Source organism: Sinorhizobium numidicum (assembly GCF_029892045.1).
In the GTDB taxonomy this organism is placed as follows: domain Bacteria; phylum Pseudomonadota; class Alphaproteobacteria; order Rhizobiales; family Rhizobiaceae; genus Sinorhizobium; species Sinorhizobium numidicum.
Genome location: NZ_CP120368.1, coordinates 172,184 through 229,136 on the forward strand (window position 1 = coordinate 172,184; position 56,953 = coordinate 229,136).

Here is a 56,953-nt window from a genome sequence, read left to right on the forward strand (position 1 = left end):
TCGCCGGCTCGAAGGGGGGAGCGTCCCAAAGATTCAGCGGATCCACCGGTTGCACGTCGTAATGGCCATAGAAGAGCAGGTGCGGAGCGCTCGCCATCGCCGCGTCATGATGGGCAACGACCATCGGGTGACCGGGCGTGTCACGCACTGAGGCGGTGAAGCCGAGCGCGTTCAGTTCCGCCAACAGCCATTCCGCCGCCTTGCGGCACTCCAGCTTGAAGGCCGGGTCGGTGGAGATGGACTTGATACGGACGAGATCGAAGAGCCGTTCGAGGCTCTTCGGAAGATTTGCGTCGGCGCGCTCAAGAACGGGAGTTATATCTGCCATCGTGCGAATCCTTGCGTGGGTCTCGCCCGGAACCTACTGCATGATTTCTTAAATCGAAATCGAATTAAGGAATAAAATCATGCAGGACTTCGAAGTGCTGCGGCCACCTTTTCAGGTCTGAGAGGACGCGCGGCGCTGTCGTGCCGAAGCCGGCGGCTTTAAACAAGTCCCTTGATGCAGCGATGAATCCTTGGCTGCGGCGGCTCATGAAATATTGTTATCGCGAGCCGTGTTGGCGAGCGCCATGCGCATATATTCCAGCATGAGCTCCTTTTCGAAGCGGCGAAAGCCGGAGAGAAGCGATTGGTCCGCCGCCTGCGCCGCTTCCTTTGCCGCGGCCTCCATTTGTCTGGCGCGCTCCGTCAGGAAAATCTGCTGCGAGCGCTTGTCGCTCGGGTGTCTGCGCCGGGTGATGAGGCCGTCGCGTTCCATGCGGGCGAGCGTATTGGCCATGGTCGCCTGCTCGATGTCCAGCCGCTCTAAAAGCTGCTTTTGCGTCAGCCCTTCCTCGGCCCACAATTCGAGCAGAATGGGAAACTGGCCGGGCGCGAACCCCAGCTTCTGGCCCCGCTCCTGCAGGGCGCGCGAGAAGCTTTTGGCCAGCAGACTGGCCAGATAGGTCGCAGATTCCATCCGGTTGAAGGCCATGCAACATGGGTACCCGCGAACCGGGGCGAAGACAAGTTACAAAGCCGGCGATGGAGTTGAAGTTTTCCCGACTTCACGGGGATTTGAGCCCTTCTCGGAGACCAACGTCAGCCAACAAAAAACCGTCACGGCGCGGAGGCTGCGCCGTGACGGCTCTTTGAAAGCGGGACAAAGGCCCGGAGAGGGGGATAAGGCCTTTGTCCTCATCTGGTGCGGGCGGGGGACAGGCCAATCACCAGACGACGGCATCATTTTCAGTGCCGGTCAGCATAATTTGAGGAGTCAAATGTGGCTTTTCAAGGATTGTCCGACTGAATCGCACATTACAAATGTGTAACGTTTCCGTGAGCCTATAGGCGCTGCTTGCCGTGCCTCCTGTTCCACCTGCTCGAGGTCAGGACCCCATCAAAGAAGACACGCCCCTGCACGCTCGCTCGGCGGGACTTTATGGCATCCGCCGAAAACCGCAATGGACCTTTCCCCTCCCTCGCGCTATCCATTGCCGCATGAAAAACGGTGATCATCTCTTCCTCGTCGACGGCTCCGGCTTCATCTTCCGGGCGTTCCATGCCATCCCGCCGCTGAACCGCAAGTCCGACGGCTTGCCGGTCAATGCGGTTGCGGGCTTCTGCAACATGCTCTGGAAGCTCCTGACCGATGCGCGCGATACGTCTGTCGGCGTGACGCCGACACATTTCGCTGTGATCTTCGACTACTCCTCGAAGACCTTCCGCAACACGCTTTATGACCAGTACAAGGCGAACCGGACCGCGCCGCCGGAGGACCTGATTCCGCAGTTCGGGCTGATCCGGCACGCCACCCGCGCCTTCAACTTGCCTTGCATCGAGAAGGACGGCTACGAGGCGGACGATCTGATCGCCACCTATGCGCGGCTTGCCGAGGAGGCGGGCGCCGATGTCACCATCGTCTCTTCGGACAAGGACCTGATGCAATTGGTCACCTCCCGGGTGTCGATGTATGACAGCATGAAGGACAAGCGGATCGCGATTCCCGACGTGATCGAGAAGTGGGGTGTGCCGCCGGAGAAGATGATCGATCTCCAGGCGATGACCGGCGACTCGACCGACAACGTACCGGGCATCCCCGGCATCGGCCCGAAGACGGCGGCCCAGCTCTTGGAGGAATATGGCGACCTCGAGACGCTGCTCGCGCGAGCCAGCGAGATCAAGCAGCAGAAAAGGCGCGAGAGCATCATCGCCAATGCCGAGCTCGCGCGCCTGTCCCGCGAGCTCGTCACGTTGAAGAACGACACGCCGCTTGATGTTCCGCTCGAAGAGCTGCGGCTGCATTCGCAAGACGGTCCGAAGCTCATCGCCTTTCTGAAGACGATGGAATTCAACGCGCTGACGCGCCGCGTCGCCGCTGCGACCGATACGGATGCGGAGGCGATCGAGCCGGCTTACGTCCCGATCGAATGGGGCATCGAAGCCCATGGGCCGGATCTCGACATCGGGGAGGCCGCCGGCCCGCCGCCGTCGCCTGCATCGTCGAGCGTCGCCCCGCCACGCGGAGAAGCAGCGAAAGCTGCGGTTTCGTTCCTGACCGGCGGGGAAGACGTCGATGCGACGGGCGCGACGCCGCAAGGGCTTGCACAGGCGCGCGCCCAATACTTCGCGACGGCACCCTTCGATCATTCCAGCTATGTCGCCATCCGCGATCTCGATACGCTCGACCGATGGATCGCCGATGCTCGCGATGCCGGTGTGGTCGGTTTCGAAACGGGGACAAACTCGATCGATGCCATGCGCGCGGACCTGGTGGGATTTTCGATGGCGATCGCCGATTACGGCGTTAGCCCATCGGGCGCCAAGATCCGGGCGGCCTATGTGCCGTTGATCCACAAGAATGGCGTCGGCGACCTGCTCGGCGGCGGCCTCGTGGAAAATCAGGTACCGGTGCGCGAGGCCTTGAGCCGGCTCAAGATGCTGCTGGAGGACCCGTCGGTGCTGAAGGTCGCCCAGGACCTGAAATACGATTACCTCGTGATGAAGCGGCATGGGATCACCATGCAAAGCTTCGACGACGTCATGCTGGCGTCCTATGTGATCGATGCCGGCAACGCTGACCACGGCATGGATTCGCTTTCGGAGCGCTGGCTCAGCCACAAGCCGATCGCCTATAAGGACATTACCGGCAGCGGCAGGTCGTCGCTCACGTTCGACTTCGTTAATGTCGACAAGGCGACGGCTTATGCGGCTGAGAACGCGGATGTGACGCTCAGGCTCTGGCACGTGCTGAAGCCGCAGCTCGCTTCGAAAGGGCTGGTGCGCGTCTACGAGCGCCTCGAAAGACCGCTGGTTGCCGTTCTTGCCCGAATGGAGGAGCGCGGCATCACCGTCGATCGCCAGATCCTCTCCCGCCTTTCCGGGGAACTGGCGCAAGGTGCCGCGGCGCTCGAGGACGAGATCTACCGTCTGGCCGGCGAGACCTTTACCATCGGCTCGCCGAAACAGCTCGGCGATATTCTTTTCGGCAAGATGGGGCTGCCGGGCGGATCGAAGACCAAGACCGGGCAATGGTCGACCTCCGCCCAGGTCCTCGAAGATCTCGCGGCCACCGGCTACGACCTGCCGCGCAAGATCGTCGACTGGCGGCAACTGACCAAACTGAAATCCACCTATACCGATGCATTGCCGGGCTTCGTCCATCCGGAAACGAAGCGCGTGCATACGTCCTACGCGCTGGCCGCGACCACGACCGGACGTCTCTCCTCGTCGGAACCGAACCTGCAGAACATCCCGATACGCACGGCCGAAGGCCGCAAGATCCGCACCGCCTTCGTCGCGACCCCGGGTCACAAGCTGGTTTCGGCGGACTACAGCCAGATCGAGCTCCGGGTGCTGGCGCATGTGGCGGAGATTCCCCAGCTTCGTCAGGCCTTCGCCGATAGTGTCGACATCCACGCGATGACGGCGTCAGAAATGTTCGGGGTTCCTGTCGACGGCATGCCGAGCGAGATTCGCCGCCGCGCAAAGGCGATCAATTTCGGCATCATCTATGGTATCTCCGCCTTCGGCCTCGCCAACCAGCTTTCAATCGAACGCTCGGAAGCGGGCGATTACATCAAGAGGTATTTCGAACGCTTCCCCGGCATTCGCGACTATATGGAGAACACCAAAGCCTTCGCCCGCGAGCACGGCTATGTCGAGACAATCTTCGGCCGGCGCGCCCATTATCCGGATATCCGCTCGTCCAACCCGTCGCTGCGTGCCTTCAACGAGCGCGCCTCGATCAACGCGCCGATCCAGGGCTCGGCCGCCGACATCATTCGCCGCGCCATGATCAAAATGGAGCCGGCACTCGAGGAGGCGAAACTCTCCGCCCGAATGCTGCTTCAGGTCCACGACGAATTGATCTTCGAAGTCGAAGAGACTGAAATCGAGCGAACCATCCCCGTGATCGTGTCGGTGATGGAGAATGCGGCGATGCCTGCACTCAACATGAGGGTGCCGCTGAAGGTCGACGCTCGCGCCGCGCACAACTGGGACGAGGCGCATTGACGCATCATGGGCAGCGCGACGACCTAGAGCGGGCGCCGCGGCCGGCGGTCGAGCGGTGCCAGACGCAAGGCCGTCGTCTTCAGTTGCTGCATGTTTCCTTAAGTCGGAACCGTTTTTTAAAAGCATGCAGCCATGCAAGTGCTACAGCGACCCTTGTGCGTCTGAAAAGACGCACGGCGCTGTAGAGGAGGACGCGGCCAAAATTAGTTTCCGGCTACTTACTGGTCCGAGGTTGTGACGGGTGGCCGGCGGAAGCTGCTAAAGAGACGCTTGAGACCCTCGCGTCCTTCCGCCACAAGATCGAAGCGACGGCCGAAGAGCAGCCATTCCGTGCACAGGCCCATCATCATCCAGTGCAGCGCGCGCGCAGCGGAAGGGGGCGTCCAGCTTTCCTGCAATTGGCCTCTTTCCAAGGCGCGGGTAAAGGCGAGTTCGAGTGTGGCGTTGTGACGCTCGTCAATCTCCTTCTGTCGAACCAGAACGGCCGACATGTCGTTGTCGTAGTCGCATCTCAACATGATCGCGAGAATGCGTTGGCGCTGCTCGTCCTTGGCAAGCATTTCGAGCCAGTCGCTCGTCGCCTTTTCGACGATGGCGAGCGTATCGAAGGCTTCGGTTTCGATCTCGCGGGCGATCATGTCTTCCTGCGGCAGCGGCACCGCATCGTAGAGTGCGAGGAAGAGATCGGTCTTGTTGGCAAAGTGCCAGTAGATGGCGCCGCGCGTGACACCGGCCTCGCTTGCCACCTCCTCAAGGCTCGTGTTGGAAACGCCCTTCTCGTAGAACACCCGCTCGGCGGCGCTCAGGATCTTCTTTCGTGTTGCCTCGGCGTCGGCCTTGGTTCGGCGCATGTAATTCTCCTTGCGTGACGGCCCGCCGATGAGGCGGGCCGTCAGTCTCCTTATTCGGCGGCGTCGGCTCTCTCGGAAGCAGCCTGCGGAGCAGCGTTCGCTTCAGGAGCGGCCGTCTCTGTGGCTTTCCTCCTTCCGAAAATCTTCATGACGAACACGAAGAAGACCGGCACGAAGAAGATCGCGAGCACGGTTGCCGAGATCATGCCGCCCATGACGCCGGTGCCGATGGCGCGCTGGCTGCCGGAGCTCGCCCCCGTCGCGATCGCCAGCGGCAGAACGCCGAGGGTGAAGGCGAGCGAGGTCATCAGGATCGGCCGGAAGCGCAAGTGCGCGGCTTCGAGCGTCGCATCAATCAGCGATTTGCCCTGGTCGCGCAGTTCCTTGGCGAACTCGATGATCAGGATGGCGTTCTTCGCCGACAGGCCGATGATGGCGATCAGGCCGACCTTGAAGTAGACGTCGTTCGGCATGTCGCGCAGCGTCACGGCGAGCACCGAGCCGATGACGCCGAGCGGGACCACCATGATCACCGAGACCGGGATCGACCAGCTCTCGTAAAGTGCGGCCAGGCACAGGAAGACGAGCAGGCACGAGAGCGCGATCAACAGCGGCGCCTGTGATCCCGACTGGATTTCCTGCAGCGACTGGCCGGTCCACTCATAGCCGAAGCCTGCCGGAAGCTGCCCTGCCAGCCGTTCCATCTCGGCGATCGCATCGCCGGAGGAATAGCCCTGTGCCGCTTCGCCGCTGATACGAACCGAAGGATAGCCGTTGTAGCCGACCGACTGCGTCGATGCCTTGATCCATTCCACCGTCGCGAAGGCGGAGAGCGGAACCATGCCGCCGCTCGAATTGCGGACGTTGAGGTTCAGGAGATCGGCGGTCTGCATCCGCTGGTTCTCGTCCGCCTGCACCGTCACCCGTTGCATGCGGCCGGCATTCGGGAAGTCGTTGACATAGGACGAGCCGAGATTGGTCGAGATCGTCGAGTTGATGTCGGCAAAGGTTACGCCGAAGGTATTCGCCTTCTCGCGGTCGATGAGGACGTTGACCTGGGCCGCATCGGGCATGCCCTCGAAACGGACACCGGTGACCACCTTGCTTTGGGAAGCAAGCCCGAGAAGCTGGTCGCGTGCCTGTGCGAGCGCTGCCTCCCCAAGTCCGCCGCGGTCCTGCAGGCGGAACGAGAAGCCGCCGGTGGTGCCGAGGCCCTGGATGGCCGGTGGCGATAACGCGAAGCTAATCGCGTCCTTGATCTGGCTCATCGCCATCGTCGCACGGCCGGCAATCGCCTGAGCGGAGTTGTTCGCGTCACGCTCGCTCCAGTCCTTGAGCGTCACGAAGGCAAGCCCCGCATTCTGGCCGGTACCGAAGAAGGAGAAGCCGTTGATCGCGACGATACGGTCGACCGCCGGTTCCTGACCAAAGATCTTCTCCGCCTGCTCGATCACTTCCGTCGTTCGGTTGCCGGTCGCCTCCGAAGGCAGCTGCATCATCACAATGACATAGCCCTGATCCTCGTCCGGCAGGAACGACGATGGCAGTTTCATGAATGCCCAGCCAAGGCCCGCGAGCAGCGCCAAGTAGATGATCATGAAGCGGCCGGCGCGGTGAACGAGGCCTCTGACGACACGGCTATAGCCGTGCGAGGTTCGGTCGAAATTGCGATTGAACCAGCCGAAGAAGCCGCGCTTGGCGTGATGATGGCCCTTCGGAACCTGTTTCAGGAAACTTGCACAGAGCGCAGGCGTCAGCGACAGCGCCAGCAATGCCGAGAACAGGATCGAAACGACCATCGTCAGGCTGAACTGGCGGTAGATCACGCCGACGGCACCGGGGAAGAAAGCCATCGGGATGAAGACCGAGGCGAGCACCAGCGTAATGCCGATAACGGCGCCGGTGATCTGCTTCATCGCCTTACGCGTGGCATCCTTCGGCGACAATCCCTCTTCCGACATGATGCGTTCGACGTTCTCGACGACGATAATGGCGTCGTCGACGAGAATGCCGATCGCCAGCACCATACCGAACATGGTGAGGACGTTGATCGAAAAGCCCATTGCCAGCATGACCGCGCAGGTGCCGAGCAGTGCGACGGGCACGACAAGCGTGGGGATGATCGTGTACCGGATGTTCTGAAGGAACAGGAACATCACGATGAAGACGAGGGCAACGGCCTCGAGGAGCGTCGATACCACCTTCTCGATCGAGACCTCGACGAAGGGCGAGGTGTCGTAGGGAACAGAATATTCGAGCCCTTGCGGGAAGAACTCGGAGAGTTCGTCCATGCGCGCCTTGACTGCCGCAGAGGTCGACATCGCATTGCCGCTCGGCGAGAGCTGCACCGCGATCGCCGCCGAGGGCTTGCCGTTGAGGCGCGTCGAGAAGGCATAGCTCTCGCCACCGATCTCGATACGGGCGACATCGCGCAGGCGCACGGCCGAGCCGTCGGCATTTGCCCTAAGAACGATCGCGCCGAACTCCTCAGGGCTGGAAAGCTGTCCCTTGATCACTACCGGAGCGCTGATCTGCTGAGTGATCGGATTGGGCTGGGCGCCGATACTGCCCGAGGCGATCTGGGCGTTCTGGGCCTGGATCGCCGCGGTCACGTCGGCGGCGGTCAGGTTGAGGCCGAGCATCTTGTCCGGATCGAGCCAGACGCGCATCGAGCGCTCGGTCGCAAAGAGCTGGGCGCGGCCGACGCCGGGCACACGCTGGATTTCGCTAAGCACGTTGCGGCTGAGATAGTCGCCGAGGCCGATCGCATCCATCGACCCGTCGGTTGAAGTCAGCGAAATGATCAGCAGGAAGCCGGAGCCGGCTTCGTCCACCTGAACGCCCTGCTGTTTGACCGCATCGGGAAGGCGCGGCTCGACGCGCTGTACCCGGTTCTGGATGTCGACCGAAGCCTGGCTGGGGTCAGTGCCCGGCTCGAACGTCGCGTTGATCTCCACCGAGCCGGACGAACTCGAGGTCGACTCGAAATACATCAGCCCCTCGACGCCGTTCAGCTCATCTTCGATCAGACGCGTGACGCTCTGATAGGTGTCCTGTGATGAGGCGCCGGGATAGGTCGTGTTGATCGAGATCTGCGGCGGCGCGACGTTCGGATATTGCGAAACGGGCAACAGCGGGATTGCGATGATGCCGGCGACCATGATGAAGATCGCCACCACCCAGGCAAAGATCGGCCTGTCGATAAAGAAACTAGGCATCTGTAAGCTCTCACTTCACTTCGGTGGTGGGCTTTTCGCCCGTGCCGCCTGAAGCATTGGCCTGCTCGCCCTGGGGCTTTGCGTTCGGGTCCCAATCGGACGGCTCCACCGGCGCGCCGGGAGCAATTTTCTGGAAGCCCTCGACGATGACCTTTTCTCCGGGCTTGAGCCCCGAGGTCACCTGCCAACGCGTGCCGACGGTTCGCCCGAGCGTGACGTTGCGGAATTCGACTTTTTTGTCCGCAGTAACGACATAGACCTGCGACTGTCCGGCATTGTTCCGCTGTACGGCCTGCTGCGGGACGGTGATGGCGTTCTTCTCCAAGCCCTGCTGTACCTGCACGCGCACATACATGCCCGGCAGCAGATCTCCATCCGGATTGGGGAACTCGCCGCGCAGGGTGACCTGGCCCGTCGTCGTGTCGACGGCCGCTTCGGAGAAGAGCAGCCTGCCCTTGTGGCTGTAAGGGGTGCCGTCGTCTAGGATCAACTGCACTTCGGCTTCGTTGTTGGCGCCCATCAGCTGACCGTCCTCAAGCGCATTGCGCAGGCGGATCAGGTCGGTCGCCGATTGCGTGAAGTCGGCATAGATCGGGTCGAGCTGCTGGATCGTTGCCAGGTTCTCCGACCCGTTCGCACTCACGAGGGCGCCTTCGGTGATCAGAGCCCGGCCGATGCGCCCGCTGATCGGAGCGGTGACGTTGGCGTATTGCCGATCGAGCTTCGCCTCGGCGAGGCCTGCTTCGGCGATCCCGACATCGGCCTCTGCCTGCGCCAACTGCGCGATTGCGTCGTCGTACTGCTGAACCGCCGTGACCTGCGCCTCCTTCAACCGCGACTGCCGCTCGGCAGTCTGCTTGGCCTGCTGGAGGACGGCCTTGGCACGGCGGAGCGTTGCCTCGGCGCTGTCGACCCGTACCTGGAACGGCGCCGGATCGATCCGGTAGAGCACATCGCCCTCCTTGACCATCGTGCCCTGTTCGAACACCCGGTCCACCACAATGCCGGAAACGCGCGGTCGAACTTCGGCAATACGCGTCGCGGTGATGCGGCCCGGCAGTTCGTTGGTGATCGGCAGGGATTCGGTGGCCGTGGTGAAAACGGCGACTGCGGCCGGCGGAAAGGCCGGGGCTGCCTGTTGTTCTTCGCTCTTCTGGCAGCCGGCAAGAAAAATCACGGTTGCCAAAGCGGCGGCCAGTGTCGGTCGGTTCATGCGCATCGCAATGTCCATATTCGAGGACCGTCCGCAGCCGTTGCGCCTCGCAGCGCTGCGTGGTCCGAAAGTGAGATGAAGCGGAGCCGGTATCGGCGCGGGAAAATACCGGAAAGCTAATATACAAACACAAATGTATGTTAATTTCTCCCGCAGTGCAACACTGGCACACGATCGCAGCCGACAGCCGAAAAAACCAAAAGCCGCAGCGGGTTCGGCGCTGCGGCTCCTTGATCATCACGCAAGCGTGATCAGGCGTGCCTGCGTTCAAAGCGGGACGAGGAAAAGTGTGAAGCGGTTTTCCGCCCGCGTCCCGCGTCTTACCAAGCGGGACGAGGAAAAGTGTGAAGCGGTTTTCCGCCCGCGTCCCGCATCTACGAATAAGAATTGATCACGCGGCCTTCCGCATCGAAGCGGTGCATGCTGCCGATGACCGGAGTGGCATGCACGATGTCGTCCTCGGCGTAACGGTGTTCACCGAACAGCCGCACGGTAATCAAGCCGAACTGCTCGGTTTCGAGATAGACGATGGTGTCCGCACCGAGATGCTCGACATGGATGACCTTGCCTTTCCAGTCGCCGCTCTCGCGGGAAAGACCGATATGTTCGGGCCGGATGCCGATCGTCTTCGCCGTTGTATCGCCGAGCCGCTCGCCCTCGATGAAGTTCATCTGCGGCGAGCCGATGAAGCCTGCGACAAAGGCATTGGCGGGGTGGTTGTAAAGCTCCATAGGCGAGCCGACCTGCTCGATCTGGCCTGCATTCAGGACGACGATCTTGTCGGCGAGCGTCATCGCTTCGACCTGGTCGTGGGTGACGTAGATCATCGTCGCCTTGAGACTGCGGTGCAGGCGCGCGATCTCGAGGCGCGTATTGACGCGAAGGGCGGCATCGAGATTCGACAGCGGCTCGTCGAAGAGGAAGAGTTTCGGCTCGCGAACGATGGCGCGGCCGATCGCCACACGCTGGCGCTGGCCGCCGGACAGTTCGGCCGGGCGGCGCGCGAGATAGGGATCGAGCGACAGCATCCCTGCTGCCTTGCCGACCTTCTCTTCGATCTCTGCCTTCGCTACGCCCGCCTGTTTCAGTCCAAGGCCCATATTGTCCTTCACCGTCAGGTGCGGATAGAGCGCATAGGATTGAAAAACCATGGCGATGCCGCGTTTGGCGGGCGCGACATGGCCGACCTCGACACCGTCGATCTGCACGCTGCCCGACGTCGCGTCCTCAAGGCCGGCGATGGTGCGCAGCAGGGTCGATTTTCCGCAGCCCGAGGGACCGACGAAAATGACGAACTCGCCGTCCTTCACCTCCAGGTCGATGCCCTTCAGCACCTCGTGGCTGCCGAAGGTCTTGCGGATGGATTTGAGTTGCAGTGATCCCACGTATTGCCCTCTCGGATTAGAGCCTGACCGGCGTGCCGGTGCGCACGCTTTCGTCTGCTGCCAGGCAGATCTTGAGCGATTGCACCGCGTCGTCCATGTGACGGTCGAGATTGATGTTTTCGCGAATGGCCTTGAGCACGAACGCCTGCTCGCGGTCGCAGAGTTCCTGATGCCCGGGCTCGCCCACCATCCTCAGGTCCTCGTCCGGCCTGAGGAAGCGACCATCCGGACCGGTGGCAGCGTTGTGCAGGCGAATGACCGCGGTTTTGGTGTGCATGTCGATGTCGTCGGACTTGGCGTTCTGATCCATGACGATCGACACCGACCCGTTCGGTGACATCACATCCTTCACGAAAAAGGCGGTTTCGGAGATCATCGGCCCCCAGCCGGCCTCGTACCAGCCGATCGACCCGTCGTCGAAGAGCACCTGCAGGTGCCCGTAATTGTACATGTCGGCGGCGATCTCGTGCGAGAGACGAAGGCCCATGCCGCGAACTTCGACGGGCTTGGCGTCGGTGATCTGGCACATGACGTCGACATAATGCACGCCGCAGTCGACGATCGGCGACGTGGTCTGCATCAGTGACTTGTGCGTCGCCCAGGTCGCCCCGCTCGACTGCTGGTTCAGATTCATGCGGAAGACATAGGGAGGCCCAAGCTTCCGCGCCTCGGCGATCAGCCGCATCCAGGACGGATGGTGGCGCAGGATGTAGCCGACCACCAGCTTGCGGCCGTTGGCGCGAGCGCAAGCGACGACGCGCTCGGCATCCGCTACCGTGGTTGCCAGCGGCTTCTCGACGAAGACATGCGCGCCGGCTTCCATCGCCATCACGGCATAGTCCGCATGTGTGTCCGAATAGGTGTTGATCGAGCAGAGCTCGGGTTTCAGTTCCCTGAGCGCCTCCGAAAACGACGGCAGGATCTCATAGCCACTGAGCGCTTGCGGAAGGTTGACCTGCGAGCGGTTGACCAGGCCAGCGATCGCGAAGCCGGGGTTCTCATGGTAGGCCAGCGCATGGCTGCGTCCCATATTGCCGAGGCCGGCGCAAAGAACGCGGATCGGTTCCACGGAAGAACTCATTTGACTGCTCCTGCCGTAATGCCGCGGATCAGTTGCCGCGAGAAGATGACGTAGAGGACCAATACCGGGAAGATCGCTAGCGACAGCGCCGAGAGAACCGCGTTCCAGTTGGTGACGAACTGGCCGATAAAGATCTGCGAGCCGAGCGTCACGGTCTTCGTCGTCTCCGCGGGCGCAAGGATCAGCGGGAACCAGAGATCGTTCCAGATCGGAATCATGGTGAAGACCGCGACCGTCGCCATCGCTGGGCGGATGAGCGGCAACACCAGCCGGAAGAAGATCGCATATTCGGAAAGCCCATCGATGCGCCCGGCATTTTTCAGATCGTCGGACACGGTGCGCATGAATTCGGAAAGAATGAAGACCGCGAGCGGCAGGCCCTGCGCCGTATACACAAGGATCAGCGCCGTCAGCGTATTGACGAGGCCGGTCGCCACCATGCCCTGCAGGATTGCCACCGTCCCGAGCCGGATCGGGATCATGATGCCGAGCGCCAGATAAAGCCCCATCAGCGCGTTGCCGCGGAAGCGATATTCGGAGAGCGCGAAGGCGGCCATTGCGCCGAAGAGCAGGACGAGGGCGATCGAGACGACGGTCACGATGACGCTGTTCTGGAAGTAGCCGACGAAATCACCCTGCTTCAGCACCGTCTCATAGCCGATCAGGCTGAAGGTCTCGGGCGTCGGGATCGCCAAGGGTTCGCGGAAGATCGCATTGCGGCTCTTGAAGGAGTTCGCGATCGTCAGGAACACCGGAAAGAGCGCGACGAGCGTATAGGCGATCAGCGCGAAATGGACGGCGCCGGTCCGGGCGACGGAGGTTCGTGCTTGCGACATCCTGGCTCCTCCTAGAATTGGTAGCGGCGCATGCGGCGCTGGATGACGAAGAGGTAGAGCGAGACGCCGGCGAGGATGATCAGGAACATGATCGCGGCGATCGTCGCGCCCATCGACCGGTCGCCGAGCTGAAGCTGGAACCCGAAGAAGGTGCGGTAGAGCAGGGTGCCAAGGATGTCCGTCGACTTGTCCGGGCCGGCAAGCGCGCCTTGCACCGTGTAGATCAGGTCGAAGGCGTTGAAATTGCCGACGAAGGTGAGGATCGAGACGATGCCGATCGCCGGCAGGATCAGCGGCAGCTTGATCTTCCAGAACTGGCTCCAGCCGGTGACGCCGTCGAGCTCCGCCGCCTCGATCACCTCGTCCGGAATGTTGAGGAGCGCCGCATAGATCAGCATCATCGGGATGCCGATATACTGCCAGACGGAGATCAGCGAGACGGCGATGAGTGCGCTGTCGGGCCGGCCGAGCCAGGGCGCGAACAGCCATTTCAGGCCGACGAGATCCATCAGGTAGGGGGCGACCCCCCAGATCGGAGAGAGAATAAGCTTCCAGATGAAGCCGACGATGACAAAGGAAAGCAGCGTCGGCAGGAAGATCGCCGTGCGATAGAAGGCGCTGAAGCGGAGCTTCGGGATCGACAGCATGGCGGCGAGTGCAATGCCGATCGGGTTCTGCACGGCCATGTGGATCAGGAAGAAGACGAAATTGTTCTTGAGCGCGTTCCAGAAATCCGTGGCCCAGCGTGGATCGCCGAACAGCACCTTGAAATTGCCAAAACCGACGAAGGCGTACTCGCCGTTGACCGTATTGAAGAAGGATTGGCGCAGCGTCTCGATCAGCGGCAGGATCATCACCGCCGTGTAGACGATCAGGGCCGGCAGCAGGAAGACGAGGATGTGCCAGCGCCGCGGGCGCTTGATCTCGCTGATGTCCGTTTGGGTATCGCTTGGCTTCATCGGCCTCTGGCCCGCTCTCAAACTGGCTGGCCGTTACGGCGCAGCTCCGATTTCATCCGAAATGCAAGCGCGCTTGAGGCGCGCTGAGAACGTCTCCGTCCCCTTGATGCAAGGGCTTCCTTGACGTTCCGGATTTCGCCTGAACGCCGGATGTCCTGATCGTTGATCGGTTCGCCCATTGCCCCTCGCGGAGCATTCCGGCGGAGTGGCGTCGGTGCAGGCGAAGGCAACCGCGGGATCTCGGAAAATACCGGCTGAACCGGCCTTCCATGTTCCCTCACATCCGGCTCCGCACCGGACATCCAAACACAATTGCGGCATCGTTCACAGCGCACGAGGGAAATTTCGTGCGAAAGAAGGGGCGCGGAGCCAAGCGTGGCTCGCACGCCCCTTTCGATGCCTATTTTACCGGCTTGAACCAGCTGTCGAGCCCATCCTGCAGTTTCTTGGCCGCCTCTTCCGGCGTGTCGGTGCCGTTGATGACATTGGCCGATTCCACCCAGGTCTCGTTTTCGAGGTTTGGCGTGCCGCGCGACAGGATCTGGTAGGTCGAGCGGATCGTCGGCTTGCACTTTTCGCGCCAGGAAACGAATTCCTGGGCGAGCGGATCGGTCATCTTCACCGGGGTCGAGTTCAGGCTGAAGAAGCCCGGCAGGGCGTTGGCGTAGATGTCCGCGAACTCCGGCGACGCTACCCAGCTCAGGAAGGTCTTGGCGGCGTCTGCGTTCGCGCTCTTGGCGTTGAGGCCGATGCCGATATCGTTATGGTCGGAGATGTAGCAGGTATCGCCGGCCTTCTTCACTGGCGGCGGGAAGGCGCCCATCTTGAACTGTGCCTGGGTGTTGAAGCCCGAGATTTCCCAGGAACCCGCCGGGTAAATCGCCGCACGGCCGAGCGTGAAGAGGTTCTGGCTGTCCGGATAGGTCTGTGCTTCGAAGCCGTCGCCGAGATAGTCCTTCCACTTCGCAAGCACACGGAGAGGTTCCACCCACGGCTCGTCGGTCAGCTTCTGCTCGCCCTTGAGCAGCGCCAGACGGCCTTCCTCGCCCTTCCAGTAGTTCGGGCCGATGTTCTGGTAGCCCATGGTCGCGGCTTCCCAGAGGTCTTTGGTGCCCATGGCCATCGGAATATAGTTGCCATCGACCTTGATCTTGTCGAGAACCGCGAAGAATTCTTCCTCGGTCGTCGGGACCGAAAGACCGAGCTGGTCGAAGGCGTCCTTGTTATAGATGAAGCCGTGGATGACCGAGGCCATCGGCACGCAGAAGGTTGTCTTGCCGTCGTCGGTCGTCCAGGCGGCCTTGGCGACATCGGAGAAGTTTTCCATGCCGGGCAGGCCGGTCAGATCGGCGAGATGTTTCTTGTTGTAGAGTTCGAGTGACGCGTCGAACGGGCGGCAGGTGATGAGATCGCCCGCGGATCCGGCGTCCAGCTTGGCATTGAGGGCGGCGTTGTACTCGGTCGGGGCAGACGGCGAGAAGACGACCTTGATGCCGGGATTCTTGGCTTCGAAGGCGGGGATCAGCTTTTCCTGCCAGATCGCCAAGTCATCGTTGCGCCAGCTCTCGATCGTCAGCGTCACGTCCTGGGCGTGCGCAAGCCCGGCCGAGCCGAGAATGCTCGATGCGAGCAACAAGCCTTTCATTGTTGTGCGGGTCATGCAGGTTCTCCCTTTTATAGGCGCCGCCACGGCGCAGTTCTAAATCCCAGTTTATCGTTCAGGCCGAGACGATTGCGATCGCCCGGCGCAAATTCTGATTGGCACTTTCAAGCGCGGCTTCGGCCGCCGCAACATCCTTCGCCCCGGACGCAAGCAGGATTGCCACCTTGACCGAGCCGGAAGCGGTGCTGATGAGCTTGCCCGCTTCGGCAGCGCTGACGCCGGTGACGTCGCAAATGATCCGGATTGCCCGTCCGCGCAGCTTGATGTTGTCGGCGCGCAGATTGACCATGTGGCCATCGAGCACATGCCCAAGATGGATGCCAACCAGGGTCGAGAACATGTTGAAGGCGATCTTCTGTGCCGTGCCCGCGCCCATGCGCGTCGAGCCCGATACCACCTCCGGCGGCGTCTGCAGCAGGATAGACACATCGGCGTCCTCGAAGAGGGGTGCGCCAGGATTGTTGGCAATGGCGATCACCTTCGCGCCGCGTTTTCTGGCCTCGTCGGCGGCCGCGAGCGCGTAAGGAGTTGAACCGCTGGCGGAGACGGAGATCAGACAATCGCCCGCCTCGATGCCGGCATTGTCCACGTCTGCGCGCGCGAGATCCATGTCATCCTCGTAACCGCCCGCAAGGTCGGCAAGGCTCGCGGCGCCACCGGCGAGAAGAATGACGATTTGTTCCTGGGGGATGCCGTAGGTGCCAGGCAGTTCGAGCGCATCCGCCATGGCCATCAGGCCGGAGCTTCCCGCGCCCGCATAGGCAAGGCGCCCGCCTCCGGCAAGAACGCCTGCGGCAAGTGCTGCTGCCGCCGAAATCTGTTCGATTGCCCCATCCACGGATTTCGCCGCCGCCTGCTGGCCGGAAGCGAGCAGCCGAAGCGCCAGCGACGGATGCATTACATCCAGCCCTTTGGCATTGTCGTGGCGCTCTTCGGTCTTGGCTGACGGCATCGCGTTTTCTCCTCTTCGGGAATTAATGCCAAAAAAATACCAATTGTCTAGGAGAAATTTAAATTTCGATGAAAGAAAACAAAGCCTCAGAAATTTATCAAACAAAATCAAATAAATAACTAATTGTTGTGACCGCGGCTCGAAATGCACTTGGTTAATGGTATTTTTTTGGTATTTTAGGGTCCGGAGGTGCCCATGACATCCTATCTGATCGGAATCGACGGCGGCGGAACGAGTTGCCGCGCGGCTGTCGCGGCTACGGACGGTCGCATGCTTGGCCGCGGCAAGGCTGGCGCCGCCAATATTCTAACCGATCCCGAGACGGCGCTGCAAAACATTACCGATGCGGCGCGGGCGGCGTTCGAGGACGCCGGCCTCGACCCCGCCGGCATAACGGTTGCGCGGGCGATTGTCGGCGTCGCGGGACATAATGTCGGCGATGCCGTACATTATGTGAAAAGGCGGCTTCCTTTCGCCGCGGCCGACATCGAATCGGATGGTCTGATCGCGCTTCAGGGCGCTCTCGGCGACAAGGACGGCGCCGTCGCCATCCTTGGAACCGGCACCATCTATATCGCGCGCCGAGGCGATACGGTCAGCTATGTCGGCGGTTGGGGTTTCACGATCGGAGATCACGGCAGCGGCGCCCGCATCGGCCACGCGCTGCTGCAGGAAAGCCTGCTCGCTTTCGACGGCATTCACGAAGCATCGCCGGTGACGGATTCCGTGTTCGCCGAATTCAACAACGATCCGCGCGATGTCGTTGATTTCGCGCGACTGGCCAAGCCCGGTGAATTCGGGCGTTACGCCCCACGGGTCTTCGAATATGCGGATCGAGGCGACGCCGTGGCGCTGCGGTTGCTGAAGGCGGCCGCGACCACAGTGGATGAGGCGCTGGACGTGGTGGTCTCCAGGGGAAGCGAGAGATTGTGCCTGCTCGGCGGCCTGGCGGTGCTTTATCGGCCATGGCTTGCCAAGCGCCACCAACCGCGCTTTGTCGAGGCGGAAGCCGATGCGCTGACCGGCGCCGTAGCGCTGGCCGCCGCCCGCTTCGGATCGCAGCGGGAGGTCAAGGCATGAACCAGCAGCTTTCCGCCATTCTGCCGCTGGAAGCCCTGCAGTCGGGGGGCGCGGGTCCGCTTTATCTGAAGCTCAGGCAATCCCTTGAAGAGGCGATATTGTCGGGCAAGCTCAATCATGGCGATGCGCTGCCGCCCGAAAGAGACCTCGCCGATTATGCCAACATCAGCCGTGTAACCGTCCGTAAGGCCGTCGATGACCTCGTGCGCGACGGGCTGCTGGTGCGCCGCCACGGTTCCGGCACCTTCGTCGTCCGGCCGGTCTCGCGCGTCGAACAGTCGCTCTCCCGCTTGACGTCGTTTACCGAGGACATGGCGCGGCGCGGCCTCAACACGCGGGCGGAATGGCTGGAGCGAGGGCTCTTCCACCCTTCGCCCGATGAAATGATGACGCTCGGTCTTCCGGCTGATGCACTGGTCGCTCGTCTCGGCCGCCTGCGCATCGCCGACGACATGCCGCTTGCAATCGAGCGCGCCTGCGTCTCGGCGGAATTCCTGCCGGACCCGCTCGCGGTGACCACCTCGCTCTATGCCGCGCTCGACAAGACCCGGTCCCGGCCGGTTCGGGCGGTGCAACGCATCTCTGCCTGCAACATCAAGGATCCGGATGCTTCGATGCTGGGCGTCGCCGTTGGTGCGGCTGGCCTCTCGATCGAACGCGTCTCCTATCTCGCATCTGGGCGTGTCGTCGAATTCACCCGTTCGCTCTACCGGGGCGACGCCTATGATTTTGTCGCGGAACTGACGCTTCCGGAAAGCTGAACCGCGCGCCTTCAAGAAAGGACTTCATGATGCAGACGAACATGCGGCGAGAAATCGACGAGATCCCCGAAGCCGCCGCAAGGTTGCTGGAACGTTCGGCCATGCCGCTCGCCGCGGCCGGCGCGGCGCTTCGCGCCAAGAATCCGGCATTTCTCGTGACGATTGCGCGCGGTTCGTCCGATCACGCGGCGCTTTTCCTGAAATACGCGATCGAGTTGCACGCCGGTCGCCCCGTCGCCTCGCTCGGGCCTTCGCTCGCCTCGATCTACGGTGCCGACCTGAAGCTTGGCGGGGCGGCGGCGATCGCGATCTCGCAGTCCGGCAAGAGCCCGGACATCGTGGCGATGGCGCAAGCGGCGACGCGTGCCGGCGCCGTCTCGATTGCGCTGACGAACACGCTGCCCTCGCCAATCGCGGAGGCTTGCACCCACCCGCTCGATATCCTCGCCGGTCCCGAAATTGCCGTCGCGGCGACTAAATCCTATGTTAACTCGATTGTCGCGGGACTTGCCGTGCTTGGCGAATGGACCGGTGACGCGGCGCTGAAGCGTGCCGTCGCCGATCTCCCGAACCAGTTTGCCAAGGCGGTGAAGCTCGACTGGCAGGATTTTGCCGCAGACCTCGGCGAAGCGGAGTCGCTCTACGTGCTCGGTCGCGGCCCGGCGCTGGCGATCGCCAGCGAGGCGGCGCTGAAGTTCAAGGAAACGTCGGGCATGCATGCCGAAGCCTATTCCGCGGCGGAAGTGCTGCATGGACCGGTGGCGCTTGTCGGCCCCAAGTTTCCGGTGCTGGTGCTTGCCGCACGTGACGCCGCCGAGGCTTCGGTTGCCGATATCGCCGATCGCATGAGCGCCAAAGGCGCTGTCGTGCAGGTGACGTCGGCTCGAGCAAAAAAGGCAAAACGGCTGCCTTTCGTCGAGACCGGCCACCCGATCACTGACGCGCTGGCGCTGATCCTGCCGTTTTACGGCTTCGTCGAAGCCTGGTCACGCTCGCGCGGCCTCAATCCCGACGCGCCGGAGAGCCTCAAGAAGGTAACGGAGACACGATGACTGCGAAAAAGAAGATCACCGGAGCGCGGATTTTCGACGGCATCGATTGGCATGACGGCGCCGCCCTCTTGATCGAGGCGGGGCATGTCAAGGCGATCGTTTCCGCACGCGGCGCGGCAGCCGACGCCGAGACAATAGATGCGCGCGGTCTGCTGCTGGTGCCGGGCTTCATCGATCTGCAGGTGAATGGCGGCGGCGGCGCGCTTCTCAATGAACAGCCGACCCTCGACGGCATACGGCAGATCTGCGCGGCACATGCGAAATTCGGCACGACGGCGCTGTTGCCGACGCTGATCACCGACAGGCGGGAAGTAAGAACCGCTGCCATTCAAGCCGGTCTCCAGGCGAAGGCCGCCGCCGTGCCGGGCTTCCTCGGCCTGCATCTCGAGGGCCCGCATCTTTCGGTCGCGCGCAAGGGAGCCCACGACCCGTCGCTGATCCGGCCGATGGGCGATGCGGACCTCGCGGAAATGCTGGCTTGCGCACGGACGCTCGGCTGCCTGATGGTAACAGTCGCTCCGGAAAACGCGACGAGAGAGCAGGTGGGCGCGCTTGCCGAGGCCGGTGTCGTCGTCAGTCTCGGCCATACGGATGTCGGCTTCGAGACGGCCTGCAGCTACGCCAAGGCAGGAGTTCGCACCATCACCCATCTCTTCAATGCGATGAGCGGGCTCGGCCACCGCGAACCGGGCGTCGTCGGCGCGGCGCTTGCGACCGGAACGTTGCATGCTGGCATGATCGCCGACGGTTTCCATGTCGCCCCGGCCTCGATGGGCATAGCGCTTCGAGGCAAACAGGGGCCGGGACAAATCTTCCTGGTGACCGATGCGATGTCGCCGCTCGGCACCGATCAGACGAGTTTCCGCCTCAACGGCCGTGAAATCCTGCGCCATGGCGGGCGGCTGACGCTGGCCGACGGTACTCTCGCAGGCGCTGACATCGACATGCTGTCCTCCGTCCGCTTCGTGCATGAGAAGCTCGGCCTGCCGATCGAGGAAGCGATCCGCATGGCATCCGCCTATCCGGCCGATGTGATGGGTATCTCGTCCCACATGGGCAGACTTTTGCCCGGAACGGACGCCGACTTCGTACTGCTGACGCCGGAGCTCGGCATGGAGTCGACCTGGATCGGAGGCGAGCGGGCATTCTCGGCCTAAGCGGCAAGAGCTCCGTGCGTCATTTCAGGTGCAGAAAAGCGTCCGTTTCAAGCTTATGCAGTAGGAGCCTGCAGCGCGTTCAACCGCGCCTTCATCGCTCTGACAGTTGCCGTATCCGTGCGGCGACGGTCAGCCGAGGCGAAGCCCATTTCGACTAGCCGGCTGTCTTTAGCCGGCTCATGAACGGAACAGGACGAGTGAACCTCGGTAACCGCGAGCCTTGGCAGCAGCACGTCGACGCTGTCGATGGCAATACCGGAGCCGGGCATTATGGAAATCCGGCCCGCCGCCAGCTCCACGAGCTGCGCCAGCGTGTCGATCGCTTCCGGCGCGCTCTTCGCACCGCCCGAGGTGAGGATGCGTTCGAAACCGAGGTCCACCGCGATCGACACCGCTTCGGCGAAATCCGGCACTAGGTCGAAGGCGCGATGTAAGGTGAGGCCCAGCCCGGCTGCGTGACCGGTCAACTTGCGGAGCATTCGCTCGTCCAGCCGGCCGTCGGGCAGCGACGTTCCGAGCACGACGCCCGCAAGCCCGGCCTCCCGAGTTGCATCGATGTCGCGGCGCATGATGTCGAGCTCGGCGCGGCCGAAGACGAAATCCCCGGGGCGAGGGCGAATCATCGCATAGACGGGCACTGGCGGCGGACCGGCGAACGTCATCAGCCCGGCGCTTGGCGTCAGTCCTCCGACGGCAAGCGCGGAACAGAGTTCTATGCGGTCCGCGCCGCCGTCAATCGCCGCGGCCAGTCCGTCCGCGTCGTCGACGCAGACCTCGAGAAGGAGACCCTTCATGCGCCTCTCCGTTCGAAGCCGAGCAGCGCCGCGCCGATCAGGCCCGGTTCCAACCGGCATTCCCCTGGCACCACCAGCGGCCGGTCGAACCGCCTGAGGATACGGCTGCGCACTCTTCGGTCGATTTCGGCTAGTAAAGCCTGGGCATTGGAAAGCCCGCCGCCGACGGGCACGATCGTCGCGCCGGTTATGTTGATCACCAGCGCCAGCGGCGAGCTCAGCAGATCGACGAAGACATCGATCGTCCGCGCCGCTTCCTCGCTGCCTGCCTGCCAGGCTTCGATAATCTCGTGGCTGGAGAGCGTCTTGCCGTGAACCGTTTCGTGGAGCCGTTCCAGTCCGCGCGCGCCGCCGACGGTGTCGACGCAGCCGCGCTGTCCGCAGCCGCAATCGAAGAGGGGTATGGCAATGGCCGGATCCCCTGCCTTGGCGGCGACGACCGGGCCATGCCCCCATTCGCCGGCAAAGCCGCCATCGGCGTTGATCAGCCTGCCGTCGACCACGAGGCCGCCGCCGACGCCGGTGCCGAGGATTGCGCCGAAAACGATGCGATGGGCGCGCCCAGCACCGACGCCCGCTTCCGCGAGCGCAAAACAATCGGCATCGTTGGCGATGATCACCGGCAGGTGCAACGCCGCCTCGAGCTCGGCGGCAAGCTCACGCCTGTCGATGCAGGGGATATTGGCGCATTTGATCCGGCGCGTTTCCGGGTCGATGACCCCAGTGATCGAGATGGCGATCCGATCCGGCAGGCCGCCCGCTTCGTCCACCACCGATTCCAGGGTTTCGACGAAGCCACGAAAATCGTCGAGCGGCGTCGTTCGCCGCGGCAGGGGGAATATTCTTTCCGGCGAATGAGTGACGGCACCCTTGATCGCTGATCCGCCGATATCGAAGCAGATGATCATGCCTCGCCCCGGATAATCGCTTCGGCGGCGAGGGCCGCGCTCAGCAGCCGGTCGTCCTGATGATGCGGCGCGGAGAGCAGCAAGCCGGCCGGCATGCCGGCCGCCCCCGTGCCGCAGGGAATGGACACGCCGCAGAAATCCAGGAAATTGCCGATTAGCGTGTTGCGGAGCGTCTTTGCATTGGTTTTGAAGAAGAGATCGTCGTCGCCAAGAAGCGGCGCGAGCGGCGGGGCCACATGCGGCAATGTCGGGTGCGCGATCAGTTCGCCGGTTTTGAGGCTTTCGACCGTTTCGTGGATCAACCGGCCGCGGGCGTCGAGAAGGGCGATGTAGTCGCTGACGGTGATTTTTTCGCCGAGGCGCGCCCGAGCGACGACGCGCGGATCGATGCGTGCCGCTTCAGGGCCCGCCAGGCGCTCGCGGTGGAGGGCATAGGCCTCCGCAGTCACCAGCGCGCCGTGGCGCGCCATCAGATCGAAAACCGCGGCGAAACTCGGGAAGGACTGGCGCCTGACCTTGGCGCCGGCCGCCTCGAGCCTTCTGATCGCCGCCTCGAAGGCTGCGACAACCTCCGACTCGGCTTCGTCGAAGACGACGCTCTCGGGAACGACGATGGAAAGATCGGCGACCTCTGCGCGGCGGATTACCGGCGCCGTCAGGCCGTGCATGGCCGCGTCCGCCCATACGGCATCCTGCACGGCATTGCAAAGGGACCCAAGCGAATCGAGGCTTGTGGCGAGCGGGAAGACGCCCTTCATCGAATAGCGCCCGCGCGTTGCCTTGTAGCCGACGATGCCGGTCATTGCGGCCGGAATGCGCACCGAACCGCCGGTGTCGGTGCCGATCGCAAGCGGCACCAGACCGGCCGCGACCGCAGCGGCCGAGCCGGCGGAGGAACCGCCGGGAATACGGTGGACATCCGCCGATGCCGGATTGCGAGGTGTGCCATAGTGCGGATTGATGCCGAGCCCGGAGAAGGCGAACTCGTTCATATTGGTGCGGCCGACACTGATCATGCCGGCGGCGGCAAGAGCGCCGACGACGGTGGCGTCGGCTTTCGCCGGTGGATTGCCCCTGAAAACGGCGGAACCCGCGGTCGTGACGGTTCCGGCAAGATCGAACAGGTCCTTCCAGGCGACGGGCAGGCCATCGAGCAGCCCGAGCGAACGCCCGGCCTTGAGGCGCTCGGACGCGGCCTTCGCTTCCTGCGCCGCGCGGTCGCGCGTCAGGCCGACGAAAATCGAGTGGTCGGCGTGGCTCTCTATCCGGGTCAGGGTGTCTTCCGCGAGTGCGATAGGATCGAGTTGGCCCGATTGCACGAGAACGGCGAGGCTCGCGAGCGTTTTTTGATTGGTCATTGCATCTCCCTGGGCAGCACGCCCGCGTTCCCGTGACGGGATGCGGATTCTGTCTTCCGCTCTAGAGCGGGATGAGAAAAGTGTGTGCGGCTTTTCGCCCGCATCCCGCTCTGTCTTGTTAGAATCGATCACGTTTATGATTTTCGGTCGATTCGACCGAAAATCATCGTGATCTAGCATATCGCCATGCGCCGTGTTTGCCAGCGTCCGCAGGTATCGAAACGTGCAAATCTCGCTTTCCGGGTGATTGCAAACTCGTGGTACGCGGCGCCAAACCATCGTTTCCGCGCGGCCGATTTTGATCATTGTCTCCTGCGCGGATCAAAGGCGCATTCGCAATTGTCTTGTCGCCGCGGATGCGCCTGCCTACATGCCTCCCGATCCACCTCGTCTATCAATGGAGACGGCCATGATTACCGAAGCGGCGCGGCTTGCCTTCGCCAATCTTTTTGCGGCGGAGACCCGCGCAGTCTTCTGGAAGGTCATCGGCCTGACCTTGCTTGCACTGGTAGCGGTCTGGTTCGCCTTGCGCGAGGTGTTCGTTTGGCTTGCTCTGCCATGGATCGACGCGCTAATGCCCGGAACGCCGGATTGGGCGGGGTGGATCACCTTCGTCGTCGGCATTTTTGCAAGCCTCGGTCTGGCCCTAGCGCTGGCGCTTCTGCTCGCCCCGGTGACGGCGCTCATCGCCGGCTTCTTTCTCGATGACGTTGCCGAGGTGGTCGAGAAACGCGATTACCCGACCGAAGCGCCGGGTGCGCCGCTGCCTCTCGCAGAAGCAATCGTCGGATCGGCAAAATTTCTCGGCGTCGTTATCCTGGGCAACATCGCGGCCCTGCTGCTGTTGCTCGTACCGGGGGTCAATCTCGTCGCCTTCTTCCTTGTGAACGGCTACCTGCTCGGGCGCGAATTCTTTGAGTTCGCCGCCATGCGCCATCGCCCGCCGTCAGAGGCGCGGCTCTTTCGCGTAAAGCACCGCTCCACTGTTTTCCTGGCGGGTTTGGTGTTGGCGGCGTTCCTTGCCGTGCCGCTGCTCAACCTGCTGACGCCGCTCTTTGCCGCCGGTATGATGGTGCATCTGCACAAGATGCTTTCCGCCCGCGATCCGGGGTTTTCCATGATTCGCAGCTCGGCGGCGGATGCATGAACGTCGCTTGACAACGCCTTTGATCTGGCCGATTGGCCGGCGGGATACTACTGCAAGGTTGCTTAAATCGGAGCCGACTTAACGATAAAACCATGCAGCAACTCAACGCGTTACAGCGGCCTTTGTGCGTCTGAAAGACGCACGGCGCTGTAGGGGAGCAGCTTCATGAGCGATGCAGACGACCGGATTACCCGTCTGGAGGAAATGGTGGCGCACCAGGCCAAGACCATCGAAGAGCTTTCGGATCAACTGGCCGAGCAGTGGGTGGTGTTGGAGCAGACGCGTACGAAACTCGACCGCCTCACCGAGCGCTTCCTGAGCCTGGAGGAACAGGCGCGCGACACGGTCCCGGTGACGCGACCTCCGCATTATTGATCCTCTTGAGCGGATGAGGAAAAAAGTATGCGGGTTTTCCGCCCGCATCCCGTGCCTCAGCTTAGAATCGATCAATAAAAAAGCCGCCGGCTCCTGCGGGCCGGCGGCTTGTGATCGTCAGGTCGTGCAGATCAGTACGGGCAGGTCTCGTCGGTCATATAGTCGTGCACCTGAACCTTGCCGGAGATAATGTCGGCTTTCACCTTCTCGACCGCATCGAGCATTTCCGGCGTGATCAGCGCCTTGTTGTGCTCGTCGAGGGCATAACCGACGCCGTCCTCCTTGAGGCCGAGATTGGAGACGCCGAATTCGAACTTGTCGTCCTTGGCCGCCGTGAAGGCGTCGTAGACGGCGACGTCGACGCGCTTCAGCATCGACGTCAGCACCTTACCCGGCTGCAGCATGTTCTGGTTGGAATCGACACCGATGCCGAGCTTGCCTGCATCCGCTGCCGCCTGCAGCACGCCGACACCGGTGCCGCCGGCGGCGTGATAGACGACGTCGGCGCCCTGGTCGATCTGGGATTTGGCGATTTCACCGCCCTTGACCGGGTCGTTCCACGCATCCGGCGTCGTGCCCGTATAGGCTTCCAATACCTTGACGTTCTCGCCCGTCGACTTGGCACCGCCGACATAACCACAGGCGAACTTGTGGATCAGCGGGATGTCCATGCCGCCGACGAAGCCGACGGTCTTCGTCTTGGAGGCGAGGCCGGCGAGTACGCCGACGAGATAGGAGCCTTCCTGCTCCTTGAAGACGATCGATTTGACGTTCGGCTTTTCGACCACCATGTCGATGATCGCGAATTTCGTGTCCGGATATTCCGCCGCGATCTTCTCGAGCGATGCGGCCCAGTTGAAGCCCGCCATCACGATCGGGGTGTTGCCGTCGCTGGCAAAGCGGCGCAGCGCCTGTTCGCGCTGAGCGTCGTTGGCGATTTCGAATTCGCGGTATTCGATTCCGGATTCGGTCTTGAACTTTTCAGCGCCGTTGAAGGCCGCCTCATTAAAGGATTTGTCGAACTTGCCGCCGAGGTCGTAGATGATCGCCGGCTTGATGTCGGCAGCCAGTGCCGTCGCGGACATCATCGAGAAAGCAAAGAGACCGAGAATGGTTTTTTTCATCGTGCAGCCCTGTTGTCGAAATTGATCTTATCGGGTCTCGCGGCGGTCAGGACGTGCCTTTCCACGGAGCCCGCCCCTCTCTTATTAAGGCTTGGGTGGGCGCATCCTTGCATGGCTTCGGCAAAAAAACACTTCAAAATTTTTCGGATGGTAAAAAAGATGCCGCCCTCGCGCGGAAGGCGGCAAATGCCGCTGCGGCAGCCCACCGGAGCCTGCTGCATGTTTCCGTAAATCGGAGCCGATTTAAGGAAAAAACATGCAGCAGTTCAAAGCGCTACCGCGACTTTGTGCGTCTGAAAAGACGCACGGCGCTGTAGCGGAAAGGGGTGCGCGCCGAGAACGCGTGGGATACGTCAGCCGCCGATCGGGCAGCTGACGCCGGTGCCGCGAAGGCCGCAATAGCCGTCCGGGTTCTTGGCGAGATATTGCTGGTGATAATCCTCGGCAAAGTAGAACGGGCCGGCCATGCCGACCTCGGTGGTGATTTCGCCGCCGTGATCGAAGGCGGTCAGCGCCCTCTGGAATGCGTTGCGGGCAGCCTTGGCCTCGGCGAGCTGCTCTTCATCGTAGACATAGATTGCCGAGCGATAGGTCGTGCCGACGTCGTTGCCTTGGCGCATGCCCTGCGTCGGGTCGTGCTCCTCGAAGAAGGTCTTGAGCAGGCGCGCGAAGGAAGCCTTGGCCGGATCGTAGACGACCAAAACCACTTCAGCATGGCCCGTCAGTCCCGTCGTCGTCTCCTGATAGGTCGGGTTCGGCGTCAGCCCGCCGGAGTAGCCAACCGCCGTCACATAGACTCCGGGAATTTGCCAGAGCAGCCGTTCAGCGCCCCAGAAGCAGCCCATGCCGAAGAGCACCTTCTTCATCCCTTCCGGGTAAGGGCCCTTCAGCGGCCGCCCGGAGACGAAGTGCGTCGTTGCCGTCGGAATTTCCTCGTTGCGGCCCGGGAGCGCGGTCGCAGCATCGGGCAGGATGGTCTTCTTGTTGAACATGTCGATCAGAAACATCTGCGGCTCCTTTCATGGGCGCGAAGAGCGTTTGAGCGTCGGCCAAGCGGTCGGCTCAGGCGGCGAAACGTCCTGCCGCCGGCTTCTTCCTGTATCCCGCCATCCACAGGAGGAGGGCGGTGAGCAGAAACACGGCAAAGGCCGGCTGCATGAAAAGCCAGTGCAAGGCCTTGAGCCAAATGGCGGGCCCGGCACCCGTGCGTTGTAGCGATTGCACCCAGTTGAGCGCATCAGGCCCGAGCGCCGCTATGCCGTCGGCAAGCGGGGTCATCACCGGCGCGTACGCCGCCACCGACTGGATCGCATCGACGGTTCCGGCAAGCACGGCTACGACGAGCGCGAGAAAACTTGCAAACCGCAGCAACAACCGCATCCGTCTACCCCTTGGCCGGGCTCCGCCCGACACGCGCCTGTTCGATCAATTTACCCCTGTGCGCCTGGCCTACTGCATGTTTCCCTGAATCGGAACCGATTTAAGGATGAAAACATGCAGCAATTCAAAAGTTCTACAGCGACCTTTGTGCGTCTGAAAAGACGCACGGCGCTGTAACGCAAGATGCGGGCGTAAAACCATTTCACACTTTTGCTCGGCTCGCTCAAAGAGATAGGCGTGTCGCTTATCAAGCGCAATGGCCACTTCGCGGGGGACATCTCACGACATGTCAACAATCTGTCAGAAACCAGTTGATCCCCAGCAAATCATCGGTATATATCGCGCCCGACCGCCGGTTCTCGCCGGCGCGTTTTCGGAAGGGTTCGCCCTTCCCCATCCAGCCGGACTGACCATCGGCTGCAAAAGGATGGACAGGTGGCCGAGTGGTTGAAGGCGCACGCCTGGAACGCGTGTATACGTGAAAGCGTATCGAGGGTTCGAATCCCTCTCTGTCCGCCATTTCTCATCAACCTTCTACAAACGCCCTGAGCCTGCCCAAAGCCTCGTCCCACTGCGCCGAAACCCTGTCGAGATAGGACTTTGCCTCGGCGATCGGCTCCGGTTTATAGCCAAACCGGCTTTCCCGGCCGATACGAATGTTTTCGACGAGGCCCGCCCTTTCCAGCACGTGCAGATGCTTGGTTACGGCCTGCCGCGTCAGCTTCGTATCCGCCGAAAGCTTTGCGATCGAGCGTGTTTCGCCGTCGCTGAGTTTTGCCAACAACGAAAGGCGGGTCGGGTCGCCGAGGGCGGCAAACACCTCGGCCGGGCCGGGAGCGACGAGGTCAGGCTTCGACATAGGCCTTGATGTTTCCCGTCTGGATCTCCCATCCGCCTTCGTTGCCGCGCAGCGCTTCCATTCGCTGATCTTCAGGCAGGTTCTCGAAGCCGGACTCGATGATCGTCAGATGCGTACCCGTAGGTGTCGGCTTCAGGTGAAATTCGACGAGGGTGGAAGGCTCGGTGGACGAATCGGCATTGGGGTCCGCCGGATGCGGCCACCGGAATGAGAACAGCCGCGGCGCGTCCATCCGCTCCGTGACCGACACCCACTTGAGCCCCTCGTGGCCGGGATAGGTAATCCGGCCCGTGGTGACTTCTCCCACAACGAATGGTCCCTCGAGCTTCACCCGGAACCACTCGCCGAAGGCGTCGTAATCGGTCAGTGCCCGCCATACCTTTTCGATCGGGGCGTTAAGTTCGATGCTTTTCTCGATACGATCCGTCATAGCGCAACCTCCTGGTTGCCTATAGCTTGACATCTGGGGACGAAAATAGCAACCGAAAGGTTGCCTAATGGGAGCGTCGGTCGATTTAGGATGCCGCGACCAGCCGCGCGTCAGTCCTTCGCCTCATCCGGTCGCACCGTCAGCCGGTTCTCGACGCTCGACACGCCGATGACCGAGGCCGCAGCCTCGCCGGCGCAGGCGATGTCCGCCTCCTGGGCGACGTTGCCGGAAAGCACGACCATTCCGCCGACGGCCATCACCGAGATGTCGCTTGTATCGATGAAAGTCGCGTAGCGAATGTATCGCAGCACCTTTTCCGCCAGATCGTCATCGGTCAGATGTGGGTCGTCGTCCTTGTGCGAATAGAACGGGTGCTCTGTCGACATCGTCGTTTTCCCAGGTCATCTTTGGCAACGCTTTGCGCCGACGGAAGTTCCATCCCTCCCGCGAGGCGGCACAGGCAGCCCTTTGCCGCATCATTTGCCGCTTGGCCTTGCCTCTGCCGTTCGAACGGGTCTATGGCTGAGCGACCACCCAAGGCTCGCGCATGTCCGAAATCTTCCTGAACGTCCTTCCGATCTTCGTCCTGATCCTCACCGGCTGGCTGGTCGTGAGGCTCGGCTATCTGAAACCGGCTGTCGGCGATGCGCTCGGCGACTTCGTTTTCAGGGTTGCGGTACCGGTCCTTCTGTTCCGCACCATCGCCGAGGCGGATTTCAAGGAGGGATCGCCGTGGCCTCTCTGGGTCGCCTATTTCTCCGGCGTCGCGATCACCTGGACCTGCGGCCATCTCGCCGCCACGCTCGGCTTCGGCCGCGATGCGCGCATGGGCGTGCTTGCAGGCGTATCGTCGGCCTTCGCCAACACCGTCTTCATCGGCCTGCCGCTGGTTTCGCGTGTGGTCGGGGAAGACGGGATCGTGGCGATCTCGATCCTGCTCTCGGTCCACCTGCCGGTGATGATGATCGCCGGCACGGTGATGATGGAGCGCGCGGAACGAAAGACGAGCGGCAGACCGGGGCAGGGCATCCTGAGGCTGCTGGGCGGTGTTGCGCGCAATCTTGTTCGCAACCCCCTGGTCATCGGTCTCGCCTTCGGCGCGCTGTTCCACCTCCTCGGGCAGCCGCTCGGCGGACCGGTGAAGGTCGTCGTCGACCAACTGGCCGGCGTCGCGGCACCGGCCGCGCTTGTCTCGATCGGCATGGCCCTCGACAAATACGGTCTTGCCGGCAATACCGGGCTTGCGGCCGTCACCAGCACACTGAAGCTGCTCGTATTACCGGGAGCCGTTTTCGCTGCCTGCCATCTGTTGGGTCTGAACGATAGCTGGACCGCCGCGCTGGTTCTGACGTCGTCCGTTCCGACCGGCGTCAATGCCTGGCTTATCGCTAACCATTTCGATGTCGGCCATGCGCTCGCCTCTTCGACCATCACGCTGACGACGGCGCTCGGCGTGCTCAGCGTCTCGGCCTGGGCCTATCTGTTGATGTGATGCGGAAACGAAAAAGCCCGACCAAGCGGCCGGGCTTCGCAGGAGAATCTTGTGCAATCGGCTTAGTTCGCCGGAGCCGGGGCGGTCTGGCCGTCCTGGGCTGCCTCGGCGGGCTTTGCTTCGGTCGCGCCGGTTGCCTCCGGCGTCGGCAGTGGTGCCGGGCTGTCGGCCTGTTCGCGCAGCCAGGCGAGCAGGTTGGCGCGCTCGTCGGCCTTCTTCAGGCCGGCAAAACCCATGGCCGTGCCGGGAACGTGCTTCTTCGGCGCTTCGAGGAAGTAGCTCAGGTGGTCGTAGTCCCATACGACCTTGCCGCCCTCGGAGAAGGTCTTCATTCCGGCGGAGTAGCTGAAGCCCTCATGCGATGCGACGGGACGGTTGACGACGTCCCAGAGGTTCGGGCCGACCTTGTTCGCTCCGCCCTTCTCCACGGTGTGACAGCTTGCGCATTTCTTGAACACGGCCTCACCGGCGGAGGCGTCGGCCTTGGCGAGCATGGGTGCGATCGGCTCGGACTTTGCTTCCTCGCCGCCGGCAGCACCGGCGTCGGCGGTCGGTTCCTCGGCGACAATCGCGAAACCTTCCTTCTCGGGAGCTTCGGAATGGAAAATGCCTTCCGATGCAATGGACACGGTCATCAAAACGAAGACCGTACCCAACAAGGCACCCACACCCATGTTCACATATGGATTCATCTGCAAACGCTCCCTTTGCCACCGGCGCAAACAAAAACCCGGCCCATCTTGAAATCGCGCGGAACCTATGTCTTTTGGCTCTGCGTTGCAACAGAGATTATAGGCCCCGAAGTGAGACCTTTTGACACTTTCGGCGGGTTTTTGAAGGCTTGACAATGAATCGCGAAAAATCGGGAAAAACCCTGGTGCTCATTCCGGCGCGTCTGGCGTCGACCCGCCTTCCGGGCAAGCCGCTTGCCGACATTTGCGGCCTGCCGATGATCGTGCAGGTTGCCAAACGCGCCGCGGAGGCCGATGTCGGACGGATCGTCGTCGCCGTCGACCATCGTGACGTGTTCGAGGCGGTCAGCGACGCTGGTTTCGAGGCGATCATGACGCGGGTCGAGCATCAGTCCGGCTCCGACCGCATTCACGAAGCTTTGCTGAAAGCCGATCCGGAAGGTGAGGTCGAGATTGTCATAAACGTGCAGGGCGATCTGCCGACCATAGAGCCCGGACCTATTCGCGCAGCGCTGAAGCCGCTCGAAAACGCCGCGACCGATATCGCAACCCTGACCGTGGCGATCACCGACGAGCACGAAAAGACCAATCCGAATGTCGTCAAGGTGGTCGGTTCGCCCCTCTCCGAAAGCCGTCTGCGCGCGCTTTATTTCACCCGCGCGACGGCCCCATACGGCGAAGGCCCGCTTTATCACCACATCGGTCTCTACGCCTATCGGCGCAAGGCACTCGAAACTTTCGTGTCGCTGAAGCCATCGGTCTTGGAAAAGCGCGAGTCGCTCGAGCAATTGCGGGCGCTGGAAGCCGGCATGCGCATCGATGTCGAGATCGTCGACTCCGTGCCGCTCGGCGTCGATACGCCGGCCGATCTCGAGAAAGCCCGTCGCATTCTTTCCGCCAAAGCCTGAGAGGAAACCCTGACGTGACCGCAAAGACCAACAGGATTTCCTTCCAGGGCGATTACGGCGCCAATTCCGACATGGCCTGCCGCGACATGTTTCCGTCGATGGAGCCGCTGCCCTGCCAGACCTTCGAGGACGCTTTCGTGGCGGTGGAGAATGGCGAGGCCGATCTCGCCATGATCCCGATCGAAAATACCATTGCCGGCCGCGTCGCCGACATCCATCACCTGCTGCCGGAATCGCGCCTGCACATCGTCGGCGAATATTTCATGCCGATCCGTTTTCAGCTGATGGTGCTTCCGGGCGTCAAGCACGAGGAGATCCGCACGGTGCACAGCCATATCCATGCGCTCGGCCAGTGCCGCAAGATCGTCCGCGCCAACGGCTGGAAACCGGTGGTCGCGGGTGACACGGCCGGTGCCGCCAAGCTCGTGTCGGAAACGGGCGACCGCTCCATGGCGGCGCTCGCCCCGCGCCTGGCTGCGGATCTCTACGGTCTGGAGATCATCGCCGAGAATGTCGAGGATACCGACAGCAACGTCACGCGTTTCGTCGTGCTCTCGCGTGAGGAACAGCGGATCGCCAGGGCCGCGGACGACGAGCTGATCATCACCACCTTCGTCTTCAACGTGCGCAACATTCCGGCCGCTCTCTATAAGGCGATGGGCGGCTTCGCGACCAACGGCATCAATATGACGAAGCTCGAAAGCTACCAGCTCGGGGGCAAGTTCGTCGCCACGCAGTTCTATGCAGATATCGAAGGCCACCCCGACGACGAGCCGGTGCGCCACGCGATGGACGAATTGCGCTTCTTCTCGGAAAAGGTGCGCATCCTCGGCACCTACCGGGCGCATCCGATGCGCGGCGTGCTCTGAGCAGGCGTGCCGGCCACAGCAAAAGATGCAAAATCCGTTAACCGGCCACGCGTTTCGTGCATGCCTAATTTGCAATCATGGCGGTACTTAAATCTTAGGCAAATGCCTACTTAGCTCCCGTAAAGATATGGAGCTAAAAAGATGAAGATCCGTCAGAAGATTATGGAATACGCAAAGATGCGCCGCGCTGTCCGTGAGCTGAAGGCTCTCGACGATCACGCCCTCAGCGACATCGGTGTTTCCCGTTCGCAGATTCACGCCGCCGTTTACGGCCGCTAAGACCGCATTGCCTGCGCGCCTGAAAAAGATCGCGTGGGCGCGGTAAATCTCCGCACCCCGCCGCAACCGGCGGCGTGCGGGCAAAACATTCCCGGCTCATTCGTCTCCGGCTCATTCGTCTAAAGACAAACCCTCAGGCGGTGTCCGGCCGGATCGAGGGTGACGAACATCGGTCCGAAATCCTCCTACTGCATGTTTCCTTAAATCGGAGCCAATTTTAGGGTAAAAACGTGCAGCAATTCAAAGTGCTACAGCGACTTTCGTGCGTCTGAAAGACGCACGGCGCTGTAGACGGCAGCGCTCAGCTTCGCTCCGGCCAGGCAAGCCAATCGCGCATCAGCTGGTGGGCGATAGCGCCCTTCGGCGGCGGAATGTGTTCGTCTCCGGTATCGGCGACGCCGGTGGTGCGCTCCAGCATGGCTTCGGTCTCCGCCCGCGTGAACCAGCGGACATCCTCGAGCTCCTGTTCGTCGCGCTTGATCGCCGTCGTCTTCGCCTCGGCGTAGCAGCCGATCATCAGCGAGTGGGGCAGCGGCCAGGGTTGCGAGGCGTGATAACGCACCCGGCCGATGCGAATGCCTGATTCCTCCAGCGTTTCGCGGCGTACGGCGTTCTCGATCGTCTCACCAGGCTCAAGGAAGCCGGCGAGGCAGGAATACATCCCCGGTGCGAAGTGCGGGCTGCGTCCGAGGAGGCAAAGATCGCGTTCGATATCGATCGTCAGCATGATCACGACCGGGTCGGTGCGGGGAAAGATCATGTGATTGCAGGCGGTGCAGGTCCGCCGGTAACCTCCGGCCCCGCCCTCCATCGGGCCGCCGCAACGGCCGCAGAAACGGTTGTTGGCGTTCCAGACGATCAGGCTCGATCCCTGGGCAAACTGCCCGAGCAGTTCCTCCGACAGCATCTGCTGGCGGTAGAGCATGCGCGCGTCGGCGATCTTGAACGGCTCCGGTACGGTTTCCTCCGTCAGTCCGGACGGGACGGCCAGACGCGGTTCGCCGTTCGGCAGATAGCCGAGCAGGATAGTTTCATCGAGGGTCGGCTCAAGGCCTGCGAGCTCATAGGGCGCGAAGAGCGGATCGATGATCTTCTCGTCATGCTTGACGATCAGCTTGGCGCCGGAAAAGGCGAGAAAATGCGCGCCTGGATCTTTCAGCGCCGTTTCGACGCAATCGTCGGGACGATGCTCGGACCGCCGGTCCAGATGGTTTTCCGCGAAAGCGACGAGGGTGCTCGGCTCCGGGTGTGGGCTGTGAAGATCAAAAATCGTTTTCGTCATGCTCAGAGATTTTCCAGAATACGGGATGCGAATGCCTGATGGTCTTGTTCCGGCCACGGCTCGGCCTTGCCGTAGCCCCAGACCGGGCCCGGCCAATTGGGGTCACCTTCGCGGCGGGCAATGATATGCACATGGAGCTGCCGGACGATGTTGCCGAGCGCGCCGATATTGATCTTTTCGGCGCCGGTCACCTTTTTCAGGGCAGTCGCCACCATGTTGGTCTCGAAGGTCAGCATCGTCTGGTCGAGCGGCGTCAGCTCGTAGACTTCGGAGATGCCCGCACGTTGGGGAACGAGGATCAGCCACGGCCAGCGGCGGTCGTTCATCAGGCGCAGCTGGCAGAGCCCGATCGAGGCGATGGGGATGCCGTCGCGCTGAAGTCGCTCGTCGAGGGTGAAAGCCGTCAAGAAAATCTCCCCAGCAGTGGACCGGATTCGTTTTGTTTTGCACATCGATATCAGTTTTTTGACAGCTTGGCTTGCATTTGCTTGCGATATTGCCGATATGGAAGCCGGGAGGTTGGTGGTGGACGAGCCACTCGCCAACCGGGTCAGGTCCGGAAGGAAGCAGCCCTAACGAGCCCCGGCACGGGTCATCGTGCCAGCCTCCCACCTTCTCCGTCCTGTCGGGACAAGAGTTCGAACAGCGGCAGGGTCGATGAGCGACGAAGCGCCCATTTCATCCGAACAGAAACCAGCCGCCTATCGTGTTCTGGCGCGCAAATACCGCCCCAAGGACTTCTCCGATCTCATGGTCGGCCAGGAGCCGATGGTGCGCACGCTCACCAACGCCTTCGAGACCGGCCGCATCGCGCAGGCCTATATGCTGACAGGCGTACGCGGCGTCGGGAAGACGACGACCGCGCGTATCCTGGCGCGGGCGCTGAACTACAAGACCGCTGAGATCGACAAGCCGACGATAGACCTGCGCGTGCCGGGCGAACATTGCCAGGCGATCATGGACGGCCGCCATGTCGACGTGATCGAGATGGACGCCGCCTCGCATACCGGCATCGACGACATCCGCGAGATCATCGAGCAGGTGCGTTACCGGCCAGTTTCGGCGCGCTACAAAGTCTATATCATCGACGAAGTACACATGCTGTCGACGCAGGCCTTCAATGGCCTGTTGAAGACGCTCGAAGAGCCGCCGGAGCATGTGAAATTCATCTTCGCGACGACTGAGATCCGCAAGGTTCCAATCACCGTTCTCTCGCGCTGCCAACGCTTCGACCTCCGGCGCATCAGCGCCTCCGATCTGGTCGGACTCTTTTCCACCATCCTCACCAAAGAGAGCGTGCCCTTCGATCCGGAAGCCTTGGCGATGGTAGCTCGGGCGGCGGAAGGATCGGCGCGCGACGGCCTGTCACTGCTCGATCAGGCGATCGCCCATGGCGGCGGCTCCGTCGAGGTGGAGACGGTGCGCTCGATGCTGGGGCTCGCCGACCGCGCCCGCATCGTCGATCTCTTCGAACATGTGATCAAGGGCGATGTCACCACGGCGCTCCAGGAATTCGCCGCGCAATATGAAGCGGGCGCCAATCCGACGGTCGTTCTCACCGATCTTGCCGATTTCACCCATCTGGTCACGCGTCTGAAATATGTTCCTGATGCGGTCAACGACCAGTCTCTAAGCGAGATCGAGCGCACCCGCGGTGCCGAATTCGCCGGTAGCGTTGCGGTCACCGCCCTGTCGCGCATCTGGCAGATGCTGCTGAAGGGCATTCCGGAGGCGGAGAGTTCGGCGCGGCCTGCCGGCGCTGCCGAGATGGTGTTGATCAGGCTTGCCCATGCCGCCCATCTTCCATCGCCGGAAGAGGCCGCGCGCCGCATGCTGGAGCTTTCAGCCGGCGATGCAGGCGGCGGGCGTCCGGCACCGAACCGCAGCAGCGGCAGCGTTCCGGTGCAGACAGGTGCGCCCGTAGAGGCCCGTTCCGCGGAATCGCCGCCCATCCAGCGGCCGTCCAGCAACGGCGCCACCATGCTGCGCGCTATGCCGGATGCCGCGCCGCAGCCGATCACGCTCGGTCGCATCGAGGAAAGGCCGGTCGCGGCGCCTGTCGCGAAACCGGAGCCAAAGGTTCCGGTCAATTCCGTCAGCGACATTGCCGATCTCTGTGGGAAGAACCGGGACATCAAGCTCAAGACTCTGGTGCGAGGCTTTCTGCGGCTCGTGCATCTCGAGCCGGGCAGGCTCGACGTCAATCTTCCGGACGACGCGCCGAAGACGCTGCTGGGCGAACTGGCCGTCAAGCTCAAGGAATGGACGGGCATTCATTGGGTCGTCAGCTACAGCCGCGAACCCGGCGAGCCGACGCTCGTCGAGGCAGAGCAGCGCGCTCAGGAGCAGCGGGTCAATGATGCGCGCCAGGATCCGGACGTTGCCGCGATCCTCGCTCGCTTCCCGGGCGCCAAAATCACCGACGTGCGCATTCGCGCAGCGGAGCAGGAAATCGAAATGACCGCGCCGGCGGCAGCCGAGTCCGAAGACGGTGACATCGTGCCGGGCGACGACATCGAATAGGCGCACATTTCCGGGCCGAGCAATTCAAACTGTTGCAGCGAGCTTTATGCCTCTGAAAAGACGCACGGCGCTGTAGAGAATACCGAAATACAAAAGAACAGGAGACAGCGATGCGCGACATCATGGGCATGATGGGCAAGGTCAAGGAAATGCAGGAGAAGATGGAGAGGATGCAGGCGGAGATCGCCGCGCTCGAAATCGACGGCACATCCGGCGGCGGTCTCGTTACCGTGCGCCTTGATGGCAAGGGCCAGATGAAGAGTCTCAAGATCGATCCCTCGCTTTTCAAGGAAGATGATGTCGAGATCCTCGAAGATCTGATCGTTGCCGCGCATAAGGATGCCAAGGACAAGGCGGAAGTCATACAAGCGGAAAAGACCCGCGAATTGACCGCCGGCCTGCCGATCCCGCCGGGCATGAAGCTGCCGTTCTGATCGGGTCAGCATCGCCTCGATCCAACTTGACCGCTGGCACAAAAAGCATGTTAGCTTGCGGCTGGTCGAGGGAGGAATACCATGACTATCGCCACGCTGCTTGTCTTTGCGGGAGCACTTTTGATTGCCGCCGGATCGCCCGGACCAAGCATCGCAGCTCTGGTCGCCCGCGTCCTGTCCAAGGGCGCGCGCGACGTGCTTCCGTTCCTGGCGGCAATGTGGATCGGCGAGGCAATCTGGCTCTCCTTTGCCGTTGCCGGCCTCGCGGCAATCGCCGAGACCTTGCACTGGCTGTTCGTCGCGATCAAATGGGCCGGCGTCGCCTATCTGCTCTTCCTCGCTTGGAAAATGTGGTCGGCGGAGCCGGATCTGCCGGGCCAGAGCCTGCCGGAAACGCGCTCGGCGACAAAGCTCTTCCTTGCCGGCCTGACGATCACGCTCGGAAATCCAAAGATCATGATGTTCTATGTAGCGCTGCTGCCGTCGATCATTGATCTTGGCTCCGTGACGTTCGTCGGCTGGACGGAACTCGTCGCCACCATGTTCGTGGTGCTCGTCGTGATCGATCTCGGCTGGGTGTTGATGTCGGCCAAGGCACGTCAGTTCCTCAAGAGTCGCCGAGCGGTCAGAATCGTCAACCGCGCCAGTGCCGGAACGATGGCCGGTGCGGCCGTCGTGATCGCGACGCGCTGAGCCGTCGAAGGCGATTCCGTTTGCCGCTGATATGGGCTAGAAGCGGGCATGGCAAAGCGAGTCACCGGTCCCGAAATTGAAAAACTTATTCAGCTCCTGGCGAAGGTGCCGGGCCTTGGCCCCCGTTCCGCCCGCCGGGCGGCGCTGCACCTCGTCAAGAAGAAGGAGCAATTGCTCGGGCCACTGGCCGAGGCGATGGGCGAGGCCCATCGCAAGGTTCGGATCTGCTCATGCTGCGGCAATGTCGATACGATCGATCCCTGCAGCGTCTGCACAGACGAGCGGCGCGACCGGTCGGTGATCATCGTCGTCGAGGACGTCGCGGATCTCTGGGCGCTGGAGCGCGCAGGTGCGATGAACGCCGCATATCATGTGCTCGGCGGCACGCTGTCTCCACTCGACGGCGTCGGGCCTGATGACCTCAATATCAAGGGGCTGATCGAGCGTGTGGCAGAAGGCGGAGTGCGCGAGCTGATCATCGCGGTCAACGCGACCGTCGAGGGCCAGACGACGGCGCATTACATCACCGATCAGCTTGAAGGCATGGAAGTGAAGATCACCCGTCTCGCCCATGGCGTCCCCGTCGGCGGCGAGCTCGACTACCTCGATGAAGGCACGTTGGCAGCCGCCTTGCGGGCGCGCACGACAATCTGAGTCCCTTGCAAACGCTCATCTCACCGCGGGAAGCCGGATGTTGAAATTTCTTGCTGTTTTGATCCTTTCATTGGCGTCCTTTGCCGGATGCGTCCTTGCAGCTTCGAAAGCCGACGTGGAAAGCCAGTTTCGTCGATGGCTGCAGAGTGATCTCTGGCCGGAGGCGCAGAAAGCCGGCGTCTCGTCCGCTTCCTTCAAGGCGGCCTTCGCGAATGTGAAGCTCAATTGGGACCTGCCCGATCTCGCTCCCCCCGGCTTTCCGAAACCTAAGGAGCGAAAGCAAAGCCAGGCTGAGTTTTCCTCGCCCGGCTCCTATTTTTCGGAAAAGCGGCTGCAGGGCCTCGCGGCGACGGGACGGAGTCTTGCTTCCGCACATGCGGCGATCTTGAAGCGCGTCGAAAAGGCCTATGGCGTTCCGGGGCCGATCGTTCTCGCCATCTGGGGCAAGGAGTCGGGCTTCGGGCGGGCGAAAATCCCGCATCCGATCATGGACGTATTGGCAACGAAGGCTTTCATGTCGACACGGCCGGAGCTTTTTCGCCGTGAACTGATCGCCGCCTTGCACATTCTCGAAAGCGGCGATGTCAGGGAGGCGGAAATGCGCGGTTCCTGGGCGGGAGCCATGGGCCAGCCGCAGTTCCTGCCGTCGAGCTTTCTGAAATATGCGGTGGATTTCGATGGCGACGGCCGCCGGGATATCTGGAACTCCGTGCCCGACAGCCTCGCCTCGATTGCCAATTATCTGTCGCAGAAGGGCTGGCAAGGCGGCCGCGACTGGGGCTTCGAGGTGTCGATCCCCACAGGGGTTTCCTGCGCCCAGGAAGGGCCGGATCTCGCCCGGCCGATCGCCGATTGGACCGGTATGGGCATAGGCCGCATCTCCGGCAAGGCGTTTCCGCCGTCGGAGCGCTCGGCGTCGGGCATGATGCTGGTGCCGGCAGGGACTCACGGGCCGCAGTTCATCGTCACGCCGAACTTCTACGTGATCAAAGAATACAACAATTCCGATCTCTATGCCCTTTACATCGGCAATCTCGCCGACCGCGTCGCCTCGAGCGGCGGCGCATTCCGCGGCACATGGGGTGACGTCGGAAAGATGTTGCGATCCGATGTTCTCGGCATGCAGAAGGCGTTGGTTGCGATCGGCTATGACGTCGGCAAGGCGGATGGATTGCCTGGCTACAAGACACGCCGCTCGCTCGGCGAATGGCAGGCGAAAAACGGTCTGAAGCCGACGTGCTTCCCGGACCCGTCGCTGAAGACGAAGCTGCGCTGAGGCTTATCAATGATTGGGGCGGGGGCGGGTCCCATGCCCGTCCAGCCCGTTAGCTAGCGCCTCAATGCATCTCGACCGGCCGCTTGTAGCGCTCGTAGTGGCCGGGAACGATGGTCTGCCGCTCAATCATCCGGTGAACGCGCGGCGGCTGTGCGCCGCGGTGTAACGCCGTCAGCTTGTCGCCGACCGCTGCGTCGGCCTGCGTGCGCCGCTGGTTATGGCGGACATATTCCACCCAGGTCGGCACATGATAAGTCTCGGTCCAGGTGGTCGGGTTCTCGAGATCGCGCATCAGTGCCCAGTGCCCGGCGCCGTCGCGAATGCGGATGCGGCGCCGTTCGGCCATGGTCGTCAGGAACTCGGGGATGTCGGGCTCGGCGATCTCGTAGTCGATCATGACGACGATAGGCCCGCTGCGCGGCTTCAGGTCGAGTTCGAGCAGCGGCTCGTTGAAACGGTTGAGGGGATCGAGGTTCAACGATGTGAACTCCGGCAGCGCGAAACGCACGCCGATCGCGATGCCCGCCAGCATCAGAAGGCAGGAGCCGATCAGCGCGTCTGCGGCTCCGTATTGCTCGGCCGCCACGCCCCAGAGCCAGCTGCCGCCGGCGATGCCGCCGAAGGTCGTCGTCTGGTAGAGCGAGAGCGCTCGGCCGACCACCCAGCGCGGCGTGGAGAGCTGGACCGTCGTATTGAACAGCGAGAGCGCGAGCACCCAGCAGGCACCGGAGACGAGCAGGACGAGAGAGGTTAGCCAGGCCTCCGCGCTGATCGCCGTGACCGCGGCGCTCGCCGCGAACCCGGCAAAAGCATAGCGCACGATCGCCTCGCTCGACAGGAGCTCCCTGAGCCGGGCGCTAAGGAGGGCGCCGCCGATCGCACCGAGCCCGAAGGCGCCGAGCATGATGCCGTAAGTGAGCGGGCCGCCGCCGACGAGATCGCGTGCGACAAGCGGCAACAGGGCGAGGATGGCGCTTGCCGACAAGCCGAAGACGAAGCCTCGCAGCAGGACCTTGCCGATATTGGGCGACATGGCCACATAGCGAAGGCCGGCCGAAACTGCCCGGCCGAGCGTCTCGCGCGGCAAGGGGTTCTCGGGAACTGTTGGCCGCCAGCGGGCGAGGGCGAAAAGGATCGCGAAATAACTGAGCGTGTTGGCCGCGAAGGCGGCCGCGGCGCCGGCGGCGGCGACGATCGCGCCGCCGATCGCCGGGCCGACGCTGCGGGTGATATTGAACCCCATGCTGTTCAGGGCGACTGCCGCCGGCAGATCGTCGCGCGGTACCATATCGCCCACCGAAGCCTGCCAGGACGGGTTGTTGAGCGCGGTGCCGCAGCCGATAAGGAAGGTAAAGAGCAGCAGGAGCCACGGAGTGATGAGGCCGAGATAGGCGCAGATCGTCAGAAGCGCCGAGACGGTCAGCATGAAACACTGCGCGATGAGCATGATCCGGCGCCGGTCGAAATTGTCCGCGAGCGCGCCCGACACCAGCGAGAAGAGCATGATCGGCAGTGATATGGAGGCTTGCACCAGTGCCACCATGTTCACCGATTGGGAGATGGATGTCATCAGCCAGGCGGCGCCCACGGCCTGGATGAGCCCGCCGAAATTGGAGGCGAGACTGGCGATCCAAATGGTGCGGAAGGTTTCGTGGCTGAAGGGAGCCAGCGGCGATATGCGGTTCGTCACCTCGTGATCTCTTTCATTTGACCTGATGCCCGTATGCCTCGTTATAGAGCGCGAAATGTGACATGCCAGCCGCTTAAAATTGCCATTGGCGCATGGGGAGCGCCATTTGCGCGTTGTCCGGCCGGACGCGGCCGCAAGCCTTGCAATTTGCGGCGAGGAAGCGTATATGAGCCTCAAATTCTTGATCGGTAGATGAAGAGTGGGCCCCGTCAGGACCCGCTCTTTTTTATTAGCCGGTCCGATGAGGAGACGATCGTTTGTCCGATAAGACAACGGCTGAAAATGCAAATGAACCTCGGCTGATCACCGAAACCGGCCTCGATCAGCGCGTTGCCGATATTGTCGAACCCGTGCTCGTGCAGATGGGTTACCGGCTTGTGCGCGTGCGCATGTCCGGCCAGAACGGCCTGACGCTGCAGATCATGGCCGAACGTTACGATGGCACCATGACCGTTGAAGACTGTGAAGAGGTCTCGAAGGCCATATCGCCGGTCCTCGATGTGGAAGATCCGATCGATAAGGCGTATCATCTCGAAGTGTCGTCGCCGGGAATCGACCGTCCGATGGTGCGTAGGTCCGACTTCGTCCGCTGGCAGGGCCATCTGGTGAAGTGCGAGACTTCGGTGATGGTCGAGGGGCGCAAACGTTTCCGCGGCAAGATCGTGTCGGTGGATGAGGAGGGCTTCCGCCTCGAGCGCGACCAGCCCGCCTATGGCGAGGAAACGGTTGTCGCAATCCCGTTCACCGCCCTTTCGGAAGCACGGCTGATCCTGACCGACGACCTGATCCGCGACGCGCTGACGGCCGACAAGAAGGCGAAGGCTGCGCGCGCCGCCAACGAAAACTTCGAAGACGAAGATTCAGATATCGAATAAGGCAGGTCGCGCTTTTCAGGCCCCTGCAACCAGACGGAGACAAGACATGGCAGTCAGTGCTAACCGGCTCGAACTTCTGCAGATCGCAGATGCTGTGGCACGCGAGAAGGTGATCGACCGCGAGATCGTTCTGGCCGCGATGGCGGATGCGATCCAGAAGGCGGCCCGCTCGCGCTACGGCTCGGAATCGAACATCCGTGCGGATATCAATTCGAAGACCGGCGAGATACGCCTCCAGCGCCTTCTGGAGGTGGTCGAAAAGGCTGACGACTACTCGACCCAGATTCCGCTGGAGCTCGCGCGCGATCGCAATCCGGACGCCAAGATCGGCGACTTCATCGCCGATCCGCTGCCGCCGATGGATTTCGGCCGTATTGCGGCACAGTCTGCCAAGCAGGTGATCGTGCAGAAGGTTCGCGAAGCCGAACGCGACCGCCAGTACGAGGAATTCAAGGACCGTGTCGGCGAGATCGTCAACGGCACCGTCAAGCGCGTCGAATACGGCAACGTCATCGTCGATCTCGGCCGCGGCGAAGGTATCATCCGCCGCGACGAGATGATCCCGCGCGAAAATATGCGTTATGGCGATCGGGTTCGTGCCTTCGTCTACGACGTGCGCCGTGAGCAGCGCGGTCCGCAGATCTTCCTGTCGCGTACCCATCCGCAGTTCATGGTCAAGCTCTTCACCATGGAAGTACCGGAGATTTATGACGGCGTCATCCAGATCAAGTCGGTCGCCCGCGATCCGGGCTCGCGCGCCAAGATCGCCGTGGTCTCGAACGATAGCTCGATCGATCCGGTCGGCGCCTGCGTCGGTATGCGCGGCTCGCGCGTGCAGGCCGTCGTCGGCGAACTCCAGGGCGAGAAGATCGACATCATCCCGTGGTCGCAGGATCCGGCTTCGTTCATCGTCAATGCTCTGCAACCGGCCGAAGTGGCCAAGGTCGTTCTCGACGAGGACGCCGAACGCATCGAGGTCGTGGTTCCGGACGAGCAGCTCTCGCTCGCCATTGGCCGTCGCGGCCAGAACGTGCGCCTCGCATCGCAGCTGACCGGCTGGGACATCGACATCCTCACCGAGCAGGAGGAAAGCGAGCGCCGTCAGAAGGAATTCAACGAGCGCACTCAACTCTTCATGGAGGCGCTGGATGTCGACGAAATGGTCGGCCAGGTGCTTGCCTCCGAAGGCTTTGCCCAGGTCGACGAGCTCGCCTATGTCGATCTCGACGAAATCTCCTCGATCGAGGGCTTCGATGAGGAGACTGCAATCGAGATCCAGACGCGGGCCCGCGAGTATCTGGACAAGCTCGAGGCTGAAATGGACGCCAAGCGCAAGGATCTCGGCGTTTCCGACGAACTGCGCAAGATTGACGGCCTGACCAGCCAGATGCTGGTCGCTCTCGGCGAAGAAGGCATCAAGACGATGGAGGACTTCGCCGGCTGCGCCGCGGATGACCTCGTCGGCTGGACCGAGCGCAAGGACGGCGAGACCAAGCGCTTCGAGGGCATCTTCTCGAAGCTCGAGGTGACCCGCGAGGAGGCTGAAGCGATGATCGTTCAGGCGCGCCTGGCGGCTGGTTGGATCACCGAAGAAGATCTGGCGAGCCAGGAAGAAGAAGAAAAAGAAGAAGAAGCGCCGATCGAAGTCGCCGAAGGCGCGGACCAGGACGCCTGATCGCGATGATGGCAATCACCGAGGCCGACATTCTGCCTTCGGACAAGGGTCCGAAGGATCGGAGCGGCAGCAGCCGGACCTGCATCGTCACGCGTGACAGCGGCCCGCCGGACGAACTGATACGCTTCGTTGCCGCGCCTGACGGCCGTGTGGTCCCGGATTTGAAGCGAGAGCTTCCGGGGCGCGGCTGCTGGGTCAAGGCCGAGCGGCCGCTTGTCGAGAAGGCCGTGGCGAAGAAACTCTTCGCTCGGGCACTTAGGGCGGACGTAAAAGCTGACGCGGGGCTCGCCGACGATGTCGACAGGCTTCTCGTCGAGCAGCTCGCGGGAATGATGAACTTGGCGCGCAAAGCCGGCCAGTTTGTTTCCGGGGCGACGAAGACGGAGCAGGCGGTGCGTGGTCTCGCGGCGCTCGCCGTCTTCCACGCAAGAGACGCCGCCGCGGACGGTGTGCGAAAGATCGACCAGGCTCGCAAGGCGATGAGCTTTGTGGCCGAAGATGAAACGGAAATACCTGCGTTCCGCCCCTTCACGGCGGCGGAAATGGAGGGGCTTTTGGGAAGTAATGCTTTTATCCATGCCGCAACGCTTGCAGGGCAGGCGGGTGAGGGTGTAGTGAAGCGCGCAATCATGCTCGAAAAGTACCGAGGATCCGTCCCGGTCCGGGCCGAAGGCGGCGCTGGCAAGCCACAGCAATGATACGCGTCACCGGCAAGGGCCGGCATCGCGAGCATTGCTTGAGACAATTTGGAAGACAGGGTCAGGTGATACGTATCCGGCCCTGATCGCTAGGAACGGAACGGAATGACCGACAACAAAGACGACAAGACAATCAGCGTAGCGGGCAAGAAGACGCTGACCCTGAAGCCCTCCGGGGTGACGCAGGGGACGGTGCGTCAAGACATGGGCCGGGGCCGCACGAAGGCGGTCGTGGTCGAAACCAAAAAGACGCGCGGACTGACGCGGCACAAGGACGAGCGCCCGATCACGCCGGTTGCCGCGACGCCTGCTGCCGCTCGCCCGGCTGAGCAGCGGCCAAAGCCGCCGCAGCCTTCGGGCCGTCCGGCTCCTCAGCCGCAGCCGCATCAGCCGCGTCAGGAACAGAACCGTCCCCGTGGCGGCGTTGTCCTGAACGATCTCTCGGCAGGCGAGATGGAAGCCCGCCGGCGCGCCCTGGCGGAAGCCCAGATCCGTGACGCCGAGGAAGCCAAGCGCCGCGCCGAAGACGAAGTACGCCGCCGGCGCGAAGAAGAAGAGCGGATTGCACGCGAGAAGGAAGAGGCCGCCCGTCGCGCCGCCGAGGAAGCTGCGCGTCCCGCAGTCGCAGCCGAGGCGGGTGCGATTGGGGACGAGCGGCCGGCAGCAACAGGCGCAGCACCCGCAGCGACCGCGGAGCGCCGCCCCGACGATCGTCCGCAGCCGCCGCGTCCGGCTCCTGCAGCGCCGCAGCCGCCGGCTGGCGCCGCCGCCCTCCGCGGCCGCCGCGCAGGCGCCGAGGATGAGGATGAGCGCGGTTCACGCGCCGGTGCTGGCCCGGTCCGAGGCAAGGTTGTGCGTCCGGAACCGGCGAAGCCGGTCACGCGCCCGAAAGGCGAGGATGGTCGCCGTCAGGGTAAACTCACTCTGACCGCTGCCGTCGACGAAGACGGCGGTCAGCGCGGCCGCTCGCTTTCGGCAATGCGCCGCCGGCAGGAGAAGTTCCGGCGTAGCCAGATGCAGGAAACGCGCGAAAAGATCTCGCGTGAAGTCGTTCTGCCGGAGACCATCACGATTCAGGAACTATCGCAGCGCATGTCCGAACGCGCGGTGGACGTCATCAAGTTCCTGATGAAGGAAGGCCAGATGATGAAGCCCGGTGATTTGATCGATGCGGATCTCGCCGAGCTGATCGCCGGCGAATTCGGCCACACGGTCAAGCGCGTTTCCGAATCCGACGTCGAGGAAGGCATTTTCAACATCGCCGACACCGAAGAGGATATGCAGTCGCGCCCGCCGATCGTGACGATCATGGGCCACGTCGATCACGGCAAGACCTCGCTGCTCGACGCGATCCGCCATGCCAATGTGGTCGCCGGGGAAGCCGGCGGCATCACCCAGCATATCGGCGCCTATCAGGTCGAGCAGAACGGTCAGAAGATCACCTTCATCGACACCCCCGGCCACGCGGCCTTCACGGCCATGCGTGCCCGCGGCGCCCAGGCGACGGACATTGCCGTCCTCGTCGTCGCGGCCGATGACAGCGTGATGCCGCAGACGATCGAGTCGATCAATCATGCCAAGGCGGCCGGTGTTCCGATCATCGTGGCGATCAACAAGATCGACAAGCCGACGGCGAACCCGCAAAAGGTTCGCACCGAACTGCTGCAGCACGAGGTCTTTGTCGAATCGATGGGTGGTGAAGTTCTCGACGTCGAAGTTTCGGCGAAGAACCAAACCAATCTAGACAAGCTGCTCGAAGCGATCCTGCTGCAGGCCGAAATCCTCGACCTCAAGGCCAATTCGAACCGGACGGCCGAGGGTACGGTGGTGGAAGCCGAGCTCGACCGCGGCCGCGGAGCGGTTGCGACCGTTCTCGTCCAGAAGGGTACGCTAACGCCCGGTCAGATCATCGTCGCAGGCGACCAGTGGGGCCGCGTGCGCGCGCTTGTCAACGACAAGGGCGAGCATGTTAAGTCCGCCGGTCCGTCGACCCCAGTCGAACTTCTCGGCCTGTCCGGCACGCCGGCGGCCGGCGACAAGTTCGCCGTTGTCGAGAGCGAAAGCCGTGCGCGCGAGATTTCCGAATATCGCCAGCGGCTTGCCCGTGAAAAGGCGGTTGCCCGTCAGTCTGGCTCGCGCGGTTCGCTCGAGCAGATGATGAGCCAGCTCCATACCTCTGGCTTGAAGGAGTTCCCGCTGGTCATCAAGGGCGACGTGCAGGGCTCGATTGAAGCGATTGCCGGTGCCTTGGATAAGCTCGGCACGGACGAAGTGCGTGCGCGCATCGTGCATTCGGGCGCAGGCGGCATCACCGAGTCGGATATCTCGCTCGCCGAAGCATCGAACGCGGCGATCATTGGCTTCAACGTCCGCGCCAACAAGCAGGCGCGCGATGCGGCCGAACGGTCCGGCATCGAAATCCGTTACTACAACATCATCTACGATCTGGTGGATGACGTGAAGGCGGCGATGTCCGGTCTGCTTTCGCCCGAGCGGCGCGAAACCTTCCTTGGCAATGCCGAGATCCTGGAGGTGTTCAACATCACCAAGGTCGGTAAGGTCGCGGGTTGCCGCGTCACCGAGGGCAAGGTCGAGCGTGGCGTTGGCGTTCGTCTCGTGCGCGACAACGTCGTCATTCACGAAGGCAAGCTCAAGACGCTCAAGCGCTTCAAGGACGAAGTCTCGGAAGTTCAGTCCGGCCAGGAATGCGGCATGGCCTTCGAGAATTACGAAGACATCCGCCCCGGCGACACGATCGAGTGCTTCCGCGTCGAACACATCACGCGGACGCTCTAAGGTCGGTCCGGTACAAAGATTGTGCGAGCGCCGGACGAGTTTCGGCGCTCGCACTTTTTTGGAGCGGGACGAGAAAGAGTGTGAGCGGTTTTCCGCCCACGTTCCGCTCTACTTTAATGGAATCGGTCGCGATTTATGGTTTCGGGGTGACGAAGCCAAATCATCGTGACCTGGGGTAAGCACCATGACCAAATCCACGTCCTCCGCTCCTTCGCAGCGCATGCTGCGCGTTGGTGAACAGGTGCGCGCCGCCATCACGCAGGTTCTCCAACGTGGTGAAGTGCGCGATCCGCTGATCGAAAAGACGGTGATCTCTATATCGGAAGTGCGCATGTCGCCCGATCTGAAGATCGCCACCGCTTATGTGACGCCGCTCGGCGTGACGGATCACGCGGCGGTCATCGAGGCACTGAACAAGCACGCGAAGTTCATTCGCGGCCGTCTGGGGCCGCAACTTCGACAGATGAAATACATGCCGGATGTCCGCTTCAGGGACGATACAAGCTTCGACAATTACCGGAAGATCGATGCGCTGCTGCGCTCGCCGGAAGTCAGCCGCGATCTCGATCCGGATGCCGACGAAGAATAAGAATAGAGCTCATGTCCAAACCGCGTAAACCCAAGGGCCGCCCGATTTCCGGTTGGCTGATCCTCGACAAGCCGCTCGATTTCGGTTCGACGGAGGCGGTGTCCAAGATCAAATGGCTGTTCAAGGCGCAGAAGGCTGGCCACGCCGGCACGCTGGATCCGCTGGCTTCCGGCATGCTGCCGATCGCGCTCGGAGACGCGACGAAGACGGTTCCCTACGTCATGGACGGCCGCAAGATCTACGAGTTTACCGTCGCCTGGGGCGAGGAGCGCTCGACCGACGATCTTGAAGGCGTGGTCATCCGCTCGTCGACCGAACGCCCGACGGAAGAGGCGATCCGCGCGCTGCTGCCGAAATATACCGGTGTGATCAGCCAGGTGCCGCCGCAGTTCTCGGCAATCAAGATCGACGGCGAGCGCGCCTACGATCTCGCGCGCGAGGGGGAGACGCTGGAAATTCCGGCGCGGGAAGTGGAGGTCTTTCGCCTTTCCCTGATCGGGTGCACGCCGCATCTCGCCCATTTCGAGATCGAGTGCGGCAAGGGTACCTATGTCCGTTCGCTTGCCCGCGACATGGGCCGCGATCTCGGTTGCTTCGGACATATCGCCTCGCTGCGCCGCACCTTCGTTGCCCCCTTCGGCGAAGAGGACATGGTGTCGCTCGCCGATCTCGTCGCGCTGGAGAGGGTTGGGGACGAGGGCGAACGGCTCGCGGCCCTTGACGACTATCTGATCGAGACTGGCGAGGCCCTTTCCGGCCTGCCGCACATCGCCATCAGCGATGATCAGGCGCAACGGCTGAAGATGGGCAATCCGATCATCCTGCGCGGTCGCGACGCGCCGCTCGCGACGCCGGAGGCCTATGCGACCGCGCGCGGCAAACTCGTGGCGATCGGCGAGGTCGCCGAGGGCGAATTCCGGCCGAAGCGGGTTTTTGCCAACCATTGATCGGCCGCGCCGTGAGGCGCCCGCGTCCTAGCGCGGGATGAGGAAAAGTGTGCGCGGTTTTCCGCCCGCATCCCGCGCTAACTTATTAGAATCGATCACGTTCATGATTTTAGGTCGATCCGACCTAAAATCATCGTGATCTAAAGCGCCGTGCGTCTTCCCAGACGCACAAAGATCGCTGTAGCACTTTGAATTGCTGCATGTTTTTATACTTAAATCGGCTCCGATTTAAGGAAGCATGCAGTAAGGGCCGTTTGCGTTTGACGGTTCTCTGACGCATGATCGACAGGTTACGATTCGATCCAATCGGCGCATAAAGACCGTTCGTTGCTGCCGAAGACGGCCGATCAGCGATCGTAAGATCGCGATTGCGCCATTCGCTTGACCTGTGAGGGTTGTGTGGTTCGGCTGGTGCACGGGCGAAGAGGCGCAATCGACCCTCGCTGATCCTTGGCCGGCCGGCGGCGCTGCGACAGTTGAAAGGCGGCTCCGAGTGACAGGCGTGTCAGAGAAGGAACGGGAGGTAAGTTCATCCGGCGGTCTGCAGGCCGTTGCGGCCTTCATCGGTCAATACCTCCGGCGACCGTTCAGTTTTTACCTGATCTCGCTGCTGTCGATTGCGATCGTGCCGTCGTTCATCTTTTCCCTCGTGATCCTCAAGCGCAGTCTGGACGCGCAGGAGCAGGTGGTCACTTCACTCCTCAGAGCCTCGACCGGATCCGTGACGCGCATCGTCGAACGCGAGGTCGAGGGCATGCTGACCACGCTTAGGGTCCTTTCCACGTCCAGCGCCGTCGACCTCCGCGACATGCGAGCCTTCTACGATCGAGCCTCGATCGCATTGGCGGACGCGGATTCCTATCTGGTCGTCATAGACCGCAACCATAATCAGAGATTGAACACGCGTCTTCCCTTCGGCAATCCGCTTGCGCGAGCATCGGATCCCGAATCGGTCGAGCTTGCTTTCAAGAGCAAAGGTCCCCTTGTGTCTGGGGTTTTCTTCGGCAACGCGGACGGGCGATGGGTTTTCAATGTCTACCTGCCGGTAAGGCTTGCGAGCGGTGAGGAATATCTGCTGGGCCTGACGCAGGATGCTGCAGGCATGGCCAAGGCCGTCAATCGCAGCACGCTCTCCCCCGGATGGAGCGCCGCGCTCGTCGATGGTCAGGGCAGAGTGATCGTTTCCTCGGATGTTTCAGTCAAGTCGGGCGACCGGTTCTTCCTCGGCAAGCTGCCGGCGATCAGCATCGGGGTCAGCAATATCAGTGAAAACGGCAGGGACTACCGGGTGGCGACCGAATTTTCGGTGGTCACCGGCTGGCGCATCGTCGCCTGGGCGCCGCGCGAAACCGTCGACGCGCCGATGCTCTGGTCGTTTCTGTGGCTGTCGCTTGGCGCCATTATTTTCGCAAGCATCGCGGTCGCAGGTTCCTTGACGATTGCGCGGCTGCTCTCGCAAGGCGTCAAGCTGCTTGCCAGCGATGCGCGCCGCCTCGGCGCGGGCGAACCGATCGAACCGCGCCGATACATGATTACCGAGGTCGAGGCCGTGTCGGCAGCGCTTGCCCGTGCAGCGGCGGTGCGCACCAAAGCGGAAGGTGAAATCCGTTTCCTGATGAGGGAGGTTGCGCACCGTTCGAAAAACCAGCTCACCGTCATTCAATCCATGCTGAACCAGTCCGCCTATTCGACCGAGGATGCACCGGAATTCGCCGAAGCATTTCGCAAGCGGATTGCAGGTCTCGCGCGGTCGACCGACCTGATGCTCGCCAATGCCGCGCTTGGGGTCGATTTCCGCGAACTCGCAGAGAACCAGCTTCAGCCGTTCACGCCGGACGATCCGCACCGTATCGTGCTCGCCGGTCCGCCTTTGCGACTGGACACGCAGATGGCGCAGACGCTCGGCATGGCGCTTCATGAATTGGCGACCAATGCGATAAAGCATGGCGCTCTCGCCAACGGGACCGGCATCATTCGGCTAGAATGGTCGGTGTCGCGCGAGGCGATCGCCATTCGCTGGCGTGAAGAAGGGGCGGACATCGCCCCGACGGAGGCGACGAGCCGCCGGGGCTTCGGGACGGTCGTGCTCGAGCGCATGCTCGGCATGGCGCTTCACGCCGAGCTCGAAAGGAAAATGCATCCCGACGGCATCGAATGGCATATCCGAATTCCACGAGAAAGCGATCGCAAGGCCCCGGGTGAAGCGGCAAGTTGAGTGCCGGCCTTCGTCGGGCCCGAATGCGAAGCCCCGGGAGTTAAGGCGCAGCCGGAAGGCGTCGCCGGCGCCGGTCTCATGACCCTTTCCTTTTGGATCGGTTTCGGTTATAGGCACGCCAGCAAAAGGCACCACCTCTTGCATGAACGGCCGCGGCTGGACGACATCCCGGCTGCCGGCGACCCTAAATCCTCAAAACGAAAGGATCATCCCGATGTCGATTACTGCAGAGCGCAAGGCTCAGCTCATCAAGGAATTCGCGACCGTTGATGGCGACACCGGTTCTCCGGAAGTCCAGGTCGCGCTCCTGACGGAACGGATCAACAACCTGACCGAACACTTCAAGGACCACAAGAAGGACAACCATTCCCGCCGTGGCCTTCTCGCGATGGTTTCCAGCCGTCGCTCGCTCCTCGACTATCTGAAGAAGAAAGACGAAGCGCGCTACACCAAGCTGATCGGTGCCCTGGGCATCCGTCGCTAAACGACTTGTCCGGCGGGTCGCGCGGCGATCCGCCGATTTTTTATTGGGCGCTTGATCGCCGACTGCATGTTTCCTTAAATCGGAGCCGATTTAAGGATAAAAACATGCAGAAATTCAAAGTGCCACAGCGACCTTTTGCGTCTGATAAAGACGCACGGTGCTGTAGAAATTGTCTCCACGGGCGCCGGAAGCGCAAAAGACCGGGAGAGAACGTCCAGCGAACCGGATGGGCCGGTATCGCGGATCAACCGATGGCCCGTCATGGGGCAGGATTGCAGGATGCTTCGGCGCCTGCTTGCCGGAGCGCTGCCACACGGGCAGCGCGGCAAAGCGGTACGCGGCCGGTTCGTTTTTGAAGCCTCCCGTTGTCTTGCCCGTGATGCGCCACCACCAAGCGGCTCTCAGATCATCCGCGCTGCAACAGCCGCGGAAGGTCTCCCGCACACGAAGGACAGAACATGTTCGAGACCCACAAGGTAGAAATCGAATGGGCTGGGCGTCCGCTCAAGCTTGAAACCGGCAAGATCGCCCGCCAGGCCGACGGCGCCGTTCTCGCGACCTACGGCGAAACCGTCGTGCTTGCCACGGTCGTTTCTGCCAAGGCGCCGAAGCCCGGGCAGGATTTCTTCCCGCTGACCGTCAACTACCAGGAAAAGACCTACGCCGCCGGCAAGATCCCGGGCGGCTACTTCAAGCGTGAAGGCCGCCCGAGCGAGAACGAAACGCTCGTCTCGCGCCTGATCGACCGCCCGATCCGCCCGCTCTTTCCGGATGGCTACAAGAACGATACCCAGGTCATCGTCACCGTCATGCAGCATGACCTGGAGAACAATCCCGACATCGTCTCGATGGTCGCGGCCTCCGCTGCGCTGACGCTTTCCGGCATCCCGTTCATGGGACCGATCGGCGGCGCCCGCGTCGGCTACATCAACGGCGAGTACGTGCTCAACCCGCATCTCGACGAAATGGACGAGTCCTCTCTCGACCTCGTCGTCGCCGGCACCCAGGAGGCCGTGCTGATGGTCGAATCGGAAGCGAAGGAGCTGCCGGAGGACATCATGCTCGGCGCTGTCGTTTTCGGTCAGAAGGGCTTTCAGCCGGTGATCGACGCTATCATCAAGCTCGCCGAAGTCGCCGCCAAGGAACCGCGCGAATTCGAGCCGGAAGATCACTCCGCTCTCGAAAATGCCATGCTCTCGATTGCCGAAGACGAGCTGCGCAACGCTTATAAGATCACCGAGAAGGCTGCGCGCTACGCCGCCGTCGATGCCGTGAAGGCCAAGGTGAAGGAGCACTTTCTGCCGGAAGGCCTCGATAACCCCGCCCACACGGCGGAAGAAATTGCAGCAGTCTTCAAGCACTTGCAGGCAAAGATTGTTCGCTGGAACATCCTCGACACCCAGAGCCGCATCGATGGCCGCGATCTCGTCACGGTTCGCCCGATCGTCGCCGAAGTCGGCATCCTGCCGCGCACGCACGGATCCTCGCTCTTCACCCGCGGTGAAACGCAGGCGATCGTGGTTGCCACGCTCGGCACCGGCGAAGACGAGCAGTATGTCGATTCCTTGACCGGCATGTACAAGGAAAACTTCATGCTGCACTACAACTTCCCGCCCTTCTCGGTCGGTGAAACGGGCCGCATGGGTTCCCCGGGCCGCCGTGAAATCGGCCACGGCAAGCTCGCCTGGCGCGCCATCCATCCGATGCTGCCGACGGCGGAACAGTTCCCCTATACGCTGCGCGTCGTCTCCGAGATCACCGAGTCCAATGGTTCCTCCTCGATGGCAACCGTCTGCGGCACATCGCTGGCGCTGATGGATGCGGGCGTTCCGCTTGCAAAACCCGTTGCCGGTATTGCCATGGGCCTCATCAAGGAAGAGGACCGTTTCGCGGTTCTCTCCGACATCCTCGGCGACGAAGACCATCTCGGCGACATGGATTTCAAGGTCGCGGGCACGGACGCCGGCATCACCTCGCTGCAGATGGACATCAAGATCGAAGGCATCACCGAAGAGATCATGGGTGTTGCACTCAATCAGGCCAAGGGCGGCCGTCTGCACATTCTCGGCGAAATGGCCAAGGCCATCTCCGAGAGCCGCGGCCAGCTCGGCGAATTCGCACCGCGCATCGAAGTGATGAACATTCCGGTCGACAAGATCCGTGAAGTCATCGGTTCGGGCGGCAAGGTCATCCGCGAAATCGTTGAAAAGACCGGCGCCAAGATCAACATCGAGGACGACGGCACGGTCAAGATCGCTTCTTCCTCCGCCAAGGAGATCGAAGCCGCCCGCAAGTGGATCCACTCGATCGTTGCCGAGCCGGAAGTTGGTCAGATCTATGAAGGCACGGTCGTCAAGACCGCCGATTTCGGCGCCTTCGTCAACTTCTTCGGCGCCCGCGACGGCCTCGTGCACATCTCGCAGCTCGCGTCCGAGCGCGTTGCAAAGACCACCGACGTCGTCAAAGAAGGCGACAAGGTTTGGGTCAAGCTGATGGGCTTCGACGAGCGCGGTAAGGTCCGCCTCTCCATGAAGGTTGTCGACCAGGCGACCGGCAAGGAGGTCGCCGCCGAGAAGGCCGAGAAGAAGGACGGCGGCGAAGCGGCTGAATAAGCCGGCTTCACCCGACGCATTCGGGGCGCGGAGCGGATCGCTCCGCGCCCTTTCTTATGGCGGGGTAAAGAAGCGGCGCGCTTCTCGCTTACTGCGCCGTGCGTCTTTTCAGATGCACAAAGGTCGCTGTAGCACTTTGAATTGCTGCATGTTTTTAGGAAACATGCAGCAGCCCCATCCGATTGAAGAATTGAAGAACGGAACCGACCACATGAGCCGTGATGCGCTAAAAACCCTATTCCATCCCTTTGCCATCGGTGTCATCGATCCGCCGGGAGAGGGCGAACGCGTGCTCTTTCTCGGTGCCGAGGCGGGCTACAGGTTGCCGGAAGGGTTTGCCGCGTCTGTCTCTGCCGTGCAGCCGCTGAGGCCGCTCTATCGCGCCCTGGAGGCGATGCGCGTCGACGTGACGCCGTCTGTGCTCGGCGAAGGCTATGACGTCGCGCTCGTGCTCTGCGGCAGGCACAAGGGCGAAAACGAAGATCGGATTGCCGAAGCGCTGAAGCGCACACGTGCGGGCGCGCTGATCGTGATCGCAGGCGGCAAGGAGGATGGCATCCAGTCGCTGCGAAAGAAGATCGACAAGTTCGGTTGGGATGGAGACTCGCTCCCGAAATACCACGGTGTCGCCTTCTGGTTCACGCGGCCGGAAGATGTCTCGGAAGCCGTAACGAAGCTTGCCAAGGTTCCGGTGCGCGTCGATGGCCTATTCGAAGCATCGCCGGGCATGTTTTCCCATGACCGCGTCGATGCCGGTTCCGAGCTCCTCGCGTCTCGGCTGCCACGGGATTTTACCGGCCATGCGGCGGATTTCGGCGCGGGCTGGGGCTATCTCTCAGTCATGCTCGCCCAGGCTTCCCCGGGTTTGAAGGGCATCGACCTGTTCGAAGCCGACCATGACGCACTAGAGGCTGCGCGCGTCAATATGAAGGCGAACGCTCCTTCGACGCCGGCACGTTTCTACTGGCATGACCTGACAAGCGAGGACACGCGCGACAAATACGACTTGATCGTGATGAACCCTCCGTTCCACGAAGGACATGCCGCCGAGCCCGCCCTCGGGGCGGCGATCATCAGGTCCGCCGCCAAGGCCCTGAAGCAAGGCGGCAAGCTGATGCTCGTCGCCAATCGCGGCTTGCCTTATGAGCAGGTTCTGGCGGAGAGCTTCAAGGAAAGCGGCGAGACCTGCCGCAATGCGCGCTTCAAGGTGCTCTGGGCTAAGCGCTGACGGATCGACAATGCCGTGCGTCTTTTCGGACGCACGGGTCGCTGTGACACTTTGAATTGCTGCATAGCTTTATCCTCAAATCGGTTCCGATCTAAAGAAACGATGCAGTGGAAAGCTTGTTGTCTCGGGCGTTGCGAAACGCGCGATACAGGCAGGCGCGCTATTCCACGTCTGCGCTGCGCAGCGTCTCGAGCGTCGGCATGGAGGTGATATTGTAGCCGGAATCCACGTAGTGAATTTCGCCTGTCACGCCGCGCGAAAGATCGGAAAGCAGATAGAGCGCGGAATTGCCGACGTCCTCGATGGTGACGGTCCGGCGCAGCGGCGAGTTCTTCTGCTGCCAGGAGAGCATGGCGCGGGCGTCGGAAATGCCGGCGCCGGCAAGTGTGCGGATCGGGCCGGCGGAGATCGCATTGACGCGAATGCCTCGGGCTCCATAGTCGGCGGCGAGATAGCGCACCGAAGCTTCCAGCGCCGCCTTCGCAACACCCATCACGTTGTAGTTCGGCATCACCCGCACCGAGCCGCCATAGGTGAGCGTCAGCATCGTGCCGCCTTCGCTCATCACGTCCGCGGCGCGCCTGGCGATCTCGGTGAAGGAGAAGCAGGAGATCACCATGGTGCGGCTGAAATTCTCGCGTGTGGTGTCGGCGTAAAGCCCCTTCAGTTCGCTCTTGTCGGAAAAACCGATCGCGTGGACGACGAAATCGAGCTTGCCCCAGCGCTCCTTGATCGCGTCGATGACCGCGTCGACGGAGGCGATATCCTCTACGTCGCAGGGCAGCAGGAAATCCGAATTCACCTCGGCAGCGAGCGGCTTCACACGCTTGCCGAGCGCTTCGCCCTGATAGGTGAAGGCGAGTTCCGCGCCCTGGGCGGCCAGCGCCTTGGAAATGCCCCAGGCAATAGAGTGATTGTTGGCCACACCCATGATGAGGCCGCGCTTTCCGTTCATCAGTCCG

General features: G+C 62.2%; 51 protein-coding genes, 1 tRNA gene and 1 other RNA gene (2 of these 53 cut by a window edge). 28 read left to right on the forward strand and 25 right to left on the reverse strand.

Features of this window, described 5'->3' with window-relative positions; translation table 11 throughout:
* Positions 1 to 328: the 5' portion of a M20/M25/M40 family metallo-hydrolase gene (locus PYH37_RS11880; protein WP_280735143.1), read on the reverse strand. The gene continues 1,061 nt to the left of window position 1, outside the view; only the first 328 of its 1,389 coding nucleotides appear in the window; the start codon lies at positions 326 to 328; its stop codon lies off the left edge, out of view.
* A 204-nt stretch (positions 329 to 532) separates the two neighbouring features.
* On the reverse strand, positions 533 to 976 hold the full coding sequence (locus tag PYH37_RS11885) for a MarR family winged helix-turn-helix transcriptional regulator (RefSeq protein ID WP_280735144.1): 444 nt from the start codon (positions 974 to 976) through the stop codon (positions 533 to 535).
* Between the two features lie 506 nt (positions 977 to 1,482).
* On the opposite strand from PYH37_RS11885, the gene polA reads away from it, so the two are divergent.
* Entirely contained in the window at positions 1,483 to 4,497 is a 3,015-nt protein-coding gene (gene polA, locus PYH37_RS11890; RefSeq protein ID WP_280735145.1) for a DNA polymerase I, read from the forward strand.
* A 218-nt stretch (positions 4,498 to 4,715) separates the two neighbouring features.
* Here polA and PYH37_RS11895 read toward each other — a convergent pair whose 3' ends face one another.
* The 9 genes from PYH37_RS11895 to PYH37_RS11935 all read right to left on the reverse strand — a co-directional run bounded on the left by PYH37_RS11895 (position 4,716) and on the right by PYH37_RS11935 (position 16,655).
* Positions 4,716 to 5,348 (reverse strand): TetR family transcriptional regulator, encoded by a 633-nt coding sequence (locus tag PYH37_RS11895; RefSeq protein WP_280735146.1) that lies wholly within the window; start codon positions 5,346 to 5,348, stop codon positions 4,716 to 4,718.
* Positions 5,349 to 5,398: 50 nt separating this feature from the next.
* A complete protein-coding gene (locus PYH37_RS11900) occupies positions 5,399 to 8,566 on the reverse strand; it encodes an efflux RND transporter permease subunit (protein ID WP_280735147.1) in 3,168 nt (1,055 codons plus the stop codon).
* 10 nt (positions 8,567 to 8,576) lie between these two features.
* Positions 8,577 to 9,785 carry an efflux RND transporter periplasmic adaptor subunit gene (locus PYH37_RS11905; RefSeq protein ID WP_280735148.1) on the reverse strand — a complete coding sequence of 403 codons (1,209 nt, stop codon included), beginning with the start codon at positions 9,783 to 9,785 and terminating at the stop codon, positions 8,577 to 8,579.
* A 368-nt stretch (positions 9,786 to 10,153) separates the two neighbouring features.
* Entirely contained in the window at positions 10,154 to 11,164 is a 1,011-nt protein-coding gene (locus tag PYH37_RS11910) for an ABC transporter ATP-binding protein (RefSeq protein ID WP_280735149.1), read from the reverse strand.
* Between the two features lie 16 nt (positions 11,165 to 11,180).
* The gene (locus PYH37_RS11915; protein WP_280735150.1) at positions 11,181 to 12,245 is read right to left on the reverse strand and encodes a Gfo/Idh/MocA family protein; all 1,065 of its coding nucleotides are present in this window, start codon (positions 12,243 to 12,245) and stop codon (positions 11,181 to 11,183) included.
* A complete protein-coding gene (locus tag PYH37_RS11920) occupies positions 12,242 to 13,081 on the reverse strand; it encodes a carbohydrate ABC transporter permease (RefSeq protein WP_280735151.1) in 840 nt (279 codons plus the stop codon). Before PYH37_RS11920 ends, PYH37_RS11915 begins: the two co-directional genes overlap by 4 nt.
* Before the next feature lie 11 nt (positions 13,082 to 13,092).
* On the reverse strand, positions 13,093 to 14,040 hold the full coding sequence (locus tag PYH37_RS11925; RefSeq protein ID WP_280735152.1) for a carbohydrate ABC transporter permease: 948 nt from the start codon (positions 14,038 to 14,040) through the stop codon (positions 13,093 to 13,095).
* 400 nt (positions 14,041 to 14,440) lie between these two features.
* Positions 14,441 to 15,700: an ABC transporter substrate-binding protein gene (locus PYH37_RS11930; protein WP_280735153.1), complete on the reverse strand. Its 1,260-nt coding sequence runs from the start codon at positions 15,698 to 15,700 to the stop codon at positions 14,441 to 14,443.
* 58 nt (positions 15,701 to 15,758) lie between these two features.
* A complete protein-coding gene (locus tag PYH37_RS11935) occupies positions 15,759 to 16,655 on the reverse strand; it encodes an N-acetylmuramic acid 6-phosphate etherase (RefSeq protein ID WP_280735154.1) in 897 nt (298 codons plus the stop codon).
* Positions 16,656 to 16,850: 195 nt separating this feature from the next.
* On the opposite strand from PYH37_RS11935, the gene PYH37_RS11940 reads away from it, so the two are divergent.
* From PYH37_RS11940 to nagA, 4 genes are read left to right on the forward strand one after another with little or no spacing between them, the layout of a single operon-like run.
* On the forward strand, positions 16,851 to 17,735 hold the full coding sequence (locus PYH37_RS11940; RefSeq protein ID WP_280735155.1) for a glucosamine kinase nucleotide-binding domain-containing protein: 885 nt from the start codon (positions 16,851 to 16,853) through the stop codon (positions 17,733 to 17,735).
* Positions 17,732 to 18,496, forward strand: a complete 765-nt coding sequence (locus PYH37_RS11945; RefSeq protein ID WP_280735156.1) for a GntR family transcriptional regulator — start codon at positions 17,732 to 17,734, stop codon at positions 18,494 to 18,496. The genes PYH37_RS11940 and PYH37_RS11945 overlap by 4 nt, the downstream gene beginning before the upstream one ends.
* A gap of 29 nt (positions 18,497 to 18,525) precedes the next feature.
* Positions 18,526 to 19,548, forward strand: coding sequence for an SIS domain-containing protein (locus PYH37_RS11950; protein WP_280736017.1), 1,023 nt, complete (start codon positions 18,526 to 18,528; stop codon positions 19,546 to 19,548).
* On the forward strand, positions 19,545 to 20,705 hold the full coding sequence (nagA, locus tag PYH37_RS11955; protein WP_280735157.1) for an N-acetylglucosamine-6-phosphate deacetylase: 1,161 nt from the start codon (positions 19,545 to 19,547) through the stop codon (positions 20,703 to 20,705). Before PYH37_RS11950 ends, nagA begins: the two co-directional genes overlap by 4 nt.
* A gap of 53 nt (positions 20,706 to 20,758) precedes the next feature.
* On the opposite strand, the gene PYH37_RS11960 is transcribed toward nagA, so the two are convergent.
* The 3 genes from PYH37_RS11960 to PYH37_RS11970 are packed head-to-tail and all read right to left on the reverse strand — an operon-like array spanning position 20,759 to position 23,765.
* Positions 20,759 to 21,499, reverse strand: coding sequence for a copper homeostasis protein CutC (locus PYH37_RS11960; RefSeq protein WP_280735158.1), 741 nt, complete (start codon positions 21,497 to 21,499; stop codon positions 20,759 to 20,761).
* Entirely contained in the window at positions 21,496 to 22,407 is a 912-nt protein-coding gene (locus PYH37_RS11965; protein WP_280735159.1) for an ROK family protein, read from the reverse strand. Before PYH37_RS11965 ends, PYH37_RS11960 begins: the two co-directional genes overlap by 4 nt.
* Positions 22,404 to 23,765: an amidase gene (locus tag PYH37_RS11970; RefSeq protein ID WP_280735160.1), complete on the reverse strand. Its 1,362-nt coding sequence runs from the start codon at positions 23,763 to 23,765 to the stop codon at positions 22,404 to 22,406. Before PYH37_RS11970 ends, PYH37_RS11965 begins: the two co-directional genes overlap by 4 nt.
* A 409-nt stretch (positions 23,766 to 24,174) precedes the next feature.
* On the opposite strand from PYH37_RS11970, the gene PYH37_RS11975 reads away from it, so the two are divergent.
* Positions 24,175 to 24,912, forward strand: coding sequence for a sulfate transporter family protein (locus PYH37_RS11975; RefSeq protein WP_280735161.1), 738 nt, complete (start codon positions 24,175 to 24,177; stop codon positions 24,910 to 24,912).
* 165 nt (positions 24,913 to 25,077) lie between these two features.
* Entirely contained in the window at positions 25,078 to 25,287 is a 210-nt protein-coding gene (locus tag PYH37_RS11980) for a SlyX family protein (protein WP_280735162.1), read from the forward strand.
* A gap of 131 nt (positions 25,288 to 25,418) precedes the next feature.
* On the opposite strand, the gene PYH37_RS11985 is transcribed toward PYH37_RS11980, so the two are convergent.
* The 3 genes from PYH37_RS11985 to PYH37_RS11995 form a co-directional block, all read right to left on the reverse strand.
* Entirely contained in the window at positions 25,419 to 26,411 is a 993-nt protein-coding gene (locus PYH37_RS11985; protein ID WP_280735163.1) for a BMP family lipoprotein, read from the reverse strand.
* Positions 26,412 to 26,764: 353 nt separating this feature from the next.
* On the reverse strand, positions 26,765 to 27,418 hold the full coding sequence (gene msrA / locus PYH37_RS11990) for a peptide-methionine (S)-S-oxide reductase MsrA (protein WP_280735164.1): 654 nt from the start codon (positions 27,416 to 27,418) through the stop codon (positions 26,765 to 26,767).
* A 55-nt stretch (positions 27,419 to 27,473) separates the two neighbouring features.
* Positions 27,474 to 27,791 carry a hypothetical protein gene (locus PYH37_RS11995; protein ID WP_280735165.1) on the reverse strand — a complete coding sequence of 106 codons (318 nt, stop codon included), beginning with the start codon at positions 27,789 to 27,791 and terminating at the stop codon, positions 27,474 to 27,476.
* Between the two features lie 429 nt (positions 27,792 to 28,220).
* On the opposite strand from PYH37_RS11995, the gene PYH37_RS12000 reads away from it, so the two are divergent.
* Positions 28,221 to 28,310 (forward strand) — tRNA-Ser (locus PYH37_RS12000).
* 7 nt (positions 28,311 to 28,317) lie between these two features.
* On the opposite strand, the gene PYH37_RS12005 is transcribed toward PYH37_RS12000, so the two are convergent.
* The 3 genes from PYH37_RS12005 to PYH37_RS12015 all read right to left on the reverse strand — a co-directional run bounded on the left by PYH37_RS12005 (position 28,318) and on the right by PYH37_RS12015 (position 29,466).
* A complete protein-coding gene (locus PYH37_RS12005) occupies positions 28,318 to 28,650 on the reverse strand; it encodes an ArsR/SmtB family transcription factor (protein ID WP_280735166.1) in 333 nt (110 codons plus the stop codon).
* Positions 28,637 to 29,080, reverse strand: coding sequence for an SRPBCC family protein (locus PYH37_RS12010; RefSeq protein ID WP_280735167.1), 444 nt, complete (start codon positions 29,078 to 29,080; stop codon positions 28,637 to 28,639). The genes PYH37_RS12005 and PYH37_RS12010 overlap by 14 nt, the downstream gene beginning before the upstream one ends.
* A 110-nt stretch (positions 29,081 to 29,190) precedes the next feature.
* Entirely contained in the window at positions 29,191 to 29,466 is a 276-nt protein-coding gene (locus PYH37_RS12015) for a BON domain-containing protein (protein WP_280735168.1), read from the reverse strand.
* Between the two features lie 161 nt (positions 29,467 to 29,627).
* Between PYH37_RS12015 and PYH37_RS12020 the strand changes: the two genes are divergently transcribed.
* On the forward strand, positions 29,628 to 30,572 hold the full coding sequence (locus PYH37_RS12020) for an AEC family transporter (protein WP_280735169.1): 945 nt from the start codon (positions 29,628 to 29,630) through the stop codon (positions 30,570 to 30,572).
* 62 nt (positions 30,573 to 30,634) lie between these two features.
* Here PYH37_RS12020 and PYH37_RS12025 read toward each other — a convergent pair whose 3' ends face one another.
* A complete protein-coding gene (locus PYH37_RS12025) occupies positions 30,635 to 31,264 on the reverse strand; it encodes a c-type cytochrome (protein WP_280735171.1) in 630 nt (209 codons plus the stop codon).
* A 155-nt stretch (positions 31,265 to 31,419) separates the two neighbouring features.
* On the opposite strand from PYH37_RS12025, the gene PYH37_RS12030 reads away from it, so the two are divergent.
* The 3 genes from PYH37_RS12030 to PYH37_RS12040 all read left to right on the forward strand — a co-directional run bounded on the left by PYH37_RS12030 (position 31,420) and on the right by PYH37_RS12040 (position 33,320).
* Positions 31,420 to 32,172, forward strand: coding sequence for a 3-deoxy-manno-octulosonate cytidylyltransferase (locus tag PYH37_RS12030; RefSeq protein WP_280735172.1), 753 nt, complete (start codon positions 31,420 to 31,422; stop codon positions 32,170 to 32,172).
* 14 nt (positions 32,173 to 32,186) lie between these two features.
* On the forward strand, positions 32,187 to 33,041 hold the full coding sequence (locus PYH37_RS12035) for a prephenate dehydratase (protein WP_280735173.1): 855 nt from the start codon (positions 32,187 to 32,189) through the stop codon (positions 33,039 to 33,041).
* Positions 33,042 to 33,182: 141 nt separating this feature from the next.
* Positions 33,183 to 33,320 carry a DUF1127 domain-containing protein gene (locus PYH37_RS12040; RefSeq protein WP_280735174.1) on the forward strand — a complete coding sequence of 46 codons (138 nt, stop codon included), beginning with the start codon at positions 33,183 to 33,185 and terminating at the stop codon, positions 33,318 to 33,320.
* A 301-nt stretch (positions 33,321 to 33,621) separates the two neighbouring features.
* Here the strand turns inward: PYH37_RS12040 and nudC are convergent, their stop codons facing one another.
* Entirely contained in the window at positions 33,622 to 34,602 is a 981-nt protein-coding gene (gene nudC / locus PYH37_RS12045; RefSeq protein WP_280735175.1) for an NAD(+) diphosphatase, read from the reverse strand.
* A gap of 2 nt (positions 34,603 to 34,604) precedes the next feature.
* Positions 34,605 to 35,009 (reverse strand): HIT domain-containing protein, encoded by a 405-nt coding sequence (locus tag PYH37_RS12050; protein ID WP_280735176.1) that lies wholly within the window; start codon positions 35,007 to 35,009, stop codon positions 34,605 to 34,607.
* Between the two features lie 107 nt (positions 35,010 to 35,116).
* Between PYH37_RS12050 and ffs the strand changes: the two genes are divergently transcribed.
* The 6 genes from ffs to PYH37_RS12080 all read left to right on the forward strand — a co-directional run bounded on the left by ffs (position 35,117) and on the right by PYH37_RS12080 (position 40,182).
* An RNA gene (gene ffs / locus PYH37_RS12055) (signal recognition particle sRNA small type) lies at positions 35,117 to 35,214 on the forward strand.
* Positions 35,215 to 35,259: 45 nt separating this feature from the next.
* On the forward strand, positions 35,260 to 37,125 hold the full coding sequence (locus tag PYH37_RS12060) for a DNA polymerase III subunit gamma/tau (RefSeq protein ID WP_280735177.1): 1,866 nt from the start codon (positions 35,260 to 35,262) through the stop codon (positions 37,123 to 37,125).
* A 110-nt stretch (positions 37,126 to 37,235) separates the two neighbouring features.
* Positions 37,236 to 37,559 carry a YbaB/EbfC family nucleoid-associated protein gene (locus tag PYH37_RS12065; protein ID WP_280735178.1) on the forward strand — a complete coding sequence of 108 codons (324 nt, stop codon included), beginning with the start codon at positions 37,236 to 37,238 and terminating at the stop codon, positions 37,557 to 37,559.
* Positions 37,560 to 37,640: 81 nt separating this feature from the next.
* Positions 37,641 to 38,252 (forward strand): LysE family translocator, encoded by a 612-nt coding sequence (locus PYH37_RS12070; protein ID WP_280735180.1) that lies wholly within the window; start codon positions 37,641 to 37,643, stop codon positions 38,250 to 38,252.
* A gap of 48 nt (positions 38,253 to 38,300) precedes the next feature.
* Entirely contained in the window at positions 38,301 to 38,906 is a 606-nt protein-coding gene (recR, locus tag PYH37_RS12075; protein WP_280735181.1) for a recombination mediator RecR, read from the forward strand.
* Positions 38,907 to 38,943: 37 nt separating this feature from the next.
* The gene (locus PYH37_RS12080) at positions 38,944 to 40,182 is read left to right on the forward strand and encodes a lytic murein transglycosylase (protein ID WP_280735182.1); all 1,239 of its coding nucleotides are present in this window, start codon (positions 38,944 to 38,946) and stop codon (positions 40,180 to 40,182) included.
* A 61-nt stretch (positions 40,183 to 40,243) separates the two neighbouring features.
* Here PYH37_RS12080 and PYH37_RS12085 read toward each other — a convergent pair whose 3' ends face one another.
* Entirely contained in the window at positions 40,244 to 41,872 is a 1,629-nt protein-coding gene (locus PYH37_RS12085; RefSeq protein WP_280735183.1) for an MFS transporter, read from the reverse strand.
* Positions 41,873 to 42,129: 257 nt separating this feature from the next.
* Here PYH37_RS12085 and rimP point away from each other — a divergent pair, with 257 nt between their 5' ends.
* From rimP to PYH37_RS12135, 10 genes are all read left to right on the forward strand, one after another.
* Entirely contained in the window at positions 42,130 to 42,747 is a 618-nt protein-coding gene (gene rimP / locus PYH37_RS12090; RefSeq protein WP_280735184.1) for a ribosome maturation factor RimP, read from the forward strand.
* 46 nt (positions 42,748 to 42,793) lie between these two features.
* Positions 42,794 to 44,422: a transcription termination factor NusA gene (gene nusA / locus PYH37_RS12095; RefSeq protein ID WP_280735185.1), complete on the forward strand. Its 1,629-nt coding sequence runs from the start codon at positions 42,794 to 42,796 to the stop codon at positions 44,420 to 44,422.
* 5 nt (positions 44,423 to 44,427) lie between these two features.
* A complete protein-coding gene (locus tag PYH37_RS12100; protein ID WP_280735186.1) occupies positions 44,428 to 45,120 on the forward strand; it encodes an RNA-binding protein in 693 nt (230 codons plus the stop codon).
* 105 nt (positions 45,121 to 45,225) lie between these two features.
* Positions 45,226 to 47,916: a translation initiation factor IF-2 gene (gene infB, locus PYH37_RS12105; RefSeq protein ID WP_280735187.1), complete on the forward strand. Its 2,691-nt coding sequence runs from the start codon at positions 45,226 to 45,228 to the stop codon at positions 47,914 to 47,916.
* Between the two features lie 184 nt (positions 47,917 to 48,100).
* Positions 48,101 to 48,505: a 30S ribosome-binding factor RbfA gene (gene rbfA / locus PYH37_RS12110; protein WP_280735188.1), complete on the forward strand. Its 405-nt coding sequence runs from the start codon at positions 48,101 to 48,103 to the stop codon at positions 48,503 to 48,505.
* An 11-nt stretch (positions 48,506 to 48,516) separates the two neighbouring features.
* On the forward strand, positions 48,517 to 49,452 hold the full coding sequence (truB, locus tag PYH37_RS12115) for a tRNA pseudouridine(55) synthase TruB (RefSeq protein ID WP_280735189.1): 936 nt from the start codon (positions 48,517 to 48,519) through the stop codon (positions 49,450 to 49,452).
* 493 nt (positions 49,453 to 49,945) lie between these two features.
* Positions 49,946 to 51,667 carry a sensor histidine kinase gene (locus PYH37_RS12120; protein WP_280735190.1) on the forward strand — a complete coding sequence of 574 codons (1,722 nt, stop codon included), beginning with the start codon at positions 49,946 to 49,948 and terminating at the stop codon, positions 51,665 to 51,667.
* Positions 51,668 to 51,881: 214 nt separating this feature from the next.
* On the forward strand, positions 51,882 to 52,151 hold the full coding sequence (rpsO, locus tag PYH37_RS12125; RefSeq protein ID WP_280735191.1) for a 30S ribosomal protein S15: 270 nt from the start codon (positions 51,882 to 51,884) through the stop codon (positions 52,149 to 52,151).
* 458 nt (positions 52,152 to 52,609) lie between these two features.
* On the forward strand, positions 52,610 to 54,763 hold the full coding sequence (pnp, locus tag PYH37_RS12130; protein WP_280735192.1) for a polyribonucleotide nucleotidyltransferase: 2,154 nt from the start codon (positions 52,610 to 52,612) through the stop codon (positions 54,761 to 54,763).
* Between the two features lie 211 nt (positions 54,764 to 54,974).
* The gene (locus PYH37_RS12135; RefSeq protein WP_280736018.1) at positions 54,975 to 55,991 is read left to right on the forward strand and encodes a class I SAM-dependent methyltransferase; all 1,017 of its coding nucleotides are present in this window, start codon (positions 54,975 to 54,977) and stop codon (positions 55,989 to 55,991) included.
* A gap of 160 nt (positions 55,992 to 56,151) precedes the next feature.
* Here the strand turns inward: PYH37_RS12135 and fabI are convergent, their stop codons facing one another.
* A protein-coding gene (gene fabI / locus PYH37_RS12140; protein ID WP_280735193.1) for an enoyl-ACP reductase FabI crosses the window boundary here: on the reverse strand, positions 56,152 to 56,953 show its 3' portion. Its footprint extends 5 nt past the window's final position; 802 of the gene's 807 nt are visible here — the last part of the coding sequence; its start codon lies beyond the right edge, outside the window; it ends in the stop codon at positions 56,152 to 56,154.

Bases quoted from the DNA above. Each gene is read 5' to 3' on its own strand.
- PYH37_RS12135 (WP_280736018.1), top strand. From the start codon at position 54,975: ATGAGCCGTGATGCGCTAAAAACCCTATTCCATCCCTTTGCCATCGGT.
- PYH37_RS11920 (WP_280735151.1), bottom strand. From the start codon at position 13,081: ATGTCGCAAGCACGAACCTCCGTCGCCCGGACCGGCGCCGTCCATTTC.
- PYH37_RS11895 (WP_280735146.1), bottom strand. From the start codon at position 5,348: ATGCGCCGAACCAAGGCCGACGCCGAGGCAACACGAAAGAAGATCCTG.
- PYH37_RS11885 (WP_280735144.1), bottom strand. From the start codon at position 976: ATGGCCTTCAACCGGATGGAATCTGCGACCTATCTGGCCAGTCTGCTG.
- nagA (WP_280735157.1), top strand. From the start codon at position 19,545: ATGACTGCGAAAAAGAAGATCACCGGAGCGCGGATTTTCGACGGCATC.
- PYH37_RS12025 (WP_280735171.1), bottom strand. From the start codon at position 31,264: ATGAATCCATATGTGAACATGGGTGTGGGTGCCTTGTTGGGTACGGTC.
- PYH37_RS11950 (WP_280736017.1), top strand. From the start codon at position 18,526: ATGCAGACGAACATGCGGCGAGAAATCGACGAGATCCCCGAAGCCGCC.
- polA (WP_280735145.1), top strand. From the start codon at position 1,483: ATGAAAAACGGTGATCATCTCTTCCTCGTCGACGGCTCCGGCTTCATC.
- PYH37_RS12010 (WP_280735167.1), bottom strand. From the start codon at position 29,080: ATGACGGATCGTATCGAGAAAAGCATCGAACTTAACGCCCCGATCGAA.
- PYH37_RS11935 (WP_280735154.1), bottom strand. From the start codon at position 16,655: ATGCCGTCAGCCAAGACCGAAGAGCGCCACGACAATGCCAAAGGGCTG.
- rbfA (WP_280735188.1), top strand. From the start codon at position 48,101: ATGACCAAATCCACGTCCTCCGCTCCTTCGCAGCGCATGCTGCGCGTT.
- PYH37_RS11930 (WP_280735153.1), bottom strand. From the start codon at position 15,700: ATGACCCGCACAACAATGAAAGGCTTGTTGCTCGCATCGAGCATTCTC.
- PYH37_RS11915 (WP_280735150.1), bottom strand. From the start codon at position 12,245: ATGAGTTCTTCCGTGGAACCGATCCGCGTTCTTTGCGCCGGCCTCGGC.
- recR (WP_280735181.1), top strand. From the start codon at position 38,301: ATGGCAAAGCGAGTCACCGGTCCCGAAATTGAAAAACTTATTCAGCTC.
- truB (WP_280735189.1), top strand. From the start codon at position 48,517: ATGTCCAAACCGCGTAAACCCAAGGGCCGCCCGATTTCCGGTTGGCTG.
- PYH37_RS12100 (WP_280735186.1), top strand. From the start codon at position 44,428: ATGATGGCAATCACCGAGGCCGACATTCTGCCTTCGGACAAGGGTCCG.
- PYH37_RS11995 (WP_280735165.1), bottom strand. From the start codon at position 27,791: ATGCGGTTGTTGCTGCGGTTTGCAAGTTTTCTCGCGCTCGTCGTAGCC.
- PYH37_RS12070 (WP_280735180.1), top strand. From the start codon at position 37,641: ATGACTATCGCCACGCTGCTTGTCTTTGCGGGAGCACTTTTGATTGCC.
- PYH37_RS11925 (WP_280735152.1), bottom strand. From the start codon at position 14,040: ATGAAGCCAAGCGATACCCAAACGGACATCAGCGAGATCAAGCGCCCG.
- PYH37_RS11970 (WP_280735160.1), bottom strand. From the start codon at position 23,765: ATGACCAATCAAAAAACGCTCGCGAGCCTCGCCGTTCTCGTGCAATCG.
- PYH37_RS12080 (WP_280735182.1), top strand. From the start codon at position 38,944: ATGTTGAAATTTCTTGCTGTTTTGATCCTTTCATTGGCGTCCTTTGCC.
- nusA (WP_280735185.1), top strand. From the start codon at position 42,794: ATGGCAGTCAGTGCTAACCGGCTCGAACTTCTGCAGATCGCAGATGCT.
- PYH37_RS11900 (WP_280735147.1), bottom strand. From the start codon at position 8,566: ATGCCTAGTTTCTTTATCGACAGGCCGATCTTTGCCTGGGTGGTGGCG.
- PYH37_RS12020 (WP_280735169.1), top strand. From the start codon at position 29,628: ATGTCCGAAATCTTCCTGAACGTCCTTCCGATCTTCGTCCTGATCCTC.
- msrA (WP_280735164.1), bottom strand. From the start codon at position 27,418: ATGTTTCTGATCGACATGTTCAACAAGAAGACCATCCTGCCCGATGCT.
- PYH37_RS11945 (WP_280735156.1), top strand. From the start codon at position 17,732: ATGAACCAGCAGCTTTCCGCCATTCTGCCGCTGGAAGCCCTGCAGTCG.
- PYH37_RS11905 (WP_280735148.1), bottom strand. From the start codon at position 9,785: ATGCGCATGAACCGACCGACACTGGCCGCCGCTTTGGCAACCGTGATT.
- PYH37_RS11975 (WP_280735161.1), top strand. From the start codon at position 24,175: ATGATTACCGAAGCGGCGCGGCTTGCCTTCGCCAATCTTTTTGCGGCG.
- rpsO (WP_280735191.1), top strand. From the start codon at position 51,882: ATGTCGATTACTGCAGAGCGCAAGGCTCAGCTCATCAAGGAATTCGCG.
- PYH37_RS11980 (WP_280735162.1), top strand. From the start codon at position 25,078: ATGAGCGATGCAGACGACCGGATTACCCGTCTGGAGGAAATGGTGGCG.
- PYH37_RS11940 (WP_280735155.1), top strand. From the start codon at position 16,851: ATGACATCCTATCTGATCGGAATCGACGGCGGCGGAACGAGTTGCCGC.
- PYH37_RS12030 (WP_280735172.1), top strand. From the start codon at position 31,420: ATGAATCGCGAAAAATCGGGAAAAACCCTGGTGCTCATTCCGGCGCGT.
- PYH37_RS12005 (WP_280735166.1), bottom strand. From the start codon at position 28,650: ATGTCGAAGCCTGACCTCGTCGCTCCCGGCCCGGCCGAGGTGTTTGCC.
- PYH37_RS11965 (WP_280735159.1), bottom strand. From the start codon at position 22,407: ATGATCATCTGCTTCGATATCGGCGGATCAGCGATCAAGGGTGCCGTC.
- PYH37_RS12060 (WP_280735177.1), top strand. From the start codon at position 35,260: ATGAGCGACGAAGCGCCCATTTCATCCGAACAGAAACCAGCCGCCTAT.
- PYH37_RS12015 (WP_280735168.1), bottom strand. From the start codon at position 29,466: ATGTCGACAGAGCACCCGTTCTATTCGCACAAGGACGACGACCCACAT.
- nudC (WP_280735175.1), bottom strand. From the start codon at position 34,602: ATGACGAAAACGATTTTTGATCTTCACAGCCCACACCCGGAGCCGAGC.
- pnp (WP_280735192.1), top strand. From the start codon at position 52,610: ATGTTCGAGACCCACAAGGTAGAAATCGAATGGGCTGGGCGTCCGCTC.
- PYH37_RS11960 (WP_280735158.1), bottom strand. From the start codon at position 21,499: ATGAAGGGTCTCCTTCTCGAGGTCTGCGTCGACGACGCGGACGGACTG.
- PYH37_RS11985 (WP_280735163.1), bottom strand. From the start codon at position 26,411: ATGAAAAAAACCATTCTCGGTCTCTTTGCTTTCTCGATGATGTCCGCG.
- PYH37_RS12040 (WP_280735174.1), top strand. From the start codon at position 33,183: ATGAAGATCCGTCAGAAGATTATGGAATACGCAAAGATGCGCCGCGCT.
- infB (WP_280735187.1), top strand. From the start codon at position 45,226: ATGACCGACAACAAAGACGACAAGACAATCAGCGTAGCGGGCAAGAAG.
- PYH37_RS12065 (WP_280735178.1), top strand. From the start codon at position 37,236: ATGCGCGACATCATGGGCATGATGGGCAAGGTCAAGGAAATGCAGGAG.